We start from the raw sequence: 55974 nt of genomic DNA, 5'->3' as shown, positions 1-55974 counted from the left end.
GACCTCGGTCGGCGCGTCCGCCGAGGCCGTGGTGCGCCGCGCGTCCGCGCAGCTCCAGGACTTCACGCACACCTGTTTCATGGTCACGCCGTACGAGGGCTACGTCGAGGTCTGTGAGCAGCTCGCCGAGCTGACGCCGGGCGACCACGCGAAGAAGTCCGCGCTGTTCAACTCGGGCGCCGAGGCCGTCGAGAACGCGGTGAAGATCGCCCGCGCGTACACCAAGCGCACGGCCGTCGTCGTCTTCGACCACGGCTACCACGGCCGCACCAACCTCACCATGGGCATGACGGCGAAGAACATGCCGTACAAGCACGGCTTCGGTCCGTTCGCCCCGGAGATCTACCGCGTGCCGGTCGCCTACGGCTACCGCTGGCCGACGGGCGCCGACAACGCCGGTGCCGAGGCGTCCGCCCAGGCCATCGACATGATCAACAAGCAGATCGGCGCCGAGAACGTCGCCGCGATCATCATCGAGCCGGTCCTCGGCGAGGGCGGCTTCATCGAGCCGGCCAAGGGCTTCCTCCCGGCGATCTCGAAGTTCGCCACCGACAACGGCATCGTCTTCGTCGCGGACGAGATCCAGTCCGGCTTCTGCCGCACCGGCCAGTGGTTCGCCTGCGAGGACGAGGGCGTCGTCCCCGACCTCATCACGACCGCCAAGGGCATCGCGGGCGGTCTGCCGCTCGCCGCCGTGACGGGCCGCGCCGAGATCATGGACGCCCCGCACTCGGGCGGCCTCGGCGGCACCTACGGCGGCAACCCGGTGGCCTGCGCCGCCGCGCTCGGTGCGATCGAGACGATGAAGGAGCTGGACCTCAACGGGAAGGCCAAGCGCATCGAGGAGGTCATGAAGGGCCGTCTCGCCGCCATGGCCGAGAAGCACGACGTCATCGGCGACATCCGCGGCCGCGGCGCCATGATCGCCATCGAGCTGGTCGAGTCCGGCACCAAGGACGGCGCGAAGACCCCGAACGCCGCCGCTGCCGCCGCCCTCGCCAAGGCCTGCCACCAGGAGGGCCTGCTGGTCCTGACCTGCGGCACCTACGGCAACGTGCTGCGCTTCCTGCCGCCGCTGGTGATCGGTGAGGACCTGCTGAACGAGGGCCTGGACATCATCGAGAGCGCCTTCGCGGGAATCTGATCCGAACCTGGGTCAAACTTCCCCTGTGAAGAACGTGTGGGGGGCCAATGGCGGGATCGGGGGGCCGCTGTCGGTCCCCCGTCTCCTGCCGTACGGTTCCTGGCAGATGAGAGAAACACCCCGCTCGCAGGGGACTGCGGGCGAGTCCGGGGCAGGGCTTCCCCAGCACCTCCCTGGTCGTGCCTACGCGCACACCACCCCCGGAGCTTCTGGCTCCGGATCTCCTCACCGATCGGACGGCGGTACGCCCCACACCCCCCGGGGCGTCCGTCCCTCCGGTCAGACCGACTGCCCCGGAGCTTCCCCCCCTGCTCCGGGGCAGTCGGCATTTCTCCTCCCGCTCCTCACGCTCCTCGCCGCCGTGCTGCTGTTCGTGCTGGTCACCTGGCAGGTCGTGGTCCGTGGGCCCTGGTGGCGGGCGGACGTACGGCTGGACCGGGCGGTGGTCGGGGCGGGGCCGTCGTGGCTCACCGAGTTCCTGGCCGACCTCGGCAACACGCAGGTCGCGCTGCCCGTGCTGGCGGCGGCCGTGGCGTACGCGCTGTGGCGGCGGCTGCGTGCGGCGCCGCTGGCGGCGGCGGGGGCGATGGTGGCGGTGCCGCTCGTCGTCGTACCGCTGAAGACGTGGATCGACCGGCCCGCGCCCCTGGACGCGGCGCTGTCGGGGTATTTCCCGTCCGGGCACACGGCGACGGCGGCCGTCGCGTACGGCGGGGCCGCGCTGCTGCTGCGGGCGTGCGGGCACCGCCGATGGCCGGTGCCCGTCGCGGGAGTGCTGACGGGGATCACCGGCATCGGGCTGGTGCTGCGGGGGTATCACTGGCCGCTGGACGTGGTGGGCAGCGTGTGTCTGTCCGTGGTGCTGCTGGGGCCGCTGTGGTGGCTCAGTCGTCGAGGTCGCCGTCCCCGCTGATGTCGTCGTGGTGGGGTGTGCGCTGCGCCCTCACCATCCGGCTGGCCGCCTCGTGCATCGCCAGTTCCAGCAGCGCCGGGTCCGTCAGGGTGCCCCGGCCGTCCGGGGCGACCAGCCAGCGGACGCCGCTCGCGGTGGCCCGGCCGGGGTACGGGACGACGATCCAGGTACCGCAGCCCGCGCCCCGTACCCCCGTGCCCAGCCAGCGGGCGGCCGTGCCCGCGGGGACGAAGAACCCCATGCGGGAGTCCCCGAAGTCGGCGAGCACGGGACCCGGGCGGTCCACCAGCCGGGTCAGGACGTCGAGGGTGGGATAGCCGAGATCGCCCGGCAGGATCAGTACGTCCCAACGCCTCCCGGCGGGCAGCAGGGCGACCCCGTGGGGGTTGCGCTCCCATTCCCATCGGCAGGCGTCGGGGTCCGGGGCCACCGAGACCAGCCATTCCACTGCGGTCTTCGCTTCCGAGCCAACCATCGCGGGCGGGCCTCCTTCTTCCATTTCACTGTGCACGGATCGGTGCGTACACAGGTGAGAAGGGGGTCGGGCCCGGCTATTACGCGGGTTTCGCTACTTGTTGGTAGTGAGGTGGGTCACCGCAGGTAACAGTTGTGCGCCCCCGGGGAGACCGGGGGCGCACGGACTGCTCGTACGGATCAGCTGTCGAAGCCCAGACCCACCTTGTCCATGGCCTTCAGCCACAGGTTGCGCTTGCCTCCGTTGTCGTCGGAGCGGGCCATCGAACGCTTGGTGATCTCGATGCCGGCCCAGGCGATCGGCTCCGGCGGGAACGGCAGCGGCTTGCTGCGGACCATCTCCAGCTCGGTGCGCTCGGTCTTCTTGCCGTCGAGGAGGTCGAGCATGACCTCCGCGCCGAACCGGGTCGCGCCGACGCCGAGGCCGGTGTACCCGGCCGCGTACGCCACCTTGCCCGCGTGCGCCGTGCCGAAGAACGCCGAAAAGCGGGTGCAGGTGTCGATCGCGCCGCCCCACGCGTGCGTGAAGCGCAGCCCCTCCAGCTGCGGGAAGCAGGTGAAGAAGTGCTCGGCGAGCTTGAGGAAGGTCTCCGGGCGGGAGTCCAGCTCGCCGCTGAGCTTGCCGCCGAAGTGGTAGACGGCGTCGTAGCCGCCCCACAGGATGCGGTTGTCCTCGGAGATGCGGAAGTAGTGGAACTGGTTGGCGCTGTCGCCCAGCCCCGCCCGGTTCTTCCAGCCGATGGAGGCGAGCTGCTCCTCGGTGAGGGGCTCGGTCATCAGGGCGTAGTCGTAGACCGGGACCGTGAAGTGCCGAAGCCGCTTCACCAGCGACGGGAACACGTTGGTGCCCAGCGCCACCCGGCGGGCGAAGATCCGGCCGTACGGGGTGCGCACGGCGGTGCCGTTGGCGTCCGAGGCGAGCTGGGTGCCCTTGGTGTTCTCGTAGATCCGGACACCGAGGTCCAGGCAGGCCTGCTTGAGGCCCCAGGCCAGCTTCGCCGGGTTGAGCATGGCCACGCCGCGCTTGTCCCAGAGGCCGCCGAGGAAGGTCGGCGAGTCCACCTCGGCGCGGATCGCGTCCGCGTCGAGGAGCTCCATGTGCTCGGTGAGACCGAGCCTGTCGGCCTCCTCGTACATCTCCTTGAGCTCTTCGAGCTGGTGCGGCTCGGTGGCGACGTCGATCTCGCCGGTGCGCTCGAAGGCGCAGTCGATGCCGTACTTCTTGACGGCCTCCTCGATGGCGTCGAGGTTCTTCTCGCCGAGCTCTTCGAGCTTGTTGATCTCCTCGGGCCAGCGGGCGATGCCGTTGCCGAGCCCGTGGGTGAGGGACGCGGCGCAGAATCCGCCGTTGCGCCCGGAGGCGGCCCAGCCCACCTCGTTCGCCTCGATGAGGACGACGTCGCGCTGCGGGTCACGCTCCTTGGCGATCAGCGCGGTCCACAGCCCGCTGTACCCCCCGCCGATGACCAGCAGGTCGCAGCGCTCGTCGCCGGTCAGCGACGGCTCGGGCGCGGGGCGGTCCGGGTCGTCCAGCCAGAACGACAGCGGCTTCGCGCCGGAAAGGGATCGTGCGGCACTACGCATGGCAACCGGGGCCATGGTTTCCAACTCCTTCAAGCTCCTGAACAGGAACTACTTGGGTGATGCGCTGTTCTTTCGGCGGCTCGCGATGAACTGGCCGCCGAGGACCACCAGCACAGCAATGACGAACATGGCTGTACCAATGACGTTAATTTGTACGGGCGTGCCGCGCTGCGCCGACCCCCACACGAACATCGGGAAGGTGACTGTCGAGCCCGCGTTGAAGTTCGTGATGATGAAGTCGTCGAACGACAGCGAGAAGGCCAGCAGCGCACCCGCCGCGATGCCGGGGGCGGCGATCGGCAGGGTGACCCGTACGAAGGTCTGGACGGGGCCCGCGTACAGGTCGCGGGCGGCTTCCTCCAGCCTCGGGTCCATCGACATGACACGGGCCTTGACGGCGGTCACGACGAAGCTGAGGCAGAACATGATGTGCGCGATGAGCACGGTCCAGAAGCCGAGCGGCGCACCCATGTTGAGGAAGAGGGTCAGCAGCGAGGCCGCCATGACGACCTCGGGCATGGCCATCGGCAGGAAGATCAGCGAGTTGATCGCGCCGCGCGCCCGGAACCGGTAGCGGACCAGCGCGAAGGCGATCATCGTGCCGAGGATCGTCGCCCCGAGCGTCGCCCAGGCGGCGAGCTGGAGCGAGAGCGCCAGCGATCCGCACAGGTCGGCGACGCCGCAGGGGTCGGCCCAGGCGTCCGTGGAGAACTGCTGCCACGCGTAGTTGAAGCGCCCGTTCGGCTTGTTGAACGAGAACACCATCACGACGACGTTCGGCAGGATCATGTACGCGAGGGTCAGGAGCCCCGCGATGACGACGAGATTGCGGCGAAGCCACTTCACAACAGCCATCAGACGAGGTCCTCCGTCCCGGACTTGCGCATGTAGACGGTGACCATGATCAACACGATCGCCATGAGGATGAAGGACAGCGCGGCGGCCGTCGGATAGTCGAGCACCCGCAGGAACTGCGACTGGATGACCGAGCCGACCATCTTGGTGTCGGTCGAGCCGAGCAGTTCGGCGTTGACGTAGTCGCCGGCCGCCGGGATGAAGGTCAGCAGCGTGCCGGAGACGACACCCGGCATGGACAGCGGGAACGTCACCTTCCGGAAGGTCGTCGCCGGGGTCGCGTACAGGTCCCCGGCCGCCTCGTGCAGCCTGCCGTCGATGCGCTCCAGGGAGGTGTAGAGCGGCAGGATCATGAAGGGCAGGAAGTTGTACGTCAGGCCGCAGACCACCGCGAGGGGCGTGGCCAGCAGGCGGCTTCCCTCGGTCCAGCCCAGCCAGCTCGTCACGTCCAGGACGTGCAGGGCGTCCAGCACGCCGACGACGGGGCCGCCGTCCGCCAGGATCGTCTTCCAGGCGAGCGTACGGATCAGGAAGCTGGTGAAGAACGGCGCGATGACCAGCACCAGGACGAGATTGCGCCAGCGCCCCGCCTTGAAGGCGATGAGGTAGGCGAGCGGGTAGCCGAGCAGCAGACACAGGATCGTCGCGGTGCCCGCGTAGAGCAGCGAGCGGATGAACTGCGGCCAGTATTCGGCGAGCGCGTCCCAGTACGTCTGGAAGTGCCAGGTGACCTTGAACCCGGCCTCCAGCGAGCCCTCCTGGACGGAGGTGGAGCCCTGGTAGATCAGCGGCAGCGCGAAGAAGACCAGCAGCCACAGGATGCCGGGCAGCAGCAGCCAGTACGGGACGAGCCGCTTGCGCGCGGAGACCTTGTGGACCGGGGGTTCCTCGGTCGCGGGGGGAGCTTCGGTGACGGTCACGAGGCGTCCTCCACCGACTGCACGCCCGCGTCGATGGCCTGGTCGGCGTCGAGGCCGAAGGTGTGCTCGGGGTTCCAGTGCAGGACGACCTCGGCGCCGGGGGCCAGGCGGGAGTCGCGCTCGATGTTCTGGACGTACACGTCGAAGTCGGCGCAGGCGGGGCTGTCCACGATGAACTGGGTGGAGACGCCGATGAAGCTGGAGGCGGTGATGCGGCCGGTGATGCGGTTGCGCCCGTCGGGGATGCTGTCCGCGTCGTCGGCGTGCGCGATCGACACCTTCTCGGGGCGCACGCCCACCAGGAGCTTGTCGCCGGTTGCGGTCTGGGCCTGACATCGGGCGTTCGGCAGCTTGAGCTTGGCGCCGCCGCAGGTGACGGTGACGACGTCGGAGGTGGTGGAGGCGACCTCGGCCTCGATGAGGTTCGAGGTGCCCAGGAAGTTGGCGACGAAGGTGGTCTTCGGGTTCTCGTACAGGTCGGCGGGGGCACCGAGCTGCTCGACCCGGCCGCCGTTCATGACCGCGACCTGGTCGGCCATCGTCATGGCCTCCTCCTGGTCGTGGGTGACGTGCACGAAGGTGATCCCGACCTCGGTCTGGATGCGCTTGAGCTCCAGCTGCATCTGACGGCGCAGCTTGAGGTCCAGGGCACCCAGCGGCTCGTCGAGGAGCAGCACCTGCGGGTGGTTGATGAGGGCGCGGGCGACGGCGACGCGCTGCTGCTGGCCGCCGGAGAGCTGGTGCGGCTTGCGCTTGGCGAACTGGCCGAGCTGGACGAGGTCGAGCATGTCGTCGACCTGCTTCTTCACGGACTTGATGCCGCGGCGGCGCAGCCCGAAGGCGACGTTCTCGCTGATGTCGAGGTGCGGGAAGAGCGCGTAGCTCTGGAAGACGGTGTTCACCGGGCGCTTGTACGGCGGCAGGTGCGTGACGTCGGTGTCGCCGAGGGAGACGGTGCCGGTGGAGGGGTCCTCCAGGCCGGCGATCATCCGCAGCGTCGTCGTCTTGCCGCAGCCGGACGCGCCGAGCAGGGCGAAGAAGGAGCCCTGCGGGACGGTCAGGTCGAGCGGGTGCACGGCGGTGAACGAGCCGTAGGTCTTGCTGATCCCGGCGAGGCGGACGTCGCCGCCTTCGGTCTTCTGAGTCATGGGTTGCGGTCCCAGGGGGGAGTCGGGGTGCTTCGGGGGGTGCGTGGGGGGTTGCCTCGTACGTGGTGACACGTGCGGGCACCTGGTGGCGCCTGGTATCTCGGAGGGCTCTTACGCGCCGATGAGCTTGGCGAACTTCTCCTCGTACGTCTTCTCCTCCGCCTCGCTGAGCGTGCGGAAGGGATGCGCCTTGGCCGCCATCTCCTTGTCGGGGAGGATCAGCGTGGAGTCGGCCAGCGCCTTGTCGAGCTTGGCGAGTTCCTCGCGGACGCCCTCGACGGGGCAGACGTAGTTGATGTACGCGGCGAGCTGGGCCGCGGGCCCGGGCTCGTAGTAGTAGTCGATCAGCTTCTCGGCGTTGGTCTTGTGCCGGGCCTTCGCCGGGACCAGCAGATTGTCCGAGGACGATATGTAACCGGCCTTGGGTATCGCGAACTTCACCGACGGATTGTCCGCCTGGAGCTGTACGACGTCCCCGGCCCAGGCCACGCAGGCCGCCAGGTCGCCCTTCTCCAGGTCGGAGGTGTAGTCGTTGCCGGTGAAGCGGCGGATCTGCTTGCTGTCGACGCCCTTCTGGAGCCGGGCGACCGCCGCGTCGTAGTCGTCGTCGGTGAACTTCGCGGGGTCCTTGCCCAGGTCCAGCAGCGTCATCCCGATGCTGTCGCGCATCTCGGAGAGGAAGCCGACCTTCCCCTTGAGCTGGGGGTCGTCGAGGAGCTGCGAGATCGAGTCGACCTTGCGCCCGCCGGTCGCCTTCTCGTTGTACGCGATGACCGTGGAGATGCCGGTCCAGGGGTACGAGTAGGCGCGGCCCGGGTCCCAGGCGGGGCTGCGGAACTGGGCGGCGAGGTTGGCGTACGCGTGGGGCAGGTGCGTGGGGTCGAGCTTCTGCACCCAGCCGAGCCGGATCAGCCGGGCGGCCATCCAGTCGGTGACGCAGATGAGGTCGCGGCCGATGTCCTGGCCGTTGTGCAGCTGCTGCTGGATCTTGCCGAAGAACTCGTTGTTGTCGTTGATGTCCGCCGTGTACTTGACGGATATCCCGGTGCGCTTCGTGAAGGCCTCAAGGGTCGGATAACCCTTGTCGTCCTCGCCGACGTCCATGTACTCGGTCCAGTTGGAGAAGACGACCTGCTTCTCCTTGGCCGAGAAGTCGTCCGAGACCTTCGCCTGCTTGTCCTTGCCGCCCGCGGCCGGAATACCGCAGGCACTGAGTACGCCGATGCCGCCGAGGGCAAGGGCGCCGCCGCCGGCGGCGCGCATCAGCGAGCGCCGGGTGAGTGCACCCCGGCCGCTCGTGATGCTGCGCCGCATGGCTCTCTCCACCGCATTCTCCGTGGAGGGTGACCCGTGCTGGAACTGCTCCATGCGCAATTGCCCTTTCGGGTGGGTTGCCGCTGGTGAGGCGGACTCTTTATCGGTCCCCGAAGATCGTGCGGTGCCAGTCCTTGCGGGCCACCGCGGTGTTGTCGAACATGACGTGCTTGACCTGCGTGTACTCCTCGAAGGAGTACACCGACATGTCCTTGCCGAAGCCGCTGGCCTTGTACCCGCCGTGCGGCATCTCGCTGAGGATCGGAATGTGGTCGTTGACCCACACACAGCCCGCCTTGATCTCGCGGGTGGCGCGGTTCGCGCGGAACACGTCGCGGGTCCAGGCCGAGGCGGCCAGACCGTACGGAGTGTCGTTGGCCAGCTCGATGCCCTCGTCGTCGGTGTCGAACGGCAGCACCACGAGCACCGGGCCGAAGATCTCGTCCTGGACGATCTCGCTGTCCTGGGCGGCGTCGGCGATCAGGGTCGGGCGGTAGTACGCGCCGTCCTTGAGGTCGCCCTGCGGGGCCTCGCCGCCGGTGACGACCCGGGCGTACGAGCGTGCGCGCTCGACGATGGCGGCGACGCGGTCGCGCTGGGCGAAGCTGATGAGCGGGCCGAGGTCGGTGGTCTCCGCGAAGGGGTCACCCAGCCGTACGGACTCCATCAGCTCGGCGACCCCGCTGACGAAGGCGTCGTACAGCGGACGCTGCACGTACGCGCGCGTGGCGGCGGTGCAGTCCTGGCCGGTGTTGATGAGGGCTCCGGCGACCGCGCCGTTGATGGCGGCCTCCAGGTCGGCGTCGTCGAAGACGACGAACGGGGCCTTGCCGCCCAGCTCCAGGTGCAGCCGCTTGACCGTCGAGGTGGCGATCTCGGCGACGCGCTTGCCGACCGGGGTGGAGCCGGTGAAGGAGGTCATCGCGACGTCCGGGTGGCCGACCAGGTGCTCGCCCGCGTCCTTGCCGGCGCCGGTGACGATGTTGACGACACCGTCCGGCAGCCCGGCCTCCTTCGCGGCCTGCGCGAACATGAGCGAGGTGAAGGGGGTCAGTTCGGCCGGCTTCAGCACGATGGTGTTGCCCGCGGCGATGGCCGGGAGGATCTTCCAGGCGGCCATCTGGAGCGGGTAGTTCCAGGGCGCGATCGAGCCGACGACACCGATCGCCTCACGGCGGATGTACGAGGTGTGGTCGCCGTCGTACTCCCCGGCGGACTTGCCCTCCAGGTGACGGGCCGCGCCCGCGAAGAAGGCGACGTTGTCGACCGTGCCGGGTACGTCGAACTCCCGCGACAGCTTGATCGGCTTGCCGCACTGGAGCGACTCGGCGTACGCGAAGTCCTCGGCCTGCTCGGCGAGGACGGCGGCGAACTTGTGCATGGCGTCGGAGCGCTCGCCCGGGGTGGCCCCGGACCAGCCGGGGAAGGCCGCCTTGGCGGCTGCCACAGCCGCGTCCACGTCGTCTCTTCCGGCCAACTCGTACGAATAGATCCCCTCGCCCGTGGCGGGGTTCACGACCGTGTGAGTACGACCCGAGGTACCGGGACGCAACTGCCCGCCGATGTACTGTGCGCCGCCCTCGAAGCGGTCCTGCACCTGGAAGCGGTTGCCCATGACGCTCTCCTCCGCCGCTCACCCCGTCATACGGGGGTCGGCGTAGCTCCAGCTTGATTTGATTGCCGATCCTGACAGAGCACTTCGCCACCAACAAGTGATTCCGTTGTTGCCTTTTGGTTACGCGACGAATTCGGTCGACCGTGTGTCGAGTCGGCGCGGAAATTCCGTACGGAGTGTCAGTGGCGAATGCCAGACTCGCATGCATGGGGAAGATCGAGGAGATTGCGGCGCAGGTCAGCGGGGGCGAGCGGGTGAAGTTCCTGCACTTCTGGGGTCACCGTCCGCGACCGGACGGTTCGCTGGGGCCAAGCATTTTCAGCCAGTGGTGGCCGTCGCCGTTCACGGTGGACGGGGTGGTCTACGCGACGGCCGAGCACTGGATGATGGCCCGCAAGGCGGTGCTCTTCGGGGACGCGGAGGCGGAGCGGGCGGCGCTCGCGGCGACCTCTCCTGCTGCGGCGAAGAAGGCGGGCCGCTTGGTCAGGGGTTTCTTGGAACCGGAGTGGGCAGCGGCTCGCTACGACATCGTCGTCGCCGGCAACATCCACAAGTTCACCCAGCACGCGGACCTGGGGGCGTACCTCCTGGGCACGGGCTCCCGGGTCCTGGTCGAGGCGAGCCCCCTCGACCGCATCTGGGGCATCGGCCTCGCCGCCGACGACCCTCGCGCCGCCGACCCCGCCACCTGGCGCGGCCAGAACCTCCTGGGCTTCGCCCTCATGGACACGAGGGCTGCGCTGGCGGGCTGAGGCAGCCCACGGGGCGGAGCTCTTTCCGCCTCGCCCCCGTGGGCGGGGCGCCCTTTCCCCGAGCCCCCTTGGGCGGCGGGGCCGCCCCCCGGGGGCGGGACGGGCGGGCAAGGGGGCGGTACGCCCGATCCGGGCCCACCCCGGTACCGGCCCCTGCCCGCACCTTGGACGCCGGGTGCGCGCAGCCCTAGCGCATCGCGGCCCACACGATGACGCCGATCCACACCGCCTGGATGGCCAGGCCGATCGACCCCGTGATGATTCCCGCCAGCGCCATCCCCGCGTTCGTCGCCTCCCCCCGCGCCGCCTTCTTGCGGCCGAGGATTCCGAAGATCAGCCCGAGCGGCCCCAGGACCACACCGAGGTACATGCAGAACAGGCAGATGGACAGAATGCCGAGCACCATCGCCGCGATACCGAACCCGTTCTGCGGCTGCGTCGCCCCCGTCCACCCCGCAGGCCCGGGGTACCCCGGGTACCCGGGGTATCCGGGGTACCCCGGCCCCCCACCGGGCGTGGCCCCCGACGGGTACGCGGGCGGGTACCCGTACTCACCGGGCGTGGCCGACGGAGCCGCCGACGGATACCCGTACGCCGGCGCCCCCGGCGCCGCGGGCGCACCCGGCAGCCCGTCCGTCCCCGCCGCCGGCATCGACGTCACCGTCGGCTGGCTGTGCACGGGATTCGGGTAGGCGGGCGGCGTCGCCCCCGGCTTGTCCAACGGCACCCGGTTCGCGGAGTCCTCCGGCGGGGCCCACGGGTCCGGAGCGCCCGAGGGACCCGAAGGACCCGTCCCGTTCGGCTGCTGCGGCGTGCTGTCTGACATGGTTCTCCCCCATCGGCGGTTCCCGGTCATGCTACGGCGTACCCCACATGGCGGAGTGCCCCGCCTACGATGATCCCGAACCACTCCGCACCCCGCACCAGGAGGAACCGATGTCAGACCTGCGCCCCTTCGTCGCGGGCCTGCCCAAGGCAGAGCTGCACGTCCACCATGTCGGTTCCGCCTCCCCCCGGATCGTCGCCGAGTTGGCCGCCCGGCACCCGGACTCCCAGGTGCCCACCGACCCCGAGGCGCTCCGCGAGTTCTTCACCTTCACCGACTTCGCGCACTTCATCGAGGTCTACCTGGCCGTCGTCGACGTGATCCGCACCCCCGAGGACGTCCGCCACCTCACCTACGAGGTGGCCCGCGACATGGCCCGCCAGAACATCCGGTACGCCGAGCTGACCGTCACCCCCTTCAGCTCGACCCGCCGCGGCATCCCGGAGGCCGCCTTCATGGAGGCCATCGAGGACGCCCGCAAGGCCGCCGAGTCCGAGCTCGGGGTCGTCCTGCGCTGGTGCTTCGACATCCCCGGCGAGGCCGGTCTGGAGTCGGCGGAGGAGACGGTACGTCTCGCCCTGGAGCACCGCCCCGAGGGCCTGGTCTCCTTCGGCCTGGGCGGTCCGGAAATCGGCGTCCCGCGCCCCCAGTTCAAGCCGTACTTCGACAAGGCGATCGAGGCCGGCCTGCACTCCGTCCCGCACGCGGGCGAGACCACGGGCCCGGAGACCATCTGGGACGCCCTGACCGACCTGCGCGCCGAGCGCATCGGCCACGGCACCAGCGCCACCCAGGACCCGAAGCTGCTCGCGCACCTGGCCGAGCAGCAGATCCCTCTCGAAGTCTGCCCGACCTCCAACATCGCGACCCGCGCGGTCGCGACCCTGGACGAGCACCCGATCAAGGAGATGGTCGCGGCCGGCTGCCTGGTCACGATCAACAGCGACGACCCGCCGATGTTCGGCTCGGACCTGAACAACGAGTACGTCGTCGCCGCCCGCCTCCTGGACCTCGACGAGCGGGGCCTGGCGGAGCTGGCGAAGAACGCGGTGAAGGCGTCCTTCCTGGACGAGGCCGGCAAGGCGAAGCTCACCGCCGAGATCGACGCGTACACGACGGACTGGCTCAACCGCTGAAGCCCGGGGACGCCCGGGGACGGCCTCCCGCTGAGCGCGCGGGAGGCCGTCCCTTCACCAAGAATGACCCCATGAGCGCCGACCGTGACCGAGACCGTTACACCGTCCTCGCCGTGGGCCATCGCGGCGACCCGTACCGCTTCCGCGAGAACACCCTCGCCTCGATCCGCTCCGCCCTCGACCTGGGCGCGGACGCGGTGGAGGTCGACGTACGGCTGACCCGCGACGGCGTACCGGTGCTCCTGCACGACGAGACGCTCCAGCGCCTCTGGGGCCACGACCGCTGGCTGGTGGACCTCACGAAGGCCGAGGTCGACGACCTGACCGGGCACGGTGTGCCCACCCTGCGCGAGGCGATCCTCGAGGTCGGCGCCCGCCGCCTGATGCTCGACCTGCCGGGCGCCCACGACGAGGTCGTACGGAAAGTGGTGGGCGTCGTCCACGAGGCGGGCGCGAGCGCGCGCATGTACTACTGCGGCGGCCCGGCCGCGATGCTCCGGGTCCGCGCCGCCGACCCGCACGCGGAGATCGCCCTGACCTGGACGTCCGGCGCCCCGCCGCGCCCCGAGGTGCTCGCCGCCCTCACCCCGCGCTGGCTGAACTACCGCTTCCCGCTCGTCGACCGCACCGTGGTGGACCGCGCCCACCGGGACGGCCTGCTGGTGTCCGCCTGGACCCCGGACACGGCCCGCAGCATGCACCGTCTGCTCGTCGCGGGCGTCGACGCGATCACCACCAACCGCCTCGACCTCCTCTCCCGCACCATCACCAAGTACCGCACCACACGTCGCAGTTGACCGTCCGGCATGATGGCGTCCCACCACCCCCGCGCCGGAGGAGACCGCGCCGCATGCCCGCCGACATACGCACCGACATCGCCCACAGCGCCCGCGTCTGGAACTACTGGCTGGACGGCAAGGACCACTACCCCGTCGACGCCACCGTCGGCGACCAGGTGACCTTCCTGTACCCGTCCATCAGCGAAGTCGCCCGCGCCGACCGCCGCTTCCTGGGCCGCGCGGTCTCCTACCTGGCGGGCGAGGCGGGTCTGCGTCAGTTCCTCGACATCGGTACGGGTCTGCCCACCGCCGACAACACGCACGAGGTCGCCCAGCGCATCGCGCCCGATGCCCGCATCGTCTACGCGGACAACGACCCGGTGGTCCTCGCCCACGCCCGCGCCCTCCTGACCAGCACCCCCGAGGGCGCCACCGCGTACGTCGACGCGGACACCCGCGACCCGGAGAAGATCCTCGAAGCGGCCGCCCTGACCCTGGACCTGGACCGCCCGGTCGCCGTGACGATGCTGGGCATCCTCAACTTCGTTGCGGACACGGCCGAGGCGCGGTCGATCGTACGCACCCTGATGGCCGCCCTCCCGCCGGGCAGCCACCTCGCGCTCACCCACCCCACCCTGGAACTGGGCGGCGAGGGCAACGAGGCCGCGATGGCCTTCTGGAACGAGAACGCGACCCCGCCGATCCGCACCCGCACGGGTGCCGAATTCGCCTCGTTCCTGGACGGGTTGGAGATCCTGGAGCCCGGCGTCGTGTCCTGCGCGCACTGGCGTGCACAGGATCCGCGGGTGGCGCAGTTCGGTGCGGTGGCGGTCAAGCGCGCGTGACTGCTCCACCCGGGCCGCGCGCGACGGCCCCGCTCCGAGCGCGCGTCCGGCTCCGAGGCCGCGTACGGCTCCCCGCCCGCTTCCGCCCCCGGGCGGCGGACGTCGGCGCCGCCCTGCGCGCGCATCCGTGGGCGGCCGACGCCGGCGTGGCCCTGCTCGTCCAACTCGTCGTCAGCGTGCCGTGGTTGATTCCGCGCCCGCCGGGTTCGTCGCCCGCGACCCTCCTCGCGTACGGGCTGACGACGCTGACCGTGCTGCCGCTCGTCTGGCGGCGGCGTGCACCGCTGGCCGTCCTGGTGGCGGTGCTCTGCGCGCACGTGCTGTACGGGACGGCCGTCGACGGGCCCGGCCAGACCCTCCCGTACACGAGCATGGTCGCGCTGTACTCGCTCGCCGCGCTCGCGCCCTCCCCGCTGCGACAGGTCACGGGCGCGCTGACGCTGGTGATGGCCGCCGTCTCCGTGGCGTGGCGGGGCCGGGACGACTGGCTGCGGGAGCTGCTGCTCACGCTCGTCGTCTTCGCGGCGTCGTACGCCTTCGGCCGCCTGACCCACACCCGGCAGGCGTACACGCGGGCGGTCGAGGAGCGGGCGCGGGCCGTCGAGGAGCGGAACGCCGAGCTGGAGCGGGCGAACCGCATCGAGGCCGAGCAGGCGGCGGCCCGCGAACGGGCCCGTATCGCACGGGAGATGCACGACGTCCTGTCGCACGCGGTCAGCATCATGGTCGTCCAGGCGGAGGCGGGACCGGTCGCGGTGCGCGTCGCGCCCGAGCGGGCGGAGGCCGCGTTCGACGCCATCTCGGAGACCGGGCGGGAGGCCATGACGCAGCTCCGGCAGATGCTGGGGGTGCTGCGGGAGAGCCCGGACGGATCGCTCGCACCGCGCGCGCCGCTGCCCGGGATCGCCGAACTGCCCGCCCTGGTCGAACGGGTGGGACGGGACGACCTCACCGTGACGTACGAGGCGTCAGGTGACCCGCGCCCCCTCTCCGCCGCCCTGGGCGCGACGGCGTACCGCATCGTCCAGGAGGCCCTGACGAACACCGTCAAGCACGCGGGGGCGCGCAGCGTCGACGTACGACTCCATTACGGTCCCCGGGACTTGACCGTCACGGTCACCGACGACGGCAGGGGCCCCGCCAACGGTCGCGTCGCCGGACCCGCCGCGGGCCACGGCCTGACCGGCATCCGCGAGCGGGCCGCCGCGCACGGTGGTTCGGTGACGGCGGGCGCGGGCCCCGGGAGCAGGGGATTCCGGCTGAGCACCGTGCTTGTAATGTCCGCGACGGAGGTGGGACGTTGACGATCCGGGTGGTGGTCGCGGACGACCAGGAACTGGTCCGCAGCGGCTTCGCGATGATTCTGGACGCGCAGCCGGACGTGGAGGTGGTCGCGGAGGCGGGCGACGGCGCGGCGGCGGTCGACGCGGTGCGACGGCTGGCGCCGGACGTGGCGCTCCTCGACATCCGGATGCCGTTGATGGACGGCATCGAGGCGTGCCGGGCCATCACGTCCTCGGGCCCGACCCGCACCGTCATGCTGACGACCTTCGACTCCGACGCGTATGTGTACGACGCGCTGCACGCGGGCGCGAGCGGCTTCCTCCTGAAGGACGTGCGCCGGGACGACCTGGTGCACGCGGTGCGGGTGGTGGCGGACGGCGAATCGCTGGTCGCGCCGACGGTGGCCCGCCGCCTGATCGCGGAGTTCACCTCCCGGCCGGTCGCGGCCCCGCCCTCCGACCGGCTGGACGTGCTGACGGCGCGCGAGCGGGAGACCCTGCTCCACCTGGCCCGGGGCCTCTCCAACGCCGAGATCGCGGCGGCCCTGACCGTCAGCGAGCACACGGTGAAGACGCACGTGGGCAACGTCCTGTCGAAGCTCGGGCTGCGCGACCGCATCCAGGCGGTGATCTGCGCGTACGAGACGGGGCTGATCGCTCCCTCCGGCGGGGGATGACCGGGCGCCGCCCTCCCCCGCCCGGGGGAGGAAACCCGGCCGCCAGGACCGCCCCCACCGGCGATCCGCGAACGGCCCGCGCTCAACAGGATGGAGTCCAACAGCAGATACGGACTCCCCCACCGGGGAATCCCACGGCCCCGGAAGGCCCCACCATGAACCGCCTCAGCGCACGCACCCGCACCGCCCTCGCCGCCGCCCTGGTGCTCGGCATCGCCGCGGGGCCGGCCGCCGCCGGACCGGCGACCGCCCAGCCGGCGCCGGCCGCCTCGCACCAGACCTCCGGCCCCGACGCCGAGGCCCTCCGCGCCGCGATCGCCGGGCTCCCGAACGCGAACTCCACGGCCGCGCTCGTACGGGTGGGCGGCAAGGGCGGGGACTGGCGGGGCAGTTCCGGCGTCCACGACCTGGCATCGGGCCGCGCCGCCGACCCGGACGCCCGCTTCCGGGTCGGCTCGGTCACCAAGGTGTTCACCGCCGCGACCGTGCTGCGGCTGGCCGCCGAGGGCCGGGTGGACCTGAACCGCCCGGTCCGCGCCTACCTCCCGGCCGACATTCCCGCCTCGTACGGCACGGTGACGGTCCGCCAGCTCCTCAACCACACGCACGGCATCCCCAGCCCCGCCGGCGGGAGCGAGAGCGAGGACCTGGAGGTGCTGTACGCCCACCGCCTCGACCTGCACTCGGCGCGCGCGGCGGTCGCCCAGGCGACCTCACCCGCAAAGGAGGGGGAGAAGAACGTGCCCGGCACGACGCAGCGGTACGGCAACATCGGCTACACGATCGCCGGGCTCCTGATCGAGAAGGTGTCGGGGACCTCGTACGAAGAGGCCGTGGCCCGGCGCATCCTGCGCCCGCTGGGCCTGCACGACACGTACTTCCCGGGCTCCAGCCCTCGTATCAAGGGCCCGCACAACCACGGCTACCAGGTGTTCAAGAAGCCGGACGGTACGACGGAGCTGCGCGACGTGTCGGTGTGGGGGGCGACGGAAACCTGGGCGGCGGGCGACCTCATCTCCACCACGGCCGACCTGGAGACCTTCCTGAAGGCGCTCTTCCGGGGCCGGGTGGTGCGCGGCCCGCTCCTGGAGGAGATGTTCACGGTCCCCAACATCGCCGGGGCGGACATGAGCGTCGGCCTCCAGCGCTACGACCTCGGGGGCGGGCGGGTCGTCTGGCTCAAGACGGGCGGCCGCTGGGGCTACAACGCGGTCATCGCGGCCCCGCGCGACCTGTCCCGCACCCTCGTCTACTCCGTCAACTCCACGGACGCGAAAAGCAAGGCCATGAATCCGACCATCAAAAGCATCCAGCTCGCCGCCTTCAGCTGCTGAGAGCGGCCCGCGGCCATCGGCGAAGGGCTCGCCGAGCCGGCCGGCGAATGCCACGCCCGCCCCCCCGGACGCCCTACAGCCCCACGATCGAGTTCCACCGCTTCGCGAACTCCAGCCGCTCCTCCGCGGTGATGTCCCGTGCGATCTGGAGCCGCTTGCGGACCGCCCCGTCGGGGAAGATCAGCGGGTCCTCGGCGAGGGCCGCCGTCTCCTCGTCCTTGGAGGAGGCGATGATGTCGCGGGCCGCCGGGACGGGGCAGACGTAGTTGACCCAGGTGGCCAGTTCGGCGGCGACCTCGGGGTCGTAGTAGTAGTCGATCAGCTTCTCGGCGTTGCGCTTGTGCTTGGCGAGGTTGGGGATCATGAGCGACTCCGCCCACAGCTCCGCACCCTCCTCCGGCACCACGAACTCGATGTCCGGGTTGTCGGCCTGGAGCTGGATGACGTCGCCGGAGTACGCCTGGCAGGCCAGCACGTCGCCGCTCGCGAGGTCCTTGACGTAGTCGTTGCCGGTGAAGCGGCGGATGTGCTTGGTCTTGACCAGCTTCTCCACCTGCTCGCACATCGTGTGGAAGTCGTCCGCGACCCACTTGGTGACGTCGACGCCGAGCCCCTGCATCAGCAGCGAGAAGCTCTCGTCGAGGCCGGAGAAGAGCGTGACCTTGCCCTTCAGTTCGGGGCGCCACAGGTCCGAGGTGTGCTTGATCTCGCGGCCGAGCTTCTTGCGGTTGTACGCGATGCCGGTGATCCCCGACTGCCACGGCACCGCGTGCCGGCGGCCCTTGTCGAAGGCCGGGTTCAGGAGCTGCGGGTCCAGGTACTTGGCGACGTTGGGCTGCTTGGCGCGGTCCATCTCCTGGACCCAGCCCAGGCGCACGAAGCGCGCGGCCATCCAGTCGCTGATGACGATGAGGTCGCGGCCGGTCTCCTGGTGGTTCATCAGCGCCGGGCTGACCTTGCCGAAGAACTCGTCGTTGTCGTTGATCTCCTCGGTGTACCGCACCGAGATCCCGGTCCGCTTGGTGAACTCCTCCAGCGTCGGCCGCTTCGACTTGTCCTCCTCATCGGTGTCGATGTAGAGGGGCCAGTTGGCGAACTGGAGGTTCTTGTCCCGGTCGGAGGAGTCCGTCCCGGCCCGGTCGCCCGGCTTCACGTAAGCGGCGGGAACCCCGCACCCGGTGAGCGCGGCGAGCGCCCCCGTCGTACCGATTCCGTACCCGATACCGCGGAGCACCGTGCGGCGCGAGAGACGACGCGAAACGCGACCAAGATCACCCATGGACCCAACCCTTCCGGAATGCACGAGGGGCGGGCAATAGACAGTCTGCCTATCGCCCGCCCCGTTACGAGGCTCAGCCGTCGAGCGACGTCATGACGTGCTTGATGCGGGTGTAGTCCTCGAAGCCGTACGCGGAGAGGTCCTTGCCGTAGCCGGACTTCTTGAAGCCGCCGTGCGGCATCTCGGCGACCAGCGGGATGTGGGTGTTGATCCACACGCAGCCGAAGTCGAGGTTCTTGGACATGCGCATGGCGCGCGCGTGGTCCTTGGTCCACACGGAGGACGCGAGGGCGTACTCGACGCCGTTCGCCCACTCCAGGGCCTGGGCCTCGTCGGTGAAGGACTGGACGGTGATGACCGGCCCGAACACCTCGTTCTGGATGATCTCGTCGTCCTGCTTGAGGCCGGAGACGACGGTCGGGGCGTAGAAGTAGCCCTTGTCGCCGACCCGGTGGCCGCCCGCCTCGACCTTGGCGTGCGCGGGCAGCCGCTCGATGAAGCCGGTGACCTGCTTGAGCTGGTTGGCGTTGTTGAGCGGGCCGTAGAGCACGTCCTCGTCGTCCGGCATGCCGGTCTTCGTGTCCGCCGCCGCCTTCGCGAGCGCGGTCACGAACTCGTCGTGGATCGACTCCTGTACGAGCACGCGCGTGGCGGCCGTACAGTCCTGGCCGGCGTTGAAGTAGCCCGCCATGGCGATGTCCTCGACGGCCTTGGCGATGTCGGTGTCCTCGAAGACCACGACGGGGGCCTTGCCGCCAAGCTCCAGGTGGACCCGCTTGAGGTCCTTGGACGCGGACTCGGCGACCTGCATGCCGGCGCGTACCGAACCGGTGATGGAGGCCATCGCCGGGGTCTTGTGCTCGACCATCGCGCGGCCGGTGTCACGGTCGCCGCAGACGACGTTGAAGACGCCCTTGGGGACGATGGAGCCGATGATCTCGGCGATCAGGACGGTGGAGGCGGGGGTGGTGTCCGACGGCTTCAGGACGACGGTGTTGCCCGCGGCGAGCGCCGGGGCGAACTTCCACACGGCCATCATCATCGGGTAGTTCCACGGCGCGACCTGCGCGCAGACGCCGACCGGCTCGCGGCGGACGATGGAGGTCAGGCCCTCCATGTACTCGCCGGCGCTGCGGCCCTCAAGGAGGCGTGCCGCGCCCGCGAAGAAGCGGATCTGGTCGACCATCGGCGGGATTTCCTCGGAGCGGGTCATTCCGAGGGGCTTGCCGCAGTTCTCCGACTCGGCGGCGATCAGCTCCTCCGCGCGCTCCTCGAAGGCGTCCGCAATCTTCAGCAGGGCCTTCTGGCGCTCGGACGGCGTCAGGTCGCGCCAGGCGGGGAACGCCTCGGCGGCGGCGGCCATCGCGGCGTCGACGTCCTCCTGGCCGGAGAGCGGCGCGGTCGCGTACGCCTCGCCCGTCACCGGATTGATCACGTCGGTGGTCCGCCCGTCGGCGGCGTCGCGGAACTCTCCTGCGATGTAGTTGCGCAGACGGCGCAGCTCGGTGGTCACGGCCACTCTCCCTCATCGATGTCCGGTGGGTGAGACACCCACACTAGTCAGTGCGGTGTCGCTTTCGACATACCCACCCTCCAAGAACTTCGGATTCAGTCAAATCTTGACGCACGAACAACGAATTTCATCGGTTTGCTCTTGCGAGACGGACGAGACCTCGTGCAGAGTGGCCCTGTGGTCAGTCGTAGCGCAGAACCCAGGCCCGGCAGCGGAAGCTCCCCGGCGATCGATGCCGTCTCGTTGGCGATCATCGAGCAGCTCCAGGAGGACGGCCGTCGTCCGTACGCCGCGATAGGCAAGGCGGTGGGTCTCTCCGAGGCCGCCGTGCGCCAACGCGTACAGAAGCTGCTCGACCAGGGCGTCATGCAGATCGTCGCCGTCACGGACCCGCTCACCGTGGGCTTCCGCCGGCAGGCGATGGTCGGCATCAACGTGGAGGGCGACCTCGATCCGGTCGCGGACGCGCTCACGGAGATGCCGGAGGTCGAGTACGTCGTCGTGACGGCGGGCTCCTTCGACCTCCTCGCGGAGATCGTGTGCGAGGACGACGACCACCTCCTGGAGATGATCAACAAACGCATCCGGACCCTCCCCGGAGTGCGCTCCACCGAGAGCTTCGTCTACCTCAAGCTCAAGAAGCAGACCTACATGTGGGGAACCCGATAGCCGTGAGTGCCACAAGCAACCCTGCCACCGGCAAGGACCTCTCGAAGACCGCGTACGACCACCTGTGGATGCACTTCACCCGCATGTCGTCGTACGAGAACGCCCCCGTGCCGACGATCGTGCGCGGCGAGGGCACGTACATCTTCGACGACAAGGGCAAGCGCTACATCGACGGCCTCTCCGGCCTGTTCGTGGTCAACGCCGGTCACGGCCGCCACGAGCTCGCGGAGACCGCGTACAAGCAGGCCCAGGAGCTGGCCTTCTTCCCGGTGTGGTCCTACGCCCACCCGAAGGCCGTCGAGCTCGCCGAGCGGCTCGCGCACTACGCGCCGGGCGACCTGAACAAGGTCTTCTTCACCACCGGCGGCGGCGAGGCCGTCGAGACCGCGTGGAAGCTCGCCAAGCAGTACTGGAAGCTGCGCGGCCAGCACACCAAGTACAAGGTCATCTCGCGTGCGGTCGCCTACCACGGCACCCCGCAGGGCGCCCTGTCGATCACCGGTCTGCCGGCCCTGAAGGCCCCCTTCGAGCCGCTCGTCCCGGGTGCGCACAAGGTCCCCAACACCAACATCTACCGCGCCCCGATCCACGGCGACGACCCCGAGGCCTTCGGCCGCTGGGCCGCCGACCAGATCGAGCAGGAGATCCTCTTCGAGGGCCCGGAGACCGTCGCCGCCGTCTTCCTGGAGCCGGTGCAGAACGCCGGCGGCTGCTTCCCGCCGCCGCCCGGCTACTTCCAGCGGGTCCGCGAGATCTGCGACAAGTACGACGTGCTGCTCGTCTCCGACGAGGTCATCTGCGCCTTCGGCCGCCTGGGCACGATGTTCGCCTGCGACAAGTTCGGTTACGTACCGGACATGATCACCTGCGCCAAGGGCATGACCTCGGGCTACTCCCCGATCGGTGCCTGCATCGTCTCGGACAAGATCGCCGAGCCGTTCTACGAGGGCGACAACACCTTCCTGCACGGCTACACCTTCGGCGGCCACCCGGTCTCCGCGGCGGTCGGCCTCGCCAACCTCGACATCTTCGAGCGCGAGGGCCTCAACCAGCACGTCCTGGACAACGAGGACGCGTTCTACCAGACGCTCCGCAAGCTCCACGACCTGCCGATCGTCGGCGACGTCCGCGGCAACGGCTTCTTCTACGGCATCGAGCTGGTGAAGGACAAGGCCACCAAGGAGACCTTCACCGACGAGGAGACCGAGCGCGTCCTGTACGGCTTCCTCTCCAAGGCGCTGTACGAGAACGGCCTGTACTGCCGGGCCGACGACCGCGGCGACCCGGTCGTCCAGCTCGCGCCGCCGCTGATCTCCACCCAGGAGACCTTCGACGAGATCGAGGGCATCCTGCGGGCGGTCCTCACGGAGGCCTGGACCAAGCTGTAGCCAGCAGGTGCGTTGATCTTTTCGTACGGCCCGGATGCACCCGTTCCAGTGAGAACGGGCGGCGTCCGGGCCGTACGTCTGCCGCGCCACACCCACCTCCGCACCCCGAATCCCTAGCGTGCGCAGTGACCGATCGGCTCCGTGTTTCGTTCCCCCGGAAGGGGGACGGGAAATTCGATCTGAACCTGACATGAGGTGTACGCCATGGTGGTCCCGCCGGACAACGCCCCACCGGACAACGACGTCCTCTGGGCCCGCTCCCTGCACCACGCCCATGAGGGGTCCCCCGCTCTCGTCGACGTGTCGCTGGCAGTGCGCGAGGGCGAGATCCTGGCCGTCACCGGCCCGCGCGGCAGCGGCAAGACCACCCTCCTCAACTGCCTCTCCGGGCACCTGGTCCCGGACGACGGCGAGGTCTGGTTCAACAGCGTCCCCGTGCACACCATGGGCGCGCTCACCCGCGAACGCCTGCGCCGCGACCGCTTCGCCTGGATCTCCTCCTCCCCCGACCTGGTCCCCGAGCTGACGGCCTGGGAGAACACCGCCCTCCCCCTCCTCCTGCGCGGCGAGGGCCACAAGGCCGCGAAGGCCACCGCCGTGGAGTGGCTGGAGCGCCTCGACATCGGCGCCGTCGCCCGCAAGCGCCCCGCCGCCCTCCTCCAGGCCCAGCGCCAGCGCGTCGCCATCGCCCGCGCCCTGGCCACCGCCCCCTCCGTGCTGTTCGCCGACGAGCCCACCGCCCCGCTGCACCGCTCGGACGCCGCCCAGGTGCTGCGCACCCTCACCACGGCCGCCCGCTCGCACTCCCTCACCGTGGTCCTCGCCACGCACGACCCGGAGGTCGCCGCCCTCGCGGACCGCGCCGTGCCGCTGCTGGACGGCCGCCGGGCGGCTTCCGCGCCCGTCGCCGGAACGGAGGGCCGGGCCGCGTGCTCGCTCTCCGCCTAGCCCGGGGCACCCACCCGCTGGTCCTGCTGCGCCGGCTGTTCGTCGCGGCGGCCTCGGCGGGCGTCGGCTTCCTCCTCCTGTGCACGCTGGGCCACGCCCTCTCCCACCCCGGCCAGACCTCCGCCTCGCTGCTGCGGCTGCTCTGGTGCCTGGCCCCGCTGGCCGCCACCGTGCAGTTCGCGGTGGCCGTCGCCCGTACGGATCCGAGCACCCGGCCCCGCCCCGGGCTCTCGGCGGTGGGCCTGGGCCCGGCCCGGCTCGCGGCCACGGCGGCGGCCTCGACCGCCCTGTCCTGCACGCTCGGCAGCATGGTCGCCCTCCTGGTCTTCCTGCATCTGCGGGGTGACCTGACGGGCCTGCCCTTCGACCGCGCGGGCACCGAACTCCTCGCCGCCGACCGGCCGTTGCCCCTGGCCGCAGTCGTCATCCTGCTCTCGCTGGCTCCCCTGACCGCCTCGACGGCGAGCGCGTGGGTCCTGCGCCCGCGCGGCGGGACGCGGGGCCGCCGCCCCGTGGCACCCCGTGGGGACGGCGTGCGGGACACCCCCGCCCCGCCCCCCGCGAGCAGCACCCCCCACACCACTGGCACCGCCACCCTCGCGCCCCCCACCCCCCTCGCCGCATCCCTCGTCACGTCCCCGCCCGCCGGTCTGCCGTGGGGCGTCGCGCTGACCGCCGCCGGGCTCGCCGTCGAGACGTACGCGAGCCGGGGCGGCGGCTCCGGGCGGGTGCTGCCGCTGCCGGGCCACGCGGACCTCGCCCCCGCGGGCGTCCTCGCCGGGTGGTCGCTGACCGCACTGGGCCTGGCGCTGGCCGGTCCGGGTCTTGTCCACCTGTGCGGCTTCCTGCTCCAGGCGGTGCGCCCCGGTGCGGTACGCCTCCTCGCCGGCCGGGTGCTCCAGGGCGAGGCCGGACGCATCGGCCGCCCCCTCGGGGTGGTCTGCGCGACCGCCTCCGGCCTGATCGCGGCCACCACCCTGTACTCCCGGGCCCCCGGCCCCTCCTTCGGCCCGCTCACCGCCCTCGGTGCCGCCCTCGTCCTGGTCTGCACGACGGCGACCCTGATCCTGGTGGCCCTGGAGACCAAGCAGGCCCGCACCGCCACCACCCGGGCCCTGCTGCGCCAGGGCGCCGCCGCCCAGACCCTGCGCGCGGCCGCGCTCACCCGGCTGGTCGCCCTGATCACCCTGTTCGCCCCGGTCACCTGGGCCCTGGCGACTCTCGCGGCGGCCCCGCTCGCCCCGTGACCCCCGTGGGCGCCGCCGAGGAACCGGCGGCGCCCACGACCCCTTCCCCGACCCGTGAACCCGCCCCCTACGATGGCCCGGTGCGCCTACACCCGGATCACGACAACGAGATCGAGACGCTGGCCGAGTTCGACCAGGTCGTCGCCCGCGGCCCCCTCAGCGGCTACCGCGTCCAGTCCGTCGACCTGACGGACCGTACAAAAGCCCTGCTGGCCACCGACGCGTCCGAGGCCATCTTCCTCGGCTGCCCGATGACCGACGAGGCGGGTGCCAAGCTCCGCGCGGGCGGGGCGCTGGTCTTCCCGCCGGTCCCCGACCTCCCCTTCGACCCCTACCGGGGTCTCCTCTACTCCCCCGACTCGCTCTTCGAGGGCCTCGCCGACGGCGGTTACGAGACGACGCCCGACGCCCTGGCCTACGCGTGGTTCCAGCGCACCAAGGCCGACGGCGACATATTCGCCTCGATGCTGCGCTCGGTCCACGACGACGCGATCTCCGACGCCCTCGACGAGTACGTCCTGGACTCCCCCGTGGTGGGCGTCATGGGCGGTCACGCCATGGCCCGCGGCACCGACGCCTACGCGGGTGCCGCCCGCCTCGGCCGCAGCCTCGCCCGCGCGGGCCTGACCGTCGCGACCGGCGGCGGCCCCGGCGCGATGGAGGCGGCGAACCTCGGCGCCTACGCCGCCCCGCACCCGGACGGCATGCTGGACGAGGCCCTCACCCTCCTCGGCAAGGCCCCCTCCTTCACCCCCTCCATCACGGACTGGGCCGCGGCCGCCTTCGCGGTGCGCTCCCGCTGGCCCGACGGCGGCGCGTCGGTCGGCATCCCCACCTGGTTCTACGGCCACGAGCCGCCGAACCCCTTCGCCTCCCACATCGCCAAGTACTTCGCCAACGCCACCCGCGAGGACGGCCTGCTGGCCCGCTCCACCGCCGGTGTGGTCTTCCTCCCGGGCGCGGCCGGGACCGTACAGGAGATCTTCGACAACGCGACCCCGAACTACTACGAGTCGCGGGGCGAACCCACTCCCATGGTCCTGGTGGACCGCGCCCACTGGACCGACCGCCTCCCCACCTGGCCGCTTCTCCAGGCCCTCGCCCGGGAACGCGCGATGGAACACCGCATCGCCCTGGTCGACACGGTCGCCGAGGCGCCCGCAGCCCTGGAGCGGCTCCGGTCGGCCGAGATCCCCCGGACCTGAGCGGCCGCACAAAACCGATAGTGCCCGCCGGGCCGCGCGGTCATAGTGGCGCGCATGGCATCTCTCGTACGACACGTGACCATCGACTGCGCCGACGCCCACAAGCTGGGCACCTTCTGGGCGGCGGTGCTCGAAGCCCCGCTCGCCGACGACGATCTCCCCGGAGACCCCGAGGCCCTGCTCCGGACGCCGGGCGTCGGGGTCCTCTTCGTCCAGGTCCCCGACCCGAAGACGGTCAAGAACCGCGTCCACCTGGACATCCAGCCCCAGGACCGCACCCGCGACGAGGAGGTCGAGCGCATCCGGGCGCTCGGTGCCACGCTCGTGGGCGACCACCGCAGGTCCGACGGGACCGGCTGGGTGACCCTCGCGGATCCCGAGGGCAACGAGTTCTGCGTCGAGCGCAGCGGCGCCGAGCGGACCGGCTGACCGGCTGACCGGCTTCGACGCAGACGGCCGACAGATCCGGCCGCCGCAGACGGCCGACACATACGGCCGAGCCTGAGGCAACGTTCCCGGGGAAACGTACGTCTCGTAGTCGGAGGACATTTCACGTCCTCGTACGACCCGTACGACTCGCACATCCGTGAACGGAGCTTTTGGTGCTCATCGGCCTCATCACCGCCATCGCGGCCTCGGTCTGCTACGGCACGGGCTCCGTCCTGCAAGCCGTCGGCTCGCGGAAGTCCGCGCGCCGCGAGGCCGCCTCGGCGGCCACCGCCGCCGCCGGCGTCACCCAGCACGGCGGACCCAGCCTGTCCTCGACCGCCAAGGCGGCGATGACCTGGGAGTTCATCGTCGGCACGATTCTCGACTTCGTCGGCTTCGGGCTCGGTGCGCTGGCGGCGCGCATGCTGCCGCTGTTCCTCTCCCAGACCGTGATCAGCGCCAACCTGGTCATCACGGCGGTGCTGAGCGTGAAGATGCTCGGGATCAGGCTGAGCCGCAAGGAGTGGACGTCGATCGCGGTCGTCTGCGGCTCCCTGGTGCTCCTCGCCACGGCGGCGGGCCACGAGGGCAGCGGCCACACCGAGCGGGCGACCCACTGGTGGCTGCTCATCGTCTCCGTGGCGCTGATGGTGCTGGGCACGGTGGCCGTACGTCTCATGGGCGCGGGGGCCGCGATCCTCGCCGGTCTCCTCTCGGGCCTCGGCTTCGGCGCGCTGGGCGTGGGCGTTCGCATCCTCGACGGCGTCGACCCCTTCGACCTGGGCACCCTGCTCGCCGACCCGGCGCTCTACGCCATCCTGGTCGCGGGCATCGGCGGCATGTACCTGCACACGGTGGCCCTCCAGATCGGCTCGGTCAACGGCGCCACCGCGGCCCTGGTGGTCGGCGAGACGGTCCTGCCCGGGCTGATCGGGGTGGTCTGGCTGGGCGACGCGTCGCGCCCGGGATTCGCCTGGGTCGCGATCATCGGCTTCGTCCTGGCCGTGGCGGGCGCCGTCGCGGTCGCCTGGTACGGCAAGCACGAGGGCGAGTCGGGCACGGAGCCCGACGCGTCACGGCCCCTGGTCGACACGGCCCGCTGACCCCGGCCCGCCGCCTTCACGCCCCGCCGCTTCACGCCCGCCGCCTTCACGCCCCGCCGCTTCACGCCCGCCGCCTCACCCCTCCAGCAGCACGACCTCGTCCGCCGCGAACACCGCGCCCACCTGCGCACCGACATCCGGCGCATCCCGCAGCGGACACTCGGCCTCCAGCAGCGGGCCGTCCGCAGGACGCAGCTGTACGGCGACGTGGTGACCCCGGAAGGTCCGGGCGAGCACCGTGCACGGCAGCCCGTCGGCGACCGGCACCAGCCGGACCCCGGCGGGCCGCACCAGCAGCCGGGCCCCGCCCTGCGGTGCGCCCGCCGGGACGGGGATCTTGCCCCAGACGGTGTCGGCGGCCTCGCCGGTGACCGTCGCCTCCACCACGTTGTCGAAGCCGAGGAAACGGGCGACGAACTCGGACGCGGGCCGCTGCCACACCTCCAGCGGGGTGCCGGACTGGGCGATCCGGCCGTCCCGCATGACGACGACCCGGTCGGCCAGCGCGAAGGCCTCGCCCTGGTCGTGGGTGACGGCCAGGACCGTGGTGCCGAGCCGCTCGAAGAGCTGACGCAGTTCGACCACGAGCCGCTCGCGCAGGCTGCGGTCGAGCTGCCCCAGCGGCTCGTCCAGCATCAGCAGGGCGGGCCGGGGGGCCAGCGCCCGGGCGAGGGCGACGCGCTGCTGTTCGCCGCCGGAGAGGGTGGCGACGGCCCGGCGCTGGGCGCCCGGCAGACCGACGAGTTCGAGGAGCTCGGCGACCCGTTCGGTCTGTTCGGCCCGCCCCGCCCCGTGCATCCGCAGCCCGAAGGCGACATTGCCGCCGACGTCACGCTGCGGGAAGAGCTGGTGGTCCTGGAACATCAGGCCCACCCCGCGCTTGTGCACCGGGACCCCGGTCTGGTCCCTGCCCTCCAGGAGCACCCGCCCGGAATCCAGCGGCTGGAGCCCGGCCACCGCACGCAGCAGCGTCGACTTGCCGCTGCCGCTCGGCCCGAGCACGCAGACGATCTCGTGCGCGGCGACCGACAGGTCGACCGTGTCGAGCGCCGCCCGTGCCCCGAAGCGCACGGTCGCGGCCTGAAGGTCCAGCAGCGGCTTGGCCGCGGTGTCGGTCATGTCAGAACTCCCCGGATACGGATCGGTCGGGCCGGATGCGTTCCAGCACCAGCAGCGACACCGCGCACACGACCATCAGGATCGTGCTGAGCGCCATCGCCTGCCCGTAGTTGAGGTCCCCGGCCCGCCCCAGCAGCCGGGCCACGGCCACCGGCAGCGTCGGATTGTCGGGCCGCGCGATGAACACGGTCGCCCCGAACTCGCCCAGCGACACGGCGAAGGCGAACCCGGCCGCGACGAGCAGCGCCCGCCGCACCATCGGCAGGTCGACCTCCCGCCACGCCCGCAGCGGCGACGCCCCGAGCACGGCCGCCGCCTCCCGCAGCCGCCCGTCCACAGCCCGCAGGACCGGAAGCATGGTCCGTACGACAAAGGGCACGCCCACCAGCGCCTGCGCCAGCGGCACCAGGATCCACGAGGTCCGCAGATCAAACGGCGGCTGGTTGAGGGTGATGAGGAAACCGAAGCCGACGGTCACCGCCGACACCCCGAGCGGCAGCATCAGCAGCGCGTCGAAGCCCCGCACGAGGCGTCCCGCCCGCCGGGTCAGCGCGGCGGCGGCCAAACCGCCGACCACCAGGGCGATGAGGGTCGCCACGACGGCGTACTGGAGGGAATTCCAGACGGCCTCCAGCGGCGGTACGAGGAAGGTCCCGCCCCCTCCGTCGGCCGACTGGAGCGCCCGGTAGTAGCGGAATCCGTACCCGTCCGGGCCCTGGAACGAACGCTCTACCAACACGGCGAGCGGCAGCAGGATCAGCACCAGCACGGTGACCAGCACCCCACCCAGCAGCGCCCACTGCCCCGCCCCCCGCGGACGGCGTGCCGTGCGGGCCGGGTCGACGAGCCGCAGCGCGCTCTCCCTGCGCCGTACGGTCCAGGCGTGCACGGCGAGGATCGTGCCCACGGCCGCGAACTGCACGAGGGTGAGCACGGCCGCCGTCGGCAGGTCCAGGAACTGGGCGGTCTGCCGGTAGATCTCCACCTCCAGGGTGGAGAAGGACGGCCCGCCCAGGATCTGCACGACGCCGAAGGAGGTGAAGGTGAAGAGGAACACCATCAGCGCGGCCGCCGCCACGGCCGGCGCGAGCGCGGGCAGGGTCACCTTCCGCCAGGCGGCGAAACGCCCCGCGCCCAGCACGCGGGCCGCCTCCTCCTGCCGGGGGTCGAGCTGCGACCACAGGCCGCCCACGGTCCGTACGACGACCGCGTAGTTGAAGAAGACGTGCGCGAGCAGGATCGCCCACACACTGGTGTCCAGCCGCAGACCCCACAGCTCGGCCAGCAGCCCGCCCCGCCCGAGCACGGCCAGGAAGGCACTGCCCACCACGACCGTCGGCAGCACGAACGGCACGGTGACCACGGCCCGCAGCAACTGCTTGCCGGGGAAGTCGAACCGGGCGAAGACGTACGCCGCCGGAAGGGCGAGCAGCAGGGTGAGCGCGGTGGAGGCGGCGGCCTGCCAGGTGGTGAACCACAGCACCCCACCGATGTCGGGGTCGCCCAGCACCTCCCCGATCCGCCCGAACTGCCAGGTCCCGCCGGACTTCAGCCCCCGCCCGACGATCGCGATCACCGGGTAGGCGAAGAACAGCCCGAAGAACGCGAGCGGCACGGCCATCAGCCCGAGCCGCACCGCGCTCCCGCGCCATGCACCCCGCCGGGGCGCGACTACTTCTTCACCAGCGAGGACCACGTCTTGACCCACTGCTCACGGTTCTCGGTGATCTTCTTGGGGTCCACGGTCAGCGGCTTCTCCGCCTTCTCGCCGAACTTGGCGTACACCTCGGGGAGCTTGGTGTCCTTGACCGCCGGGTTGACGAACATCTTCAGCGGCAGGTCCTCCTGGAACTGCTTGCCGATGAGGAAGTCGAGGAGCGCCTTGCCGCCGGCCGCGTTCTTAGCGCCGTCGAGCAGTCCGGCGAACTCGATCTGCCGGAAGCAGGTCCCGGTGGCGACACCGGTCGGGGCCTCGGTCGGACGGGGTTCGGCGTACAGCACCTCGACGGGCGGGCTGGAGGCGTACGAGACGACCAGCGGCCGGTCGGCCTTGGCCTTCTTGCCGCCAGCGGAACCGGAGAACTCCTCGTTGTAGGCCCGCTCCCAGCCGTCGACGACCTTGACGCCGTTGTTCTTGAGCTTCTGCCAGTACCCCTGCCAGCCGTCGTCGCCGTACTGCCCGGCGGTCGCGAGCAGGAAGCCGAGGCCCGGCGAGGAGTTCGCCGCGTCCTCCACGACCAGGAGGTCCTTGTACGCGGGCTTCACCAGGTCGTCGAGGGTCTTCGGCGGCGCGAGCTTCTTGTCGGCGAAGAACTTCTTGTCGTAGTTGACGCAGATGTCGCCGGTGTCGACGGGCGTCACCCGGTGCTCGCCCTTGTCGAGCTGGAGGTCGGCGGGTATCGCGTCCAGGCCCTTGGCCTCGTACGACTGGAAGAGGCCGTTGTCGAGGGCACGCGAGAGCAGGGTGTTGTCGACGCCGAAGAAGACGTCGCCGCGCGGCGAGCCCTTGGTGAGGATCTCCTGGTTGAGGGCGGCGCCCGCGTCCCCGCTCTTGAGGACCTTGACCGTGTAGCCGGTCTCCTGCGTGAACGCCTTCAGCACGGCGGGCGAGACGTCGAACGAGTCGTGGCTGACCAGCGTGACGGTCTTGTCGCCCTTCGAGGGCGCCCCGCTGTCGGTGCCTCCGCACGCGGCGAGCGCGCTGACACCGACGGCGGCGGCCAGTGCCGTGGCGGCGTACCTCTTGATGGTGCTCACTGGTGGTTTTCCTCCTGGACATGACCAGGAAGAGACGCGGCCCTGCCCGCACCCCGAAAGGGCTGCGGGCAGGGCGCAACAGCTTGAGTAACGACCGAACTTCCTACCCAGAATGACCTGGGCAAGGTTCAGAGGGTCTGCGGCCTTGGCCGTCCGAAGACGACCGGTGCCGCACTCTCAGCGCTGTGGCGCTCCCCTGTCGGAAATATGTAAATGTGCAGCCCAGCCTACATGGGCCCCTTCGAACTAGCGCTCGGAGGCGGCGAGCTGCCCGCAGGCCCCGTCGATCTCCTGGCCCCGGGTGTCCCGCACGGTCACCGGCACCCCGTGCGCCGCGATGGCCTCGACGAAGGCCTTCTCGTCCTCGGGCCGCGAAGCGGTCCACTTGGAGCCCGGCGTCGGGTTCAGCGGGATGAGATTGACGTGCACCCGCTTGTTCTTCAGCAGCCGGCCCAGCAGGTCGCCCCGCCACGCCTGGTCGTTGATGTCCCGGATGAGCGCGTACTCGATCGAGATCCGGCGCCCGGACTTCTCCGCGTACTCCCACGCGGCGTCCAGCACCTCCCGCACCTTCCAGCGCGTGTTGACCGGCACCAGGGTGTCGCGCAGCTCGTCGTCCGGCGCGTGCAGCGACACGGCGAGCCGGCACTTGAAGCCCTCGTCCGCGAACCGCAGCATCGCGGGCACGAGCCCGACCGTGGACACGGTGATGCCGCGCTGCGAAAGCCCCAGCCCGTCCGGCTCGGGGTCGGTCAGCCGGCGGATCGCCCCGACGACGCGCTTGTAGTTCGCGAGCGGCTCGCCCATGCCCATGAAGACGATGTTCGACAGCCGCGCAGGCCCGCCCGGAACCTCGCCGTCCCGCAGCGCGCGCATCCCGTCGACGATCTGGTGCACGATCTCCGCCGTCGACAGGTTCCGGTCGAGACCGGCCTGCCCGGTGGCGCAGAAGGGGCAGTTCATGCCGCAGCCCGCCTGCGAGGAGATGCACATGGTGACCCGGTCCGGGTACCGCATGAGCACGGACTCCACCAGGGTCCCGTCGTGCATCTTCCACAGCGTCTTGCGCGTGGTGTCCTGGTCGGTCGACAGATGCCGTACGACGGTCATCAGCTCGGGCAGCAGCGCGTCCCGCAGCTTGTCGCGCGAACCGGCGGGGATGTCGGTCCACTCCGCCGGGTCGTGGGCGTACCGGGCGAAGTAGTGCTGGGACAGCTGCTTGGCGCGGAACGGCTTCTCGCCGATCTCGGCAACCGCTTCCTTGCGCTCGGCGGGCGTGAGGTCGGCGAGGTGCCGCGGGGGCTTCTTGGCTCCGCGGGGCGCGACGAAAGTGAGTTCTCCGGGCTTAGGCATGGTCATACCAGTGTCTCAGATGTACGACAAGGGGCCCGCCGTCCTGTGGACAGCGGGCCCCTCACACGCAAAGCAGCAGGTCACAGCACCTGGATCAGGCCGATGGATCAGGCTGACGGGTCAGGCCGATCCCACGAAGATCACCAGCATCAGCCACACCACCGGAGCCGTCGGCAGCAGCGAGTCCAGCCGGTCCATGATGCCGCCGTGGCCGGGCAGCAGCGTGCCCATGTCCTTGATCCCGAGATCCCTCTTGATCATGGACTCGCCCAGGTCGCCCAGCGTCGCACTGGCCGCGACCGCGAGGCCCAGCAGCACGCCCTGCCACCACGTACCGCCGTCGACCAGCAACGTCATGCACAGCACACCCGCCACCATCGCGAAGGCGATCGCACCGAGCAGCCCCTCGCGGGTCTTGCCGGGGCTGATCTTCGGCGCCAGCTTGTGCTTGCCGAAGCGCCAGCCCACCGCATACGCACCGGTGTCGCTGACCACGGTCAGCAGCAGGAAGGTGAGCACCCGCTGCGGTCCGTCGTCGGCGGTGAGCATCAGCGCGACGAAGGTGGCCAGGAACGGCACGTAGAACGCGGCGAAGACACCCGCGGTGACGTCCTTGAGGTACCCCTCCGGCGGTTCGGTCATCCGCCAGACCAGCACCGCCAGCGCCGTGAGCGCCATGGCGACCCACGCACCCTCGGGGCCGCGGACGTACCCGGCGACGACCATGGCCGCACCGCCGACCGCGAGCGGCACCAGCGGCGCCTTGATGCCCTTGCGCTCCTCCAGCCGCGAGGTCAGCTCCCACAGCCCGACGACCACGGCGACCGCTATGACGCCGACGAACGCGGCCTTCCAGATGAACAGCGAGGCGACGATCACCACGCCGAGGCCGAGGCCGACTCCTATGGCGGAGCGCAGATCACGGCCCGCCCGCTTCTTCTGGGGGGGCTGGGGCGGCTGCTGCGCCTGAGGCTGCTGCGGCGCCGGGGACGGGGTGGACATGGGCTCCTGCGGCATCTCGTCGCGGAACGGAGAACCGCCCTGCGGCATGTCATCACCGAACGGGGGACCGCTCCACGTCGCAGGAGCGCTCCCCCGGTTCCGGTCGTCGCGGTCGTCGGCGTCTCTGCCTGTCTCGGGCACGATGGGCATGGGCCGAGTGTGCTGGGCGTCATGCGCATCGTACGCGGGACCCGCCGGGAGGGGCCCCTGGTCGGGGGCGGTCCATTCACCGGCATAGCCCGCCCTCGGTCGGGCCCCCCAGGAAGAGTCGTTCATCAGACCTCGAGCAGCTCGGCTTCCTTGTGCTTCAGCAGCTCGTCCACCTGCGCCACGTACTTCGCGGTGGTGTCGTCGAGCTCCTTCTCCGCACGGCGGACCTCGTCCTCGCCGGCCTCCTTGTCCTTGACCAGCTTGTCAAGGGTGTCCTTGGCCTTGCGGCGGATGGAGCGGATGGAGATCCGGGAGTCCTCGGCCTTGTTGCGCGCGACCTTGATGTAGTCCTTGCGGCGCTCCTCCGTCAGCTGGGGGAACGTCACTCGGATGATGCGACCGTCGTTGCTCGGGTTGACGCCGAGGTCGGAGTCGCGGATGGCCTGCTCGATGTTGCGCAGGGCGCTCGCGTCGAAGGGGGTCACCACGGCCATGCGCGGCTCGGGGACCGAGAACGACGCCAGCTGGTTGATGGGGGTCAGAGCACCGTAGTAGTCGGCCACGATCTTGTTGAACATCGCCGGGTGCGCACGGCCGGTGCGGATCGCGGCGAAGTCCTCCTTGGCGACCACGACGGCCTTCTCCATTTTCTCCTCGGCCTCAAGAAGAATTTCTTCAATCACCACGTACTCCTGCATGTCTTGAACTGCGCTGCATGTCTTGGACTGCTGCTGCGTGCGTCTGCTGTGCGTGCATCTGCTGCGTGCGTCATTACCTGCACGGTGTCCGACCGGCAGGACATTGTCCATCCCCCGGCCGGACCACGGGGACGAACCACAAACCTGTCAGCCCCGATTGCCCCGGGCGTTGACGAGCGTGCCGATCTTCTCACCCTTGACCGCGCGGGCGATATTGCCCTCGGCCAGCAGCTCGAAGACCAGGATCGGCAGGTCGTTGTCACGGCACAGGGTGATCGCGGTGGCGTCGGCGACCTTGAGGTCGCGGGACAGCACCTCGCTGTACTCCAGCGCGTCGAACTTGACCGCTTCGGGGTTCTTCTTGGGGTCGGAGTCGTACACCCCGTCGACCCCGTTCTTGCCCATGAGCAGGGCTTCCGCGTCGATCTCCAGCGCGCGCTGGGCGGCCGTGGTGTCGGTGGAGAAGTACGGCATGCCCATGCCGGCGCCGAAGATCACGACGCGCCCCTTCTCCAGGTGGCGCACGGCGCGCAGCGGGATGTACGGCTCCGCGACCTGGCCCATGGTGATGGCGGTCTGAACGCGGGAGTCGATGCCCTCCTTCTCCAGGAAGTCCTGGAGGGCGAGGCAGTTCATGACGGTGCCGAGCATGCCCATGTAGTCCGAGCGGGCCCGGTCCATGCCGCGCTGCTGGAGTTCGGCGCCGCGGAAGAAGTTGCCGCCGCCGATGACGACCGCGATCTCCGCGCCGTCGCGGACGACCGCGGCGATCTCACGCGCGATGGCGTGGACGACGTCGGGGTCGACACCGAGGGCACCGCCACCGGCGAACGCCTCTCCGGAGAGCTTCAGCATGAAGCGCCCGGTCTTCTTGCCGTTGTCCTGGTTCGGCTGCTGCGCCTGATTCATGGGCTTGATATCTCCTCGTGCACATACGAAGAAGGCCATTGCCGGTGGATCCTTGCGGTTCCCTCTGCGGCAATGGCCTCCTCGTCAGATCCGCGGCCGTCCGGCGCGTGCGCCGGGCGGCTGCATCAGACCCTAGCCGGGTCTGGCGATGTTCGCGTTACGTCGACAGGGTCGGACGTACGGACTCAGATGCCGACCTTGATGCGCGAGAAGCGCTTCAGGGTGACGCCGGCCTCGTCCAGGACCTTCTGGACGGACTTCTTGTTGTCCAGCGCGTACGGCTGGCCCAGGAGCGTGGCCTCCTTGAAGAAGCCGTTCACGCGACCCTCGACGATCTTCGGGAGGGCGGCCTCGGGCTTGCCCTCGGCGCGCGTGGTCTCCTCGGCGACGCGGCGCTCGGCCTCGACGACCTCGGCCGGAACGTCTTCCTTGGTGAGGTACTTCGGCGCGAAGGCGGCGATGTGCTGGGCGATGCCACGGGCCAGCTCGGCGTCGGCCTTGTCCAGCTCGACCAGAACACCGATCTGCGGGGGCAGGTCGGGCATGGTGCGGTGCATGTACGCGGTCACGTACGCACCCTCGAACTGGGCGAAGCGCTCCAGGACGATCTTCTCGCCCAGGTTGGCGTTGGCCTCGTCGACGAACGCCTGAACCGTCTTGCCGGCCTCGATCTCGGAGGCGAGCAGCGCGGCGATGTCGGCCGGCTTGGTGGCGGCGACGTGCGCGGCGAGCTGGTTGGCGACGGCCTGGAACTTGTCACCCTTGGCGACGAAGTCCGTCTCGCACTTGAGCTCGACGATGACACCGGAGGTGTTGTCGTCGGCGATCAGGGAGACGACGGCACCGTTCTCGGCAGAACGGCCCTCGCGCTTGGCGACGCCCTTCTGACCCTTGATACGGAGGGCCTCGACGGCCTTGTCGACGTTGCCGTCGGCCTCGTCGAGCGCCTTCTTGCAGTCCATCATGCCGGCGCCGGTGAGCTCGCGGAGCTTCTTGACGTCAGCGGCGGTGTAGTTCGCCATGAGTCTGTGAATCTCTTCTCGAAAGTCGAAGGTCGTGATCTACGTGATCTGCGTCGACGGATGAGTGAAGCGTCTACGTGATCTACGGGTGGACGGCGGGGGCGGCACGCCTGTGGGCGTACCCTCCCCCGCCGTCTGTCAGCCGTTAAGGGCTGGGTCAGGCCTGCTCGGCGTCCGCGGCCGGAGCCTCGGCAGCGGCCTCGGCCGGCTTCTCGGCCTCGGCGGCCGGAGCAGCCTCGGCGGCGGCGTCGGCGGCCGGAGCCTCGTCAGCCTTCTTGTCACCCTCGAGCAGGTCGCGCTCCCACTCGGCGAGGGGCTCGCCGGCGGCCTTGTCGCCCGGCTTGGAGTCGCCCGTGGCGGCACCGGAGCGGGCGATGAGGCCCTCGGCGACGGCGTCGGCGATCACGCGGGTGAGCAGCGTGACGGAGCGGATCGCGTCGTCGTTGCCGGGGATCTTGTAGTCGACCTCGTCGGGGTCGCAGTTGGTGTCGAGGATCGCGACGACCGGGATGCGCAGCTTGCGCGCCTCACCGACGGCGATGTGCTCCTTCTTGGTGTCGACGATCCACACCGCGGAGGGAACCTTCGACATCTCGCGGATACCGCCGAGGGTCTTCTCCAGCTTGGCCTTCTCGCGCGAGAGAACCAGGAGCTCCTTCTTGGTGAGGCCCGACGCGGCCACGTCCTCGAAGTCGATGAGCTCCAGCTCCTTCAGGCGCTGGAGGCGCTTGTAGACGGTGGAGAAGTTGGTCAGCATGCCGCCGAGCCAGCGCTGGTTCACGTAGGGCATGCCCACGCGGGTCGCCTGCTCGGCAATGGCCTCCTGGGCCTGCTTCTTCGTACCGACGAACATGATGGAACCGCCGTGGGCGACGGTCTCCTTCACGAACTCGTAGGCGCGGTCGATGTACGACAGCGACTGCAGGAGGTCGATGATGTAGATGCCGTTGCGCTCCGTGAAGATGAAGCGCTTCATCTTCGGGTTCCAACGACGGGTCTGGTGACCGAAGTGGACGCCGCTTTCCAGCAGCTCCCGCATCGTGACGACGGCCATGGCCGTACTCCTTGAGGTACTCGGTTATCGCTTCCGCCGGACGGCGGTCGCGCCTGACGTCCCACGCGTCGTGACCGTCGAGGAGTGAACCCTTGAGGACCGAGCGACGCTGCCACTGACCGCTGAGAGGGTGGTGGCGGGACGTGCGAAGTCGACCCGGTGACCCGGATCGCCACAAGAAGTGTACGGGACCCGCACAGTGCCGGGTGACGGCGTTGTCCACAACCGTCCGGCCGTCCACAGATCCGGTCCATGATCCCCGCGAAATCGCCCGCTGCGGGACCGTTCTCGCATGTACCGACTGATGCTCCTGACCCTGGCCGTGCTCCTGTGGCAGGCCGTCCCGGCCCTCGCCGCCGAGGACCAGGACCGCGCCTGGCCGGTGGGCGTGCGCCCTGCTGTCGTACGGGGCTGGGAGCCGCCGCCCTCGCGGTACGCGGCCGGGCACCGCGGTGTGGACCTGGCGGCCGAGCCGGGCGCACCGGTGCGGGCCGCGGCGGCGGGGAAGGTGTCGTTCGCGGGCCGGGTGGCGGGGCGCGGAGTGCTGTCCGTCACGCTGCCCGGCACCGGGGACCCGCCGCTGCGCACGACGTACGAGCCGGTGCGCACCCTGGTCACGGAGGGCGAGGAGGTGCGTGCGGGTCAGGTGGTGGCGGTGCTGGAGCCGGGGGCGTACCACTGCCCCGCGGGCGGCTGTCTGCACTGGGGTCTGCTGCGGGGTGCGGACTACCTGGACCCGCTGTCCCTGCTCCCGCCCGGCCTGCTGCACCGCGGCCCGCCCCGGCTGCTGCCGGTGTTCGGGGTGCCGTTGCCCGCTGCTGCGGTACGGGACGGGGCGCTGCCGGTGGCGGTGCTGGCGGGCCCCGTGTGGTGGCTGGGGCGACGGGGCGGCTGGGGCGTCAGCCCCGGACGCCGCGCAGGGCCATCGAGACGGCGGCGTCGGTGATGACGGCCGGGTCCTCGGCGGCGCCGCCCAGTTCCAGACGGCGGACGGCCGCGTCCACGACGCCCTGGAGCATCATGGCGGCCAGCCGGGGCTGCTCGTGGCCGAGGTCGCGCAGGGCGTCGCCGATCATCGTGACGAGTCCGCCGTGCGCGGCACGGATCTTCTCGCGGGCGCCGGCGTCCAGCTCGCTCGCGGAGATCGCGACGACGGCCCGGTGACGACGGTCGCCGACCAGCGTCAGCTGTTGCCGTACGTACGCCTCGACCTTGCCCTCGGCGGTGTCGGCCGCCGCCATGGCGTCCTCGACCTCGGCCGCCCAGACGGGGAAGTCGACGGCGCACAGCTCCTCGACGACCGCCCCCCGGGAGCGGAAATACTCGTAGACCGAGGAGCGGGCCAGGCCCGTGCGCTCGGCGAGGGCGGGGAAGGTCAGCGCCTCCGTACCGCCTTCGGACAGGAGGGAGCGGGCAGCGTCCAGAAGGGCACTGCGCTGCATCGTCCGGTGCTCGGCCACGGAGGCCGCTCGAATCCTTGGCACGCATCCACAATACGGATGCCCGCCGGAGAAGACGACGGGGTACACCCGGCAGGACCGATTCAGCGGCTTTTGCGCCCCTGTGCGGCTCAGCGGCCGACGTCCGCCAGCTTGGCCCGGAGCTGGAGGACCGACTTGGTGTGGATCTGGCTGACCCGGCTCTCCGTGACGCCGAGCACATTGCCGATCTCGGCGAGGGTGAGGCCCTCGTAGTAGTAGAGGGTGATCACGGTCTTCTCGCGGTCGGGGAGGGTGTTGATCGAGCGGGCGAGCAGCCGGCGCAGCTCGCGGTCCTCGGCGACCTCGACGGGGTTGTCGGCGCTGGTGTCCTCCAGCGTCTCCATCAGGCTGAGGCGGTCGCCCTCGCCGCCCGCGTGCAGCAGCTCTTCGAGGGCGACCACGTTGGCGAGCGACAACTGGCTGAAGACGGCGTGCAGTTCCTCGACCGCGATGCCCATCTCGGAGGCGACCTCGCCCTCGGAGGGGGTCCGGCGGAGCTTGGCCTCCAGGGTGGCGTAGGCGCGCTCGACGGCCTTGGCCTTCTGCCGTACGGAGCGGGGGATCCAGTCCAGGGCGCGCAGTTCGTCGATCATCGCGCCGCGGATGCGGGTAATGGCGTACGTCTCGAACTTGATGGAGCGCTCGATGTCGAACTTCTCGATGGCGTCAATGAGCCCGAAGACTCCGGAGGACACGAAGTCGGCCTGCTCGACGTTGGCGGGCAGCCCCACGCTGACGCGGCCCGCGACGTACTTCACCAGCGGCGAGTAGTGCAGGATCAGCTGCTCCCGCAGCCGCTCGTCGCCCGTGGTCTTGTACGACCGCCACAACTCGTCCACGGACGAGGGCGCCGGGGGCCGTACGGCACCGCGGGCAGCCGGGGGCGCTGCCGCGCGGTCAGACCCGGAGGTGTGCTGGGGCATGCGTTGCCTTGAGCCGTTCTGCTGTGACGTGAGGGGGACTTGGTGCCATGTGTGGTGCCTGAGCGAGGCGAAATCCTTGCGAGCGTAGCGTGACAGAGGCGTCGCAGTGCGCGAAGGACATGGAGCCGGATCGTCCGGTTGACGGCCGCGGGCCGCGCCCGGGCGCGGTTGCCGTCGCCGGGCGCGGCGGCTCCTGCCGGGGTCGAATGCCTGGTTCCACGGTCATTCTCGTTACTTTTTCACTCAGAAGCCCCTGGTCAAGCACCGCCTCGCCGGTCGCGCGCGGCGCGTACCGCACTTGACGCCAACTGCCAGCCGTCGCCGTGGCGTTCGACGAACCCGAGGGAGTGCAGTTCGTACAGCCTGGCGAGCGCCTCGTCCCGGGTGGTCGCCGCTTCGCGTGCGACGTCGCGCGCGTCGGCGGTGCGCCGGGCGGGCAGCGCCTCCAGCACCCGGGCAGTGACGGGGTCCAGGAGGTCCTTGGGCAGGACGGGTCCGCGCCGGGCGGGGGCCAGGTCGCCGATCTCGCCGACGAGTTCGACGACTTCGGCCGCATCGGTCACCAGCACGCCCTCGCCGCGCAGCAGTTCATGGACGCCCGCCGAGAGTCCGCTGGTGGCGGGACCGGGCACGCCCATGGTGAAGCGGCCCAGGCGCCCGGCGCTGCGGGCGGTGACGAGCGAACCGCTGCGGTACTCGGCCTCGACGACGACCGTGCCCCGGGTGAGGGCGGCGATGACCCGGTTGCGCAGCACGAAGCGGCTGGGAGTGGGGTGGCTGCCGGGTGGCAACTCGCCCACCACGAGGCCCTGTTCCGCGATGCGTTCGATCAACTCGGCGTGGCCGCGCGGGTAGACGACGTCGATCCCGCAGGCCAGTACCGCCACGGTGGCCCCGCCCGCGCCCAGCACCCCTCGGTGCGCCGCCCCGTCGATGCCGAAGGCGGCCCCCGAGACGACCACCCAGCCGCGCTCGGCGAGGCCCGCGCCGAGGGTGGTCGCCATGTGCGCCCCGTACGGTGTGCAGGCGCGGGCGCCGACGACGGCGACGGAACGCAAGCCCCACATCCGCAGGTTCGGCCGGCCCCTGACCCACAGCGCGACCGGCCGGGCGTCCCCGAGGTCGTCGAGCTGGCCGGGCCACTCCTCGTCGCCGGGGCAGACCAGCCGCCCGCCGACGGAGGCCGCCGCCGCCAGGTACCGCTGCGGGTCGACGGCGGCGGCCCGGCTGCGGTAGCCGTCGAGCCGTTTCTCACTGGCCCCGGTGAGGGGTGCTCCGGGCATGAACGCGGGCGCGGTCAGCCTGCGCAGCACTTCGACGGGGCCGTGCTCGCGCAGCCAGCGTCCGCCGGTCTCGTCACCGGGTTCGATGATCCCGGTGAGCGCGGCCCGCGCGGCCCGCGCCTCCTCGCCCGCCCGCACCGACGCCTCCGCCCGCGGCATCTCCGCTCCCGGCTCCTCGGCCCCACAGCTCCTCCCCGGGCTCATGTCACTCCCCCGCCCACCAGGACCGGCGGGTCCGCCCGGTGCGGCGGCCGGACCGCGCCCCGGTCGACCCCGGTGCGCATCTGGAGGGCCAGCTCCAGGTCGTTGCGGTCGGGCCGGTCGTGGCCGTGCAGGTCGGCGACGGTCCAGGCGACGCGCAGCACCCGGTCGAAGCCGCGTGCGGTGAGCAGCCCGCGCTCCATGTCCCGCTCGGCGGCGCCCAAGGCCTCGGGCGCCGACACCCAGCGGGTGCGCAGTTCATGGCCCGGCACTTCGCTGTTGTTGGCCCAGGGCGTGCCCGCCAGCCGGGCGGCGGCCCGCTCCCTGGCGGCACGCACCCGGGCCGCGACGGCCTCGGTCGTCTCCCCGTGTCCACCGGCGTCCATCAGGTCGGAGCGGGTCACGGCCTCCACCCTGACCCGGAGGTCGACCCGGTCGATCAGCGGCCCCGACAGCCTGGCCTGATAGCGCCTGACCGTCGCAGCCCCGCAGTCGCACACGGCCTCCGTCTGCCCGAACCGCCCGCAGGGACAGGGGTTCGCCGCCAGCACCATCTGGAAGCGGGCGGGCAGCCGCACCACCCCGGCGCTGCGGGCCACCACCACGTACCCGGACTCCAGCGGCTGCCTCAGCGAATCGAGCGCCTTGGCGGTGAATTCAGGCGCTTCGTCCATAAAGAGAATTCCTCGATGAGCGAGGGAGACCGCGCCCGGCCGGGGCAGTCCGTTGCCGCCGCCGATGAGGGACTGCATGGTCGCGGAGTGGTGGGGCGCGCAGTACGGGGCCCGGGTGACCAGCGGTTCGCCGGGCGGGAGAATGCCCGCCACCGAGTGCACGGCGGTGACTTCGAGGGACTCCTGCCGGGTGAGCGGAGGCAGCAGGCCCCGCAGCCGCTCCGCCAGCATGGTCTTGCCGGCGCCCGGCGGCCCGTGCAGCAGCAGGTGGTGTCCGCCGGCGGCGGCGATCTCCAGGGCGAAGCGGGCGACGCCCTGCCCGCCGACGTCCGCGAGGTCGGCCACCTCGTCGCCGCCGGAGGTCAGTCCGGTGCCCGCCCCCGCGCCGGGCACCATGAGCCCGGCCAGCATGGCGTCGGGCCGCCCCTCCTCGGCGGGCTCCTCCTCCGGCACTTCCTCCCCGGCGAGCACCGCGATGAGCTGGCGCAGGCTGCGTACCCCGAGGACGGAGATGCCCGGCACCAACGCGGCCTCCGCCGCGCACTGTTCGGGCACGACCACCTGCCGGTATCCCGCCTCGGCGGCGGCGAGCACCGCCGGGAGGATGCCGCGCACCGGTCGGACCCTGCCATCGAGCCCCAGTTCGCCGATCACCACCAGGTCGGCGATCTCCCGGGGGTCGACGCGCTCGGCGGCGCTCAGCACGGCGACCGCCACGGCCAGGTCGAAGCCGCTGCCGGACTTGGGCACCGAGGCGGGGCTGAGCCCCACCGTCAGCTTCTTCTGCGGCCACAGGACCCCGGAGTTGACCACCGCGGCCCGCACCCGGTCCTTGCTCTCCACCAGGCTCTTGTCGGGGAGCCCGACCAGGGCGAAGGCCGCGACGCCCGGCTCCAGGTCGGCCTGCACCTCGACGACGACGCCCTCGACGCCGACCAGCGCCACCGAACACGTACGCGCGAATCCCATCAGGCCACCCCCCGCAGGTGTTCCACGACGGGGGCCCCGCGCCGGGGCAGGGTGACGCCCACCAGGTCGATCCGGGCGCCGCCCGGGGGTGCGCCGCCGTGCGCGTGCAGATAGAGCTCGGCGAGGGTGTGCAGGCGTCGGGCCTTGTCGGCGGTGATGCCTTCGGCGGGGTGCTGGAAGGCGCCGGTCCGCCGGGTCTTGACCTCGCAGACGACGAGCGCGTCGCCGTCGCGGGCCACGATGTCGATCTCTCCGGCCCGGCAGCGCCAGTTGCGCTCCAGGACGGTCATTCCGGCCTCGGTGAGCCGTCGGGCCGCGAGGTCCTCGCCGTACCGGCCGAGGCCCCCGCGTGCGCTTCGGGGACCGGGTGTGCGGGTTGCGTTCATTCGGTTCCACCTCCGGAACCGAATGTGACGCAATCCCCGCGATTCAGTGGATCTTGGTGGACAACCGGGCAGTTGTGGAAAACTCCGTCACCCGTGAGGGGGGGGCGATCAGCGAGAGGGCACTCAGCCGCCCGGCAGCTCCAGGTCGCTCTTGTTGAGCTCCTCCACGTTCACGTCCTTGAACGTGAGCACCCGCACCTGCTTGACGAACCTGGCGGGCCGGTACATGTCCCAGACCCATGCGTCCGCCATCGTTACTTCGAAAAACACCTCGCCCTGGACCGAGTGCACCTGCATCTCGTAGTCGTTGGTGAGGTAGAAGCGCCGTTCGGTCTCGATCACATATTTGAACAGACCGACGACATCGCGGTACTCCCGGTAGAGCTTCAGCTCCATCTCGGTCTCGTACTTCTCGAGGTCCTCGGCGCTCATGGCATGTTCCCCTTCAGCCGTGCGTCCCCCTATTGTGCGCCAGCCCCGTACGCCCCTATGCGATTTCCGGGGCCAGAACGATCGGCGTACTCGGAGGACCCTCGTCGAGCAGCGTGCGCAGCAGCTCGGCGAGCCTGGTCGGGTACACCGTCTCACGCGTCGCCGACAGCGCGGCGGAGGACCACCACCGCAGCCCCGCCGTGCTGCGTCGTTCCAGCTCCGTGAGGCCGGTCATATCAGTCTCGGTCTGCCGGGTACGGGCCAGGAAGAACCATTCCTCCTGGTCCCAGCGCCGCCCGTCGAACACGAACGAGCAGACCCGCTGCCACAGCAGGGGCCCCAGCTCGACGTCCGTGATCCCCGTCTCCTCCGCGACCTCGCGCAGCGCCGCCTCGGCGAGGCTCTCCTCGCCCTCCAGGCCGCCGCCCGGGGTGAACCACCACTTGCGGTCCGGCTCCTCGGGCTCGAAGCCGTGCATCAGCAGCACCCGGTCCTCGGGGTCGAGCAGGATGACCCGTGCGACCTTCCGCAGCGGCCTGCCCGACCCGTTGTCCGCACCGGTCGTCTCCGCGGTCACGTTGTCCGGACCGGTCGTCTCCGCGGTCACATCCACACCTGCAGTCTCAGAGCTCACGCCCGCACCTTCTTCCGTCGTCCGGCCATGCTGGCGAGCGGCCCGTACGCCGCCCCGCCGAGGATCAGCACCACTCCCACCACGACCGCCGTCACCAGCAGCTTGACCGGTCCCGGCGCGGAGACCCCGCCCGGCAGGTCCGCGAAGGCCCCCGGCCGCTCCACCACGCCGCCGACCGGCCAGGCCACGGCATCCACCCGGGCATCCACCCGGGCCAGTGGCACCGTGCCGTGCGTGGAGTCGCCGAGGTGGCCCCGGGAGTCCACCGAGGTGCGCCGCTCGTCGCCGAGCAGGAACAGCTCCCCCTCGGGCACCGTCGCACTGAACGACGTCACGGCCGTCCCCTGCCGGGAGGCCGCCGGCAGATACGTTTCGTCGAGCGCCTTCCCGTTCAGCTGGAGGCGGTTCTGCTTGTCGCAGCAGACGACCTTGTCGCCGCCGACGCCGACCACCCGCTTCACCATCGGCATCGCGCCCCACACCTCGTCGGTGAAGACCACGACGTCCCCGCGCCGCACCTCGTCGCCCGATATCCGCTGGGCGAGCACCCGGTCGCCGGTGTTGATCGTCGGGGTCATCGAGTCCGACGGCACGGTGTACGGCTTGTACACCAGCGCTCCCCAGGCGAACCCGCCGAGGAAGAGCACACAGCCGACGGCCACGGCCAGCCCCGACAGCACATTGCCGAGGCGGCCGCGGCCGTCTTCCTTGCGTCCTGCTTCGCCCATCCCAGCGCTCCCCCTGTTTCGGAGATCAACGATCTGGGACGGCACCCTACCCGTCGGTACGTGCCCCGGACAGCCTCTTCCTGCGCCAGAGCACCAGCGGAAGGGCGCCCGCCAGACCCAGCGCGCCCGGCGCCACCGACACCGCGGCGGCCGTCGCGCTCGCCAGCCCCGGCTGGTCGAAGGTGTCGGGCACCGGCAGCGTCGCCCAGCGGCTGATCGGCCAGGCCACGACCACGGCCCGCCCAACGACCTCGTCGTTGTCGACGAAGCCCTTGGTGGGGAGCTTGGTGTGGTAGCGGGAGTCGAGCGAGTTCGCGCGGTTGTCGCCCATCACCCAGATCTTGCCGTCCGGCACCTTCAGCGGACCGAAGGGCTGGTCGTCGCACGGGGCGCCCTTCGGCGCGATGTACGACTTGTCGTCGAGCGCCTTGCCGTTGACGTGCACCGAGCCGCCGACCTTGCACTCGACGGTGTCGCCGCCGACCGCGATGACCCGCTTGATCAGGTCCTTGTCCTCGGCGGACGGCATCAGGCCGATGAAGCTGAGCACCTTCTGCACGGCGTTGGGCTCGACCACCGCGGTGTCGTTGAGCCAGCCGCCCGGGTCGTGGAAGACGACGACCTCGCCGCGCTCCGGCTCGGCGCCGAACCACGGGGTCAGCTTGTCGACCAGCACCCGGTCGCCCTTCTGGAGGGTCTCCTGCATCGACTCGGAGGGAATCGAGAAGGCCTGCACCAGGAAGGTCTTGATCAGCAGCGCCAGCAGGAGGGCGATGCCGATGAGGAGCGGCAGCTCCTTCCAGAAGGAACGCGGCTTCTTCGCACCCTCGTCCTCGTCGTCGCCGCTGCCGTCGCCGTCACGAACGTCCTGCGCGTCACTCACCGGTCCACCGCTCCGCTCCGCCGCCGGAGGTCCGGTCACGGGCGGGGACGCATCGGCACGCCGCTCGGGCTCGGGCTGCTCCTCGGGTCCGTCGTGTCCGGACCTGGCACCGACCGCCACATCCCCCACATCCACTCCTCACTCCGTGCCACCGCCCGCGCCCGAGAAGGCGCAGGCCCACCACTCCCATAACGAGCGGGAGTTCCCCTTGGCTCGGGAGTAGGACCTGACGATCCTGGGACGCCACCCTATGCGACTGCTGTCCCGCAGCGGCCGCCCCGGCGCGCGGTTCGGGGACCCGGGCGTAGGTGTCGGGGATCTCCAGCTTCCGCCAGTGCCCGACCGGCCAGCCGATGACGAAGGCCCGGCCCAGTACGTCCTCCTCGGAGACCGTTCCCTGGTACTTCTCGTTCAGATGGAAGCGGGAATCGGCCGAGTTCGACCGGTGGTCGCCGAGTACGAAGACCCGGCCCTCGGGGACCTTCACCTCGAACGGGGTCTTGGACGGCCGGTCGTTCGGAAACACATAGGGTTCACTGAGCGGTACGCCGTTGACGGTGACCTGACCATTCTTGTCACAGCACTTCACCGTGTCGCCGCCGACCGCGACCACCCTCTTGATCAGGTCCTGCTCGTCCGCGGACGGCAGCAGACCTATCCAGGTCAGCCCCTCCTTGACCTGTTTGATCCCGACCGGATCCTCCTTCGCCGGCTTCTTCTCCTGCTCCAGCCAGCCGCCCGGGTCCTTGAAGACGACGACTTCGCCCCGCTCGGGACGCGACCCGAACCACGGGGTCAGCTTGTCGACCAGCACCCGGTCGCCGATCCGGATCGTCTGCTCCATCGAGCCCGACGGGATCACGAAGGCCTGCACCAGGAACGTCTTCAGCACCAGCGCGATGAACAGCGCCACGACGATGAGGACGGGTATCTCCTTGACGGCAGACCTGCGCCGCCGCCGCTTCACCTTCTGCGCCAGCCTGCGCCGCTCGGCCCGGCCGGGCCCCGGCCGCTCCTCGGCGTCCGCCGTCGACCGGCTCCCGGTCGGCAGCGGGGCGTCCGCCTGCACCCGGTCCCGGCCGCGGCTACCCATGCGCGCCAGTCGCTTCCCGTACGCCGTCGAATGCGTCCGTACGCTGCGGAGCACCCCAGCGTCCCAGCGGCCAGGCGATCAGGTCCGCGCGGCCGATGACCCGCTCCACCGGCACCATGCCGCCGCCGGGGCTGCCCAGGTGGTCGCGGGAATCGCTGGAGCGGGAGCGGTGGTCGCCCAGCACCCACAGCTTCCCCTCGGGCACCACGATGTCGAAGGGCACCCGGGACGCGCTGTCGCCGGGATAGAGGTACGTCTCGTCCACGCTCCGCCCGTTCACCTGGAGCCTCCCCCGCCGGTCCACGACGACGCGGTCGCCGCCCACCCCCACCACCCGCTTCACGAAGTCGGTCTCGTCCGGCTCCGCCAGACCGAGCGAGGCCGCGGCCCAGTGCAGGGCGCCCGTGACGGGATTGCCCGCGGGTTGCTCCCGTACGAACGAGCCCTCCCCGTCGAACACCACCACGTCCCCGCGCTGCGGCTCGGCCCCGAAACGGTACGCCAGCTTGTTCACCAGCACACGGTCGCCCACCTCCAGGGTGGGCTGCATCGAGGTGCTGGGGATCAGGAAGGGCTGCACCACGAATCCGCTGAGCAGCAGGAGGAAGGCGAGACAGGCGACGGCGTACGTCAGGGGGCGGTAAAAACGCGCGGAGCGCGACCGCTCCTCGTCCCCCGGAGGGGAGTCGGAAGAGCGGTCGCGCTCCGTGTGCTGTGCTGCTTCGGTGTCCATCGGAACCCGAGCCTATCCGGCCGGTTCCGGACGCCGGAGGCGCGATCAGTTGTCGCGCTTCTCCTTGATCTTGGCGGCCTTGCCGCGCAGCTCGCGCAGGTAGTACAGCTTCGCGCGACGCACGTCACCGCGGGTGACGACCTCGATCTTCTCGAAGATCGGGGAGTTCACCGGGAAGGTGCGCTCGACGCCGACGGAGAAGGAGACCTTGCGGACCGTGAAGGTCTCGCGGACGCCCGCACCCTGGCGGCGGATGACGACACCCTTGAACTGCTGCACACGGGAGCGGTTGCCCTCGATGACGCGGACGTGCACGTTGACCGTGTCGCCCGGGCGGAAGGCGGGAACGTCGCTGCGCAGCGACGCGGCGTCGACGGAGTCGAGCAGGTGAGACATGTGAGTCTGCTTTCTTCACTGATGCCACAGGTCATCAGCGGCATGTGTCGAGATGAAAGGGAGTGCTGTACGCGTCGCTACGGGCGTCGTTCCCCCTGTGGCAGGGGCGCACGTGGACGGACAACAGCTGCTTATTCTTCCACGGCCTCGGGGTTACGCCCAAATCGTCCGTCCGGGCCCGGCTTCCAGCCCAGGATCGAGAGCATCTCCCGGTCCTTCTTGTCGAAGGCGGCGGGGTCCGTGCGCTCGATCAGGTCCGGCCGGTTCGCGGTCGTACGGCGGAAGGCCTCGTCGCGACGCCAGCGGGCGATCTTGCCGTGGTGGCCGCTCATGAGTACGTCGGGGATGGTGCGCCCGCGCCACTCGGGGGGCTTGGTGTAGACGGGCCCCTCCAGCAGATTGGCCATCGCGCCGAGGGCGAAGGAGTCGTCCTGGTGGGACTCGGCGTTGCCGAGGACGCCGGGGAGCAGGCGGGCGACGGCCTCGGTGATGACGAGGACGGCCGCCTCGCCGCCGGCCAGGACGTAGTCGCCGATGGACACCTCGTACACCGGCATCCGCGTCGCGTACTCATCCATGACGCGGCGGTCGATGCCCTCGTAGCGGGCCGGCGCGAACACCAGCCACGGCTGCTCGGAGAGCTCGACGGCAAGTTCCTGCGTGAAGGGGCGGCCGCTGGGGGTGGGCACGACCATGACGGGGCCGTGCGCGCCCGTCTCGTACCCGTCGGCGAGGGCCTCATCGACGCAGGCGCCCCACGGGTCGGGCTTCATGACCATGCCGGGGCCGCCGCCGTAGGGGGTGTCGTCGACGGTGTTGTGGCGGTCGTACGTCCACTGCCGCAGGTCGTGCGCGTGGACGTCGAGGACGCCGCGGGCGCGGGCCTTGCCGACCAGGGAGACGTTGAGCGGTTCCAGGTACTCGGGGAAGATCGTGACGATGTCGAGCCGCATCAGTTCGCGTCCTCTTCCGCGTCCCTGGTGGAGGCCACGACGGCCTCGCTGTCATCGATCAGGCCCGGCGGCGGGTCGATGACGGCCCGCTGCTCCTCCAGGTCGATCCCGGTGACGATCTCCTCCACGAACGGGATCATCACCTCGCTGCCGTCCTCGCGCTCCACGATGAACAGGTCCTGCGAGGGCAGGTGCGTGATCTCGCTGATCCGGCCGATCAGGGTGCCGTCGGCCAGCACCACATCGAGGTCGATCAGCTGGTGGTCGTAGAACTCCTCGGGGTCCTCGGGACGCTCCTCGGGGTCGACGTCCGAGATCAGCAGGGTGTTGCGCAGGGCCTCGGCCGCAGTGCGGTCCTTGACGCCCTCGAAGCGCAGCAGCAGCCTGCCGCTGTGCACCCGGCCGGTCTCGACGGTCAGCGGGCCCACGCCTGCGGGGTCCGTGGCCAGGACGGCGCCGGGGCCGAGCCGCAGTTCGGGCTCGTCCGTGCGCACCTCGACGGTGACCTCGCCCTTGATCCCGTGGGCGCGGCCGATCCGCGCGACTACCAGCTGCACTCTCGTTCTCCTGTGTCAAACGTACGGAAATGACAACGGGCCGGGGCGGGCCTCAGCCCTCCCCGGCCCCTGCCGGTAATGCTCTACTGCCTGATGCTCAGTGGGCCTGGTCCACGTCGACGAGGTCGACGCGAATGCCACGGCCACCGATGGCCCCCACGACGGTACGCAGGGCGCGGGCGGTACGGCCGTTGCGGCCGATCACCTTGCCGAGGTCGTCGGGGTGCACCCGGACCTCAAGGACACGTCCACGACGCAGGGTGCGCGAGGCGACCTGCACGTCGTCGGGGTTGTCCACGATGCCCTTCACGAGGTGCTCAAGAGCCTCCTCGAGCATGATCAGGCCTCGGTCGACTCAGCGGCGTCGGCCGGAGCCTCGTCCGCCTTCTTGTCGGCCTTCTTCGCCTTCGGGGTGATGGCCTCGCCCTTGGCGTCGCCACCCTCGAGGGCCTTCGCGAAGGCGTCGAAGGAAGCGCGCTTGTCTTCCTTGGTCGCCGGCTGGAGCAGCGGCGCGGGGGCCGGGAGGCCCTTGTGCGCCTGCCAGTCGCCGGTGAGCTTCAAGATGGCGAGAACGGCCTCGGTCGGCTGGGCGCCGACAGACAGCCAGTACTGGGCACGCTCGGCGTTGACCTCGATGCGCGACGGGTTCTGCACCGGGTGGTACAGACCGATCTCCTCGATGGCGCGGCCGTCACGGCGGGTGCGCGCGTCGGCGACGACGATGCGGTAGTGAGGCGAACGGATCTTACCGAGGCGCTTCAGCTTGATCTTGAGCACTGGAGTGTTCTCTCCTGGAATTGACGTGGTTGGGCACAACGGGATGCCACGTGGGGTTGCGGTACTCGTTAGTGCCCGATGGACGCGTCAGCCGGAGGAGAGAGGGGTCCTGTGCGGCTGTCGAGTACAGCTGCCCATTGTGCCACAGCAATGGAGCACGCCGCCCCCCGGCCGGGGCCTTGCCGCAGGGCCTCAGCTCGCGGCGCCCACCACGTCGGGGATACGGAACGGCTTGCCGCAGCCGCCGCACACGATGGGGGCCTGGGCCAGCACCGACGGCACCACGCGGACGTTGCGCCCGCAGTCGCAGACGGCCTTGACCCGCACCCCTCCCCCGGAGGAACCGTGCCGGGCGGCCGGACCGCGGAAGGACCGCTTGGTGTCCGCCGCCGTCGCGACCGTGTGCGCCTTCAGCGCGCGCGACAGCCGCTCGATCGTGGGACGGTAGCGGCGCTTGGCCTCGGGGTTGAGCGCGACCAGGGAGAAACCGCTGCTGGGATGCGGCTCCTCCTGGTGGTCCAGGCCCAACTCCTCGGCGATCGCCAGGAATCGGCGGTTGTGGTAGCGACCGGCGCGCGAGGTGTCACGGATGCCGCGGGCCGCGGCGATGCCGTGGACTGCCTCGTGCAGCAGTCGTTCGAAGGAGAGGGCCGCGCCGCAGGCGGACGAGGACTCTCCGATCAGGGACTCGGGCGCGGCAAGATCGGGCAGCTCGGGGTGGTACCGCTGAATGTCGGCCCACGCCTGCGCCAGTTCTGCGGCGAGGACAGGTGGTGTCGTGCTCACGACGTGACAACGACCGGGAGTGCCCCCGTGTTCCTATTCCGGGGCATCCCAAATAATTTGCACGTACCAGTCAGTTCCCGCTGATGCTTCCCGACGAGGGCGGGTGCGCCGATCTGCGGAGGACCCGCGCAGCCCGCGCCAAGGCGGTACGTATCCCCGGCTACGCCTGCGCGGGTAGCTCCGCCGCCGGTCGGGGGCCCGCGGCGGCCCACGTGCCCCATGTGGCGACGGCCGCAGCAGGGCTGTCGCGACGGTGGTGTCCTGTCGCCGGCGCCGGAGTGCCGGTGTCACCGTAGCGGCGCTCGCACCGGCGTCGGTTCTCGGACAGACGCCGTACGGTCGCCCGCGCTTCCGGGACCACGGTCGCGGCGGACCGCCCGGGCCGCCCCGCACTAGGCGCAAGCATTGCCCCATGCCCCCTGGACTTGGGGACGGATGCGGAGTTCCCTGACATACGGGGGACGTGCCGTAGCGCACACACCACGGGGGTTGCCATATACGGGGAACGACACCTCACGGCGGATTGGGGCGCTTTCTGATGACACCCACGCTCGTCCGGCACCACCCGAGCGCGGCCTCTGCCCGGACCGGCGCACGCGCGTACGCCCGCGCGCGCGACTGGGCCGAGATCCAGGAACGGATGCTGGTTCCGCTCTACGAAGCGGTGTACGAGCGGCTGGAGGTGGGTGCTGCCACCCGGCTGCTCGGCCTCGACTGCGGCGCGGGCCTGGCCCTGCTCGTCGCGGCCTCCCGGGGCGCGCACGTCACCGGCGTCGACGCAGACCCGGCGTTCGTCGCGCACGCGCGCGGGCGGCTCGCCGACGACGGGGCCCCCGGGGACCACCCGGGCTCGGTGGTGTGCGGCACTCCCGCCGACGCGGTCGACGGGGCACCGTACAACCTGGTCACCGCCTTCGCGCCGATCGGCTGTGCCGGCGGGGACGCCGACGGGCTCACACCGGCGCTGGAGGCGGCCGTGCCGCTGGTCGGCCGGGGTGAGCCCGTGGTGCTGACCGGCTGGGGTCCGCCGGAGCGGTGTGCCACGTCGGCGGTGCTGCGGGTGGCCACCCGGCTGACGGACTCGCCCAGGGCGTCGGGGCCCGGCGGCTGGCGTCCGGCGCTGCGCGACGACCTGGAGGACGTGGCGTCGCGGTCCGGTCTCAAGCCGGACGGCTCGGGGCGGGTGGCCTGCCCGTTCGGGTACGGCGACATGGACAGTGCGGTGCGGGGCCTGCTGTCGACCGGCCTCTTCGACGCGGCGGTGCGGGCGACCGACCCGGCGCAGGTCGAGAAGGAGCTGGTGGAGGCACTGCATCCGCACCTGCGCCCGGACGGCACGGTGTGGATGCCGAACGTGTTCCGGTACCTGATCGCCCGGAAGCCGTGACAGGAGTACGGGTCCTGCTCACCCGTACGCCTCCGTGCGCGGAAGGGAGTTGACGCTTCCACGCACGTCCTTGCACCGCAGGGCTGCGTGCCCGGAGCGGAGTTGACGCATCCGTGCACCGCAGGGCTCCGTGCCCGGAGCGGAGTTGACCGCTCCGGGCGCCACAGGCCCTGGCGCCGGAGCGCGATCGGTGCCTCCGGCACACCCCGCACGGCGGCGGCAGCCCTACGCGTCCGGCTTCGACAGGCGGGTGATGCCCGCCGCCCGGTACGCGGCCGCCTCTTCGAGGGTCTCGTTCTCCAGCAGCGCCTGCGACAGGGCGTCCAGCTTGGGCCGGTTCGCCTCCAGCAGACGGATCGCCTGCGCATAGCACTCGTCGACGATCCGGCGCATCTCGCTGTCGACCGCGTCCAGCGTCGCGGGGGCGGCAGACAGTCCGTACGCCTGCTGCGCATCGGACGGGATGGCGGTGAGACGACCGACCCGCTCGCTCATCCCCCAGCGGCCCACCATGCCCCTGGCCAGGTTGGTGACCTGCTCCAAGTCGTTCTCCGCACCCGTCGTAATCACGTCGAAAACGACCTGCTCGGCGGCCATTCCACCGAGGGCACCGATGATTCTGCCGCGCAAATATTCCTCGGTGTAGGCGTACTTGTCGGCGTCCGGCGTGGAGAGCGTGACACCGAGCGCACGCCCGCGCGGCACGATGGTGATCTTGCGTACGGGGTCGGCGCCCGGCTGGAGCATGCCGAGCAGCGCGTGCCCGCTCTCGTGGTACGCGGTCCTGCGCCGCTCCTCCTCCGGCATGACCAGCGGCCGCTCCGCACCGAGCTGGACCTTCTCCAGCGCGTCCGAGAGATCGGACTGGGTGACGGCGTCCTGCTTGCGCTTGACCGCGAGGAGGGCCGCCTCGTTGGCGAGGTTGGCCAGGTCCGCGCCGGTCATGCCCGGGGTCGTACGGGCGACCTGCGCGAGGTCGACGCCCTCGGCGAGCGGGATGGACCGGGTGTGGATCTTCAGGATGGCCTCGCGGCCGCCCCGGTCGGGCGGGCTGACGGTGACGACGCGGTCGAAGCGGCCGGGACGGGTGAGGGCGGGGTCCAGGACGTCGACGCGGTTGGTGGCGGCGATGACGACGACGCCCTCGGAGCCGGAGAAGCCGTCCATCTCGGTGAGGATCTGGTTGAGCGTCTGCTCGCGCTCGTCGTGCCCGCCCATGCCGGCGCCGCCGCCGCGGGCCCGGCCGATGGTGTCGATCTCGTCGATGAAGATGATCGCGGGGGCGACCTTGCGGGCCTCCGCGAACAGCTCGCGCACACGCCCCGCACCCACGCCGACGATCATCTCGATGAACTCGGAGGCGGAGGCCGAGAAGAAGGGGACGCCCGCCTCACCGGCGACGGCCCGCGCGAGCAGCGTCTTTCCCGTACCCGGAGGACCCGCGAGGAGCACGCCGCCGGGCATCCGGGCACCGAGCCTGCGGTACGCCTCCGGGTTCTTGAGGAAGTCGACGACCTCCTCCAGCTCGCCCTCGACCTCGTCGATGCCCGCGACGTCCTCGAAGGTGGTGCGCTTGTCGGCGGCCACCTCGACGGGCTTGGGCGGAGCCTTGCGCCCGAGGCCACCCATGCCTCCCCCGCCGAGCCCGCTGCTCATCCGCCGGGCGATGAACACCCACAGGGCCACGAGCAGCAGCATCGGGGCGAGCGAGATGAGCAGGTTGGCCAGGAAGGAACGTTCCTCCACGACCGGCTTCGCGGTGACGGTCACGCCGTCCTTGGTCAGCTCGTCCCACAGCTTGTCGTCGGCGAAGGCCGGGCGCTGAGTGAGGAACTTCGTGTACTTCTGGTCCTTCTCCCCCTCCGGAACGGGCTGTTCCTTCTTCAGCTCGCCCTGGATCGCGTCGCCCTTGGAGTAGATCTTGGCGACGTTGTTCGAGGTCACCTGCTTGCTGAACTCGGTGTACGCGATCGTCGGCTCGTCGCCCTCGTTGAAGAAGCCGAGCACGATGTTGGTGAGCAGATAGACGATCAGCGCCGTCATCGCGAGCCGGCCCCACCCGCCGGGCATCTTCTTCTTCTCGGGCGGCGGAGGCGGGGCGCCCTCGGAACGCCACGGCTGGTCAGGGGTCTGGCGCGGCGGCACGGGGTTGCTCATACGGGGACGTTACGACACATACTCGGGCCGGGCATTCCCGGGGTGGCCGTACGAAAATCGCCCCGGGCACCCCCGGGGCGGCTGAACGAAAACGCCGTGGGCGCCCTCGGAGGAGGGCGCCCACGGCGTCGTACGAAATCCTGCGGCTGCTGCTAGCCCATGAACTTCTTGAACTCGTCCGGGAGCTCGAAGTCCTTGCCGCCCTGACCTGCGGGAAGGCCGAACGCGCCGCCGCCCTGCGCGGCCTGCTCGCGGCGCTCGGCGGCCGCCTGCTCCTCGGCCTTGCGCTTCATCGGGTTGCCGGACTTGCGCTTGCCCTTGGCCTGCTTGATCTGCTTCTTCTGCTTGCCGGGGCCGCCGCCCATCCCGGGGATGCCCGGCATGCCGGGCATGCCGCCGCCCTGGGCCATCTTCGACATCATCTTGCGGGCGTCGAAGAACCGCTCGACCAGATTCTTGACGGCGCTGACCTCGACACCCGACCCCTTGGCGATACGGGCGCGGCGCGAGCCGTTGATGATGGTCGGCTCGGCGCGCTCCTTGGGCGTCATCGACTTGATGATGGCCGCGGTGCGGTCGACGTCCTTCTCGTCCAGGTTGGCGATCTGGTCCTTGATCTGCCCCATGCCCGGCAGCATGCCGAGCAGCTTGGAGATCGAGCCCATCTTGCGGACCTGCTCCATCTGGGCCAGGAAGTCGTCGAGCGTGAAGTCCTTGCCGCCCTTGGAAGACTGCAGCTTGGAGGCCATTTTGGCGGCCTCTTCCTGGCTGAAGGTCTTCTCCGCCTGCTCGATCAGGGTGAGCAGGTCACCCATGTCGAGGATGCGCGAGGCCATGCGGTCCGGGTGGAAGGCGTCGAACTCGTCGAGCTTCTCGCCGTTGGACGCGAACATGATCTGACGGCCGGTGACGTGCGCGATCGACAGCGCGGCACCACCTCGGGCGTCACCGTCGAGCTTCGACAGCACGACGCCGTCGAAGCCGACGCCGTCGCGGAAGGCCTCGGCCGTGTTGACCGCGTCCTGACCGATCATGGCGTCGACGACGAAGAGGATCTCGTCCGGGCTGACGGCGTCGCGGATGTCCGCGGCCTGCTG

At 70.7% G+C, this 55974-nt stretch carries 57 protein-coding genes (2 of these 57 only partly in view); 19 read left to right on the top strand and 38 right to left on the bottom strand.

Going from position 1 to position 55974, the window contains the following annotated elements:
* Window positions 1-1144, top strand: the 3' portion of a protein-coding gene (gabT, locus tag IE269_RS27710) for a 4-aminobutyrate--2-oxoglutarate transaminase (protein WP_189825888.1). 200 nt of this gene lie to the left of the window's left edge; the window shows 1144 of its 1344 coding nt (coding positions 201-1344); the start codon falls outside the window, past its left edge; the stop codon is at window positions 1142-1144.
* 361 nt (window positions 1145-1505) lie between these two features.
* The gene (locus tag IE269_RS27705) at window positions 1506-2057 is read left to right on the top strand and encodes a phosphatase PAP2 family protein (RefSeq protein ID WP_308436984.1); all 552 of its coding nucleotides are present in this window, start codon (window positions 1506-1508) and stop codon (window positions 2055-2057) included.
* Here the strand turns inward: IE269_RS27705 and IE269_RS27700 are convergent.
* The 7 genes from IE269_RS27700 to IE269_RS27670 all read right to left on the bottom strand — a co-directional run bounded on the left by IE269_RS27700 (window position 2029) and on the right by IE269_RS27670 (window position 9967).
* Window positions 2029-2532 carry a hypothetical protein gene (locus IE269_RS27700; protein ID WP_189825886.1) on the bottom strand — a complete coding sequence of 168 codons (504 nt, stop codon included), beginning with the start codon at window positions 2530-2532 and terminating at the stop codon, window positions 2029-2031. The two genes, IE269_RS27705 and IE269_RS27700, sit on opposite strands and share 29 nt — an antisense overlap.
* Window positions 2533-2711: 179 nt before the next feature.
* Window positions 2712-4130 (bottom strand): NAD(P)/FAD-dependent oxidoreductase, encoded by a 1419-nt coding sequence (locus tag IE269_RS27695; protein WP_189825885.1) that lies wholly within the window; start codon window positions 4128-4130, stop codon window positions 2712-2714.
* Window positions 4131-4163: 33 nt separating this feature from the next.
* On the bottom strand, window positions 4164-4970 hold the full coding sequence (locus tag IE269_RS27690; protein ID WP_189825884.1) for an ABC transporter permease: 807 nt from the start codon (window positions 4968-4970) through the stop codon (window positions 4164-4166).
* Entirely contained in the window at window positions 4970-5890 is a 921-nt protein-coding gene (locus tag IE269_RS27685; protein ID WP_189825883.1) for an ABC transporter permease, read from the bottom strand. The genes IE269_RS27690 and IE269_RS27685 overlap by 1 nt, the downstream gene beginning before the upstream one ends.
* On the bottom strand, window positions 5887-7038 hold the full coding sequence (locus tag IE269_RS27680) for an ABC transporter ATP-binding protein (RefSeq protein WP_189825882.1): 1152 nt from the start codon (window positions 7036-7038) through the stop codon (window positions 5887-5889). The genes IE269_RS27685 and IE269_RS27680 overlap by 4 nt, the downstream gene beginning before the upstream one ends.
* Before the next feature lie 111 nt (window positions 7039-7149).
* Window positions 7150-8352, bottom strand: a complete 1203-nt coding sequence (locus IE269_RS27675) for an ABC transporter substrate-binding protein (RefSeq protein WP_438817632.1) — start codon at window positions 8350-8352, stop codon at window positions 7150-7152.
* Between the two features lie 100 nt (window positions 8353-8452).
* A complete protein-coding gene (locus IE269_RS27670; protein WP_189825880.1) occupies window positions 8453-9967 on the bottom strand; it encodes a gamma-aminobutyraldehyde dehydrogenase in 1515 nt (504 codons plus the stop codon).
* Between the two features lie 206 nt (window positions 9968-10173).
* Between IE269_RS27670 and IE269_RS27665 the strand changes: the two genes are divergently transcribed.
* Window positions 10174-10719 carry an NADAR family protein gene (locus IE269_RS27665; RefSeq protein ID WP_189825879.1) on the top strand — a complete coding sequence of 182 codons (546 nt, stop codon included), beginning with the start codon at window positions 10174-10176 and terminating at the stop codon, window positions 10717-10719.
* Window positions 10720-10906: 187 nt separating this feature from the next.
* Here IE269_RS27665 and IE269_RS43325 read toward each other — a convergent pair whose 3' ends face one another.
* Window positions 10907-11125 carry a DUF4190 domain-containing protein gene (locus IE269_RS43325; protein ID WP_318299662.1) on the bottom strand — a complete coding sequence of 73 codons (219 nt, stop codon included), beginning with the start codon at window positions 11123-11125 and terminating at the stop codon, window positions 10907-10909.
* 154 nt (window positions 11126-11279) lie between these two features.
* Here IE269_RS43325 and IE269_RS43320 point away from each other — a divergent pair, with 154 nt between their 5' ends.
* The 7 genes from IE269_RS43320 to IE269_RS27630 all read left to right on the top strand — a co-directional run bounded on the left by IE269_RS43320 (window position 11280) and on the right by IE269_RS27630 (window position 17599).
* Complete coding sequence (locus IE269_RS43320) at window positions 11280-11411, top strand: hypothetical protein (RefSeq protein ID WP_318299661.1); 132 nt, start codon at window positions 11280-11282, stop codon at window positions 11409-11411.
* A 244-nt stretch (window positions 11412-11655) separates the two neighbouring features.
* Window positions 11656-12681 carry an adenosine deaminase gene (locus tag IE269_RS27655; RefSeq protein WP_189825877.1) on the top strand — a complete coding sequence of 342 codons (1026 nt, stop codon included), beginning with the start codon at window positions 11656-11658 and terminating at the stop codon, window positions 12679-12681.
* A 71-nt stretch (window positions 12682-12752) separates the two neighbouring features.
* Window positions 12753-13478, top strand: coding sequence for a glycerophosphodiester phosphodiesterase (locus IE269_RS27650; RefSeq protein WP_189825876.1), 726 nt, complete (start codon window positions 12753-12755; stop codon window positions 13476-13478).
* Window positions 13479-13531: 53 nt separating this feature from the next.
* On the top strand, window positions 13532-14305 hold the full coding sequence (locus IE269_RS27645) for an SAM-dependent methyltransferase (RefSeq protein WP_189825875.1): 774 nt from the start codon (window positions 13532-13534) through the stop codon (window positions 14303-14305).
* A gap of 113 nt (window positions 14306-14418) precedes the next feature.
* Window positions 14419-15609 (top strand): sensor histidine kinase, encoded by a 1191-nt coding sequence (locus tag IE269_RS27640; protein WP_189825951.1) that lies wholly within the window; start codon window positions 14419-14421, stop codon window positions 15607-15609.
* Window positions 15606-16265: a response regulator gene (locus tag IE269_RS27635; protein ID WP_189825874.1), complete on the top strand. Its 660-nt coding sequence runs from the start codon at window positions 15606-15608 to the stop codon at window positions 16263-16265. Before IE269_RS27640 ends, IE269_RS27635 begins: the two co-directional genes overlap by 4 nt.
* 155 nt (window positions 16266-16420) lie before the next feature.
* Window positions 16421-17599 (top strand): serine hydrolase domain-containing protein, encoded by a 1179-nt coding sequence (locus IE269_RS27630; protein WP_189825873.1) that lies wholly within the window; start codon window positions 16421-16423, stop codon window positions 17597-17599.
* Between the two features lie 73 nt (window positions 17600-17672).
* On the opposite strand, the gene IE269_RS27625 is transcribed toward IE269_RS27630, so the two are convergent.
* Window positions 17673-18878 carry a polyamine ABC transporter substrate-binding protein gene (locus tag IE269_RS27625; RefSeq protein ID WP_189825872.1) on the bottom strand — a complete coding sequence of 402 codons (1206 nt, stop codon included), beginning with the start codon at window positions 18876-18878 and terminating at the stop codon, window positions 17673-17675.
* A 73-nt stretch (window positions 18879-18951) separates the two neighbouring features.
* Window positions 18952-20391, bottom strand: a complete 1440-nt coding sequence (locus IE269_RS27620; protein ID WP_189825871.1) for a gamma-aminobutyraldehyde dehydrogenase — start codon at window positions 20389-20391, stop codon at window positions 18952-18954.
* Window positions 20392-20568: 177 nt separating this feature from the next.
* On the opposite strand from IE269_RS27620, the gene IE269_RS27615 reads away from it, so the two are divergent.
* From IE269_RS27615 to IE269_RS27585, 7 genes are all read left to right on the top strand, one after another.
* Complete coding sequence (locus IE269_RS27615) at window positions 20569-21060, top strand: Lrp/AsnC family transcriptional regulator (protein ID WP_189825870.1); 492 nt, start codon at window positions 20569-20571, stop codon at window positions 21058-21060.
* Complete coding sequence (locus tag IE269_RS27610; RefSeq protein ID WP_189825869.1) at window positions 21045-22448, top strand: aspartate aminotransferase family protein; 1404 nt, start codon at window positions 21045-21047, stop codon at window positions 22446-22448. The genes IE269_RS27615 and IE269_RS27610 overlap by 16 nt, the downstream gene beginning before the upstream one ends.
* Before the next feature lie 204 nt (window positions 22449-22652).
* A complete protein-coding gene (locus IE269_RS27605) occupies window positions 22653-23396 on the top strand; it encodes an ABC transporter ATP-binding protein (protein WP_189825868.1) in 744 nt (247 codons plus the stop codon).
* Window positions 23378-24643, top strand: coding sequence for a hypothetical protein (locus IE269_RS27600; RefSeq protein WP_189825867.1), 1266 nt, complete (start codon window positions 23378-23380; stop codon window positions 24641-24643). The genes IE269_RS27605 and IE269_RS27600 overlap by 19 nt, the downstream gene beginning before the upstream one ends.
* An 80-nt stretch (window positions 24644-24723) precedes the next feature.
* A complete protein-coding gene (locus tag IE269_RS27595) occupies window positions 24724-25848 on the top strand; it encodes an LOG family protein (RefSeq protein ID WP_189825866.1) in 1125 nt (374 codons plus the stop codon).
* A 54-nt stretch (window positions 25849-25902) separates the two neighbouring features.
* Window positions 25903-26277 carry a VOC family protein gene (locus tag IE269_RS27590; RefSeq protein WP_189825865.1) on the top strand — a complete coding sequence of 125 codons (375 nt, stop codon included), beginning with the start codon at window positions 25903-25905 and terminating at the stop codon, window positions 26275-26277.
* A gap of 173 nt (window positions 26278-26450) precedes the next feature.
* Window positions 26451-27380 (top strand): DMT family protein, encoded by a 930-nt coding sequence (locus tag IE269_RS27585; protein ID WP_189825864.1) that lies wholly within the window; start codon window positions 26451-26453, stop codon window positions 27378-27380.
* Between the two features lie 75 nt (window positions 27381-27455).
* Here the strand turns inward: IE269_RS27585 and IE269_RS27580 are convergent, their stop codons facing one another.
* From IE269_RS27580 to rpsB, 9 genes are all read right to left on the bottom strand, one after another.
* Window positions 27456-28499, bottom strand: a complete 1044-nt coding sequence (locus IE269_RS27580; protein WP_189825863.1) for an ABC transporter ATP-binding protein — start codon at window positions 28497-28499, stop codon at window positions 27456-27458.
* Between the two features lies 1 nt (window position 28500).
* Entirely contained in the window at window positions 28501-30120 is a 1620-nt protein-coding gene (locus IE269_RS27575; protein ID WP_189825950.1) for an ABC transporter permease, read from the bottom strand.
* Window positions 30121-30170: 50 nt separating this feature from the next.
* Window positions 30171-31256 (bottom strand): thiamine ABC transporter substrate-binding protein, encoded by a 1086-nt coding sequence (locus tag IE269_RS27570; RefSeq protein WP_189825862.1) that lies wholly within the window; start codon window positions 31254-31256, stop codon window positions 30171-30173.
* A gap of 246 nt (window positions 31257-31502) precedes the next feature.
* Window positions 31503-32609 carry a dual-specificity RNA methyltransferase RlmN gene (gene rlmN / locus IE269_RS27565; protein WP_189825861.1) on the bottom strand — a complete coding sequence of 369 codons (1107 nt, stop codon included), beginning with the start codon at window positions 32607-32609 and terminating at the stop codon, window positions 31503-31505.
* A gap of 120 nt (window positions 32610-32729) precedes the next feature.
* On the bottom strand, window positions 32730-33887 hold the full coding sequence (locus tag IE269_RS27560) for a phosphatidate cytidylyltransferase (RefSeq protein ID WP_189825860.1): 1158 nt from the start codon (window positions 33885-33887) through the stop codon (window positions 32730-32732).
* The gene (frr, locus tag IE269_RS27555; RefSeq protein WP_189825859.1) at window positions 33887-34444 is read right to left on the bottom strand and encodes a ribosome recycling factor; all 558 of its coding nucleotides are present in this window, start codon (window positions 34442-34444) and stop codon (window positions 33887-33889) included. Before frr ends, IE269_RS27560 begins: the two co-directional genes overlap by 1 nt.
* 162 nt (window positions 34445-34606) lie before the next feature.
* Window positions 34607-35368 (bottom strand): UMP kinase, encoded by a 762-nt coding sequence (pyrH, locus tag IE269_RS27550; protein ID WP_189825858.1) that lies wholly within the window; start codon window positions 35366-35368, stop codon window positions 34607-34609.
* 185 nt (window positions 35369-35553) lie between these two features.
* Window positions 35554-36390: a translation elongation factor Ts gene (tsf, locus tag IE269_RS27545; protein ID WP_189825857.1), complete on the bottom strand. Its 837-nt coding sequence runs from the start codon at window positions 36388-36390 to the stop codon at window positions 35554-35556.
* A gap of 157 nt (window positions 36391-36547) precedes the next feature.
* Window positions 36548-37444 carry a 30S ribosomal protein S2 gene (gene rpsB, locus IE269_RS27540; protein WP_189825856.1) on the bottom strand — a complete coding sequence of 299 codons (897 nt, stop codon included), beginning with the start codon at window positions 37442-37444 and terminating at the stop codon, window positions 36548-36550.
* Between the two features lie 292 nt (window positions 37445-37736).
* On the opposite strand from rpsB, the gene IE269_RS27535 reads away from it, so the two are divergent.
* Window positions 37737-38390, top strand: a complete 654-nt coding sequence (locus IE269_RS27535; RefSeq protein ID WP_189825855.1) for a M23 family metallopeptidase — start codon at window positions 37737-37739, stop codon at window positions 38388-38390.
* Here IE269_RS27535 and IE269_RS27530 read toward each other — a convergent pair.
* From IE269_RS27530 to IE269_RS27450, 17 genes are all read right to left on the bottom strand, one after another.
* Window positions 38344-38904, bottom strand: a complete 561-nt coding sequence (locus tag IE269_RS27530) for a TetR/AcrR family transcriptional regulator (protein WP_189825949.1) — start codon at window positions 38902-38904, stop codon at window positions 38344-38346. The genes IE269_RS27535 and IE269_RS27530 overlap by 47 nt on opposite strands.
* 110 nt (window positions 38905-39014) lie before the next feature.
* Window positions 39015-39848 carry an RNA polymerase sigma factor WhiG gene (gene whiG, locus IE269_RS27525; RefSeq protein WP_189825854.1) on the bottom strand — a complete coding sequence of 278 codons (834 nt, stop codon included), beginning with the start codon at window positions 39846-39848 and terminating at the stop codon, window positions 39015-39017.
* Window positions 39849-40105: 257 nt separating this feature from the next.
* A complete protein-coding gene (gene dprA, locus IE269_RS27520; RefSeq protein WP_229898263.1) occupies window positions 40106-41290 on the bottom strand; it encodes a DNA-processing protein DprA in 1185 nt (394 codons plus the stop codon).
* A 41-nt stretch (window positions 41291-41331) separates the two neighbouring features.
* Window positions 41332-42975, bottom strand: coding sequence for a YifB family Mg chelatase-like AAA ATPase (locus tag IE269_RS27515; protein WP_189825852.1), 1644 nt, complete (start codon window positions 42973-42975; stop codon window positions 41332-41334).
* Window positions 42975-43361, bottom strand: coding sequence for a YraN family protein (locus tag IE269_RS27510; RefSeq protein WP_189825851.1), 387 nt, complete (start codon window positions 43359-43361; stop codon window positions 42975-42977). The genes IE269_RS27515 and IE269_RS27510 overlap by 1 nt, the downstream gene beginning before the upstream one ends.
* Window positions 43362-43484: 123 nt before the next feature.
* Window positions 43485-43793 carry a DUF2469 domain-containing protein gene (locus tag IE269_RS27505; protein ID WP_189825850.1) on the bottom strand — a complete coding sequence of 103 codons (309 nt, stop codon included), beginning with the start codon at window positions 43791-43793 and terminating at the stop codon, window positions 43485-43487.
* A 55-nt stretch (window positions 43794-43848) separates the two neighbouring features.
* Window positions 43849-44370 carry an NUDIX hydrolase gene (locus tag IE269_RS27500; protein ID WP_229898268.1) on the bottom strand — a complete coding sequence of 174 codons (522 nt, stop codon included), beginning with the start codon at window positions 44368-44370 and terminating at the stop codon, window positions 43849-43851.
* A 53-nt stretch (window positions 44371-44423) separates the two neighbouring features.
* Window positions 44424-45155: a signal peptidase I gene (gene lepB, locus IE269_RS27495; RefSeq protein WP_189825849.1), complete on the bottom strand. Its 732-nt coding sequence runs from the start codon at window positions 45153-45155 to the stop codon at window positions 44424-44426.
* Between the two features lie 46 nt (window positions 45156-45201).
* The gene (gene lepB / locus IE269_RS27490; RefSeq protein ID WP_189825848.1) at window positions 45202-46038 is read right to left on the bottom strand and encodes a signal peptidase I; all 837 of its coding nucleotides are present in this window, start codon (window positions 46036-46038) and stop codon (window positions 45202-45204) included.
* Window positions 46031-47131 carry a signal peptidase I gene (lepB, locus tag IE269_RS27485; protein WP_189825847.1) on the bottom strand — a complete coding sequence of 367 codons (1101 nt, stop codon included), beginning with the start codon at window positions 47129-47131 and terminating at the stop codon, window positions 46031-46033. Before lepB (IE269_RS27485) ends, lepB (IE269_RS27490) begins: the two co-directional genes overlap by 8 nt.
* Window positions 47124-47864: a signal peptidase I gene (gene lepB, locus IE269_RS27480; protein ID WP_189825846.1), complete on the bottom strand. Its 741-nt coding sequence runs from the start codon at window positions 47862-47864 to the stop codon at window positions 47124-47126. Before lepB (IE269_RS27480) ends, lepB (IE269_RS27485) begins: the two co-directional genes overlap by 8 nt.
* A 45-nt stretch (window positions 47865-47909) precedes the next feature.
* The gene (rplS, locus tag IE269_RS27475) at window positions 47910-48260 is read right to left on the bottom strand and encodes a 50S ribosomal protein L19 (RefSeq protein ID WP_189825845.1); all 351 of its coding nucleotides are present in this window, start codon (window positions 48258-48260) and stop codon (window positions 47910-47912) included.
* A gap of 131 nt (window positions 48261-48391) precedes the next feature.
* Entirely contained in the window at window positions 48392-49213 is an 822-nt protein-coding gene (gene trmD / locus IE269_RS27470; RefSeq protein ID WP_189825844.1) for a tRNA (guanosine(37)-N1)-methyltransferase TrmD, read from the bottom strand.
* On the bottom strand, window positions 49213-49770 hold the full coding sequence (gene rimM, locus IE269_RS27465; protein WP_189825843.1) for a ribosome maturation factor RimM: 558 nt from the start codon (window positions 49768-49770) through the stop codon (window positions 49213-49215). The genes trmD and rimM overlap by 1 nt, the downstream gene beginning before the upstream one ends.
* Window positions 49771-49867: 97 nt before the next feature.
* The gene (locus tag IE269_RS27460) at window positions 49868-50107 is read right to left on the bottom strand and encodes an RNA-binding protein (protein ID WP_067164759.1); all 240 of its coding nucleotides are present in this window, start codon (window positions 50105-50107) and stop codon (window positions 49868-49870) included.
* A gap of 2 nt (window positions 50108-50109) precedes the next feature.
* Window positions 50110-50547 carry a 30S ribosomal protein S16 gene (gene rpsP, locus IE269_RS27455; RefSeq protein ID WP_189825842.1) on the bottom strand — a complete coding sequence of 146 codons (438 nt, stop codon included), beginning with the start codon at window positions 50545-50547 and terminating at the stop codon, window positions 50110-50112.
* Window positions 50548-50739: 192 nt separating this feature from the next.
* Entirely contained in the window at window positions 50740-51333 is a 594-nt protein-coding gene (locus tag IE269_RS27450) for a hypothetical protein (protein WP_189825841.1), read from the bottom strand.
* A gap of 538 nt (window positions 51334-51871) precedes the next feature.
* Between IE269_RS27450 and IE269_RS27445 the strand changes: the two genes are divergently transcribed.
* On the top strand, window positions 51872-52720 hold the full coding sequence (locus IE269_RS27445) for a class I SAM-dependent methyltransferase (RefSeq protein WP_189825840.1): 849 nt from the start codon (window positions 51872-51874) through the stop codon (window positions 52718-52720).
* A 225-nt stretch (window positions 52721-52945) separates the two neighbouring features.
* Here the strand turns inward: IE269_RS27445 and ftsH are convergent, their stop codons facing one another.
* Both ftsH and ffh read right to left on the bottom strand, forming a co-directional pair.
* Window positions 52946-54877: an ATP-dependent zinc metalloprotease FtsH gene (gene ftsH / locus IE269_RS27440; protein ID WP_189825839.1), complete on the bottom strand. Its 1932-nt coding sequence runs from the start codon at window positions 54875-54877 to the stop codon at window positions 52946-52948.
* A gap of 152 nt (window positions 54878-55029) precedes the next feature.
* Window positions 55030-55974, bottom strand: partial view of a signal recognition particle protein gene (ffh, locus tag IE269_RS27435; RefSeq protein ID WP_189825838.1) — the 3' portion only. The gene runs 612 nt beyond the window's last position; only the last 945 of its 1557 coding nucleotides appear in the window; its start codon lies off the right edge, out of view — the gene reads right to left on this strand; its stop codon occupies window positions 55030-55032.

It is taken from the genome of Streptomyces spiroverticillatus (genome assembly GCA_014650415.1).
GTDB classification, from domain to species: domain Bacteria; phylum Actinomycetota; class Actinomycetes; order Streptomycetales; family Streptomycetaceae; genus Streptomyces; species Streptomyces spiroverticillatus.
Note: the sequence above shows the minus strand (reverse complement) of the source record. Positions and strands in the feature narration are given on the sequence as shown.

What these genes read in the sequence shown, in the direction of transcription:
- IE269_RS27580 (WP_189825863.1), bottom strand. Translation starts at nt 28,499, where the DNA reads ATGACCGACACCGCGGCCAAGCCGCTGCTGGACCTTCAGGCCGCGACC.
- IE269_RS27645 (WP_189825875.1), top strand. Translation starts at nt 13,532, where the DNA reads ATGCCCGCCGACATACGCACCGACATCGCCCACAGCGCCCGCGTCTGG.
- IE269_RS27575 (WP_189825950.1), bottom strand. Translation starts at nt 30,120, where the DNA reads ATGGCCGTGCCGCTCGCGTTCTTCGGGCTGTTCTTCGCCTACCCGGTG.
- IE269_RS27460 (WP_067164759.1), bottom strand. Translation starts at nt 50,107, where the DNA reads ATGCTCGAGGAGGCTCTTGAGCACCTCGTGAAGGGCATCGTGGACAAC.
- IE269_RS27505 (WP_189825850.1), bottom strand. Translation starts at nt 43,793, where the DNA reads ATGAGCGCCGAGGACCTCGAGAAGTACGAGACCGAGATGGAGCTGAAG.
- IE269_RS27625 (WP_189825872.1), bottom strand. Translation starts at nt 18,878, where the DNA reads ATGGGTGATCTTGGTCGCGTTTCGCGTCGTCTCTCGCGCCGCACGGTG.
- whiG (WP_189825854.1), bottom strand. Translation starts at nt 39,848, where the DNA reads ATGCCCCAGCACACCTCCGGGTCTGACCGCGCGGCAGCGCCCCCGGCT.
- IE269_RS27690 (WP_189825884.1), bottom strand. Translation starts at nt 4,970, where the DNA reads ATGGCTGTTGTGAAGTGGCTTCGCCGCAATCTCGTCGTCATCGCGGGG.
- IE269_RS27535 (WP_189825855.1), top strand. Translation starts at nt 37,737, where the DNA reads ATGTACCGACTGATGCTCCTGACCCTGGCCGTGCTCCTGTGGCAGGCC.
- IE269_RS43325 (WP_318299662.1), bottom strand. Translation starts at nt 11,125, where the DNA reads ATGGTGCTCGGCATTCTGTCCATCTGCCTGTTCTGCATGTACCTCGGT.
- IE269_RS27670 (WP_189825880.1), bottom strand. Translation starts at nt 9,967, where the DNA reads ATGGGCAACCGCTTCCAGGTGCAGGACCGCTTCGAGGGCGGCGCACAG.
- IE269_RS27445 (WP_189825840.1), top strand. Translation starts at nt 51,872, where the DNA reads ATGACACCCACGCTCGTCCGGCACCACCCGAGCGCGGCCTCTGCCCGG.
- trmD (WP_189825844.1), bottom strand. Translation starts at nt 49,213, where the DNA reads ATGCGGCTCGACATCGTCACGATCTTCCCCGAGTACCTGGAACCGCTC.
- IE269_RS27515 (WP_189825852.1), bottom strand. Translation starts at nt 42,975, where the DNA reads ATGGGATTCGCGCGTACGTGTTCGGTGGCGCTGGTCGGCGTCGAGGGC.
- lepB (WP_189825847.1), bottom strand. Translation starts at nt 47,131, where the DNA reads ATGGGTAGCCGCGGCCGGGACCGGGTGCAGGCGGACGCCCCGCTGCCG.
- IE269_RS27675 (WP_438817632.1), bottom strand. Translation starts at nt 8,352, where the DNA reads ATGCGGCGCAGCATCACGAGCGGCCGGGGTGCACTCACCCGGCGCTCG.
- IE269_RS27605 (WP_189825868.1), top strand. Translation starts at nt 22,653, where the DNA reads ATGGTGGTCCCGCCGGACAACGCCCCACCGGACAACGACGTCCTCTGG.
- rpsB (WP_189825856.1), bottom strand. Translation starts at nt 37,444, where the DNA reads ATGGCCGTCGTCACGATGCGGGAGCTGCTGGAAAGCGGCGTCCACTTC.
- IE269_RS27695 (WP_189825885.1), bottom strand. Translation starts at nt 4,130, where the DNA reads ATGGCCCCGGTTGCCATGCGTAGTGCCGCACGATCCCTTTCCGGCGCG.
- IE269_RS27650 (WP_189825876.1), top strand. Translation starts at nt 12,753, where the DNA reads ATGAGCGCCGACCGTGACCGAGACCGTTACACCGTCCTCGCCGTGGGC.
- IE269_RS27665 (WP_189825879.1), top strand. Translation starts at nt 10,174, where the DNA reads ATGGGGAAGATCGAGGAGATTGCGGCGCAGGTCAGCGGGGGCGAGCGG.
- IE269_RS27510 (WP_189825851.1), bottom strand. Translation starts at nt 43,361, where the DNA reads ATGAACGCAACCCGCACACCCGGTCCCCGAAGCGCACGCGGGGGCCTC.
- IE269_RS27630 (WP_189825873.1), top strand. Translation starts at nt 16,421, where the DNA reads ATGAACCGCCTCAGCGCACGCACCCGCACCGCCCTCGCCGCCGCCCTG.
- IE269_RS27560 (WP_189825860.1), bottom strand. Translation starts at nt 33,887, where the DNA reads ATGAACGACTCTTCCTGGGGGGCCCGACCGAGGGCGGGCTATGCCGGT.
- pyrH (WP_189825858.1), bottom strand. Translation starts at nt 35,368, where the DNA reads ATGAATCAGGCGCAGCAGCCGAACCAGGACAACGGCAAGAAGACCGGG.
- ftsH (WP_189825839.1), bottom strand. Translation starts at nt 54,877, where the DNA reads ATGAGCAACCCCGTGCCGCCGCGCCAGACCCCTGACCAGCCGTGGCGT.
- rlmN (WP_189825861.1), bottom strand. Translation starts at nt 32,609, where the DNA reads ATGCCTAAGCCCGGAGAACTCACTTTCGTCGCGCCCCGCGGAGCCAAG.
- IE269_RS27680 (WP_189825882.1), bottom strand. Translation starts at nt 7,038, where the DNA reads ATGACTCAGAAGACCGAAGGCGGCGACGTCCGCCTCGCCGGGATCAGC.
- IE269_RS27655 (WP_189825877.1), top strand. Translation starts at nt 11,656, where the DNA reads ATGTCAGACCTGCGCCCCTTCGTCGCGGGCCTGCCCAAGGCAGAGCTG.
- lepB (WP_189825846.1), bottom strand. Translation starts at nt 47,864, where the DNA reads ATGGACACCGAAGCAGCACAGCACACGGAGCGCGACCGCTCTTCCGAC.
- lepB (WP_189825849.1), bottom strand. Translation starts at nt 45,155, where the DNA reads ATGGGCGAAGCAGGACGCAAGGAAGACGGCCGCGGCCGCCTCGGCAAT.
- tsf (WP_189825857.1), bottom strand. Translation starts at nt 36,390, where the DNA reads ATGGCGAACTACACCGCCGCTGACGTCAAGAAGCTCCGCGAGCTCACC.
- rplS (WP_189825845.1), bottom strand. Translation starts at nt 48,260, where the DNA reads ATGTCTCACCTGCTCGACTCCGTCGACGCCGCGTCGCTGCGCAGCGAC.
- dprA (WP_229898263.1), bottom strand. Translation starts at nt 41,290, where the DNA reads ATGCCGCGGGCGGAGGCGTCGGTGCGGGCGGGCGAGGAGGCGCGGGCC.
- IE269_RS27590 (WP_189825865.1), top strand. Translation starts at nt 25,903, where the DNA reads ATGGCATCTCTCGTACGACACGTGACCATCGACTGCGCCGACGCCCAC.
- IE269_RS27700 (WP_189825886.1), bottom strand. Translation starts at nt 2,532, where the DNA reads ATGGTTGGCTCGGAAGCGAAGACCGCAGTGGAATGGCTGGTCTCGGTG.